This is a genomic window from Streptomyces oceani, assembly GCF_001751245.1.
GTDB classification, from domain to species: Bacteria; Actinomycetota; Actinomycetes; order Streptomycetales; family Streptomycetaceae; genus Streptomyces; species Streptomyces oceani.
The window spans coordinates 1-56,401 of the sequence record NZ_LJGU01000115.1 but is presented as its reverse complement, the minus strand read 5'-3'; the positions used below and the strand labels follow the sequence as shown (position 1 = coordinate 56,401).

Sequence of the window (56,401 nt, the reverse complement as noted above, 5' to 3'; positions counted from 1 at the left end):
GGCCGTTTCGACCCGCCCTGCCCGCACTGCGCCGCCGCCCTGGAACCCGGTCTGGTGGGGGAGGACGCGCCCTGTGACCCGAGGAACGTGTACGCCACCACCAAGCTGGCCCAGGAACACCTGGCAGCCGCCTGGGCCCGCGCCACCGGCGGCCGTGCGATCAGCCTGCGCTACCACAACGTGTACGGCGAGCGGATGCCCCGGGACACCCCGTACGCCGGTGTCGCCTCGTTCTTCCGCTCCGCGCTGGAGCGCGGCGAGGCTCCCCGGGTGTACGAGGACGGGGCGCAGCGGCGGGACTTCGTACACGTCACCGACGTGGCGGCGGCGAACGTCACCGCCCTGGAGGCACTGGCGCAGGCCGCGCAACCGGCCGGGGAGCTGCGGGCGTACAACACCGGCAGCGGGGAGCCGCACACCATCCGGGAGATGGCCAGCGCGCTGGCCCGGGCGTACGGCGGTCCGGAACCGGTGGTGACGGGGGAGTACCGGCTGGGCGACGTACGGCACATCACCGCCGACTCCCGCGGGCTGCGCGAGCGGCTCGGTTGGCGGCCGAGGGTGGGGTTCGAGGCCGGGATGGAGAGCTTCGCCAAGGCGCCGCTGGGTGCCGTGCGGTGACCGCCGGCACACGGGTGCTGGTGCATGCCCGTACCGGCCCGCCGCACACGTGTGGGGGATCAAGTGGTGCACACAGGTTGACGGAGCGACAGTGCCAGGGCGGCAATAGGGACTCGGCTGTGCGAGGACGCAAGCGTCGAGAGGAGTGATCGATGCCCGAATACGGTTCCACGGAACCGCTGTCCCGGCGCAGACTCATGGGCCTGGCGGGAGGCGCCGCGGCGGCCGTGCCGTTGTCCGCCTGCGGATCGGGGGCGCCGGAGGCCGGGGGGGCCGGGGGCAGCGGGGGAAGCGGCACGGTCAGCGTGTACTGGAACGCGGGGCATGATTACGCGGCCTACCGGAAGGTCATCGCCGCTTTCGAGAAGGAACACGGCGTCAGGGTCCGCATGCAGAAGTACCAGTGGCCGGACATGCGTACCCGCATTCTCGCCGACTTCGCCTCGGGGAACGTTCCGGACCTGCTGGAGAACACCTCCTGGGTTCAGGAGTTCGCGTTGAGCGGGAACGCGCTCAACCTGCAGAAGTACGTCGAGCGGGACGGCGCCGACATCGGCTACCCGGACGACTGGCAGGACGCGACGATCAAGCGGAACACGCACGAGGGCGACACCTACGGAATACAGCTGCACCAGACGTGCAGCCTGCTGCTCTACAACAAGAGGATGTTCCGGGAGGCGAACGTCCGACCCCCCACCACCTGGGACGAGGTGGTGAGCGTCGGGAAGGAGCTGACGCGGGGAGACGTGCACGCCCTCGCCCTCAACCAGGACTACACCTACGCCTGGCCATGGCTGCTGCAGAACGGCGTACGGCACTACGACCCGAAGACGAAGGACCTGCTCATCCCGCGCTCGGCGACCCTGGAAGCCCTCCAGTTCCAGGCCGACCTGGTGCACAAGCACAAGATCTCGCCGGTGCCGGTGCCCAGCACGGACTACTCGGGGCCGCAGAAGCTGCTGTCCGCCGAGCGCGTGGCGATGATCGTCTCCGGGCCGTGGGACCTGGAGCCGATCCGGGCGAGCAGCCCGGAGCTCGAACTCGGCGTCGCACAGGTGCCGAGGAAGGAGAAGCAGTCCACGATCCTCGCCGGGAGCAGCCTGCTGATCCCGGCCAAGGCGAAGAACCCCGATCTCGCCTGGGACCTGATCAAGCGCCTCACCCAGCTCAGCACGGAAATCGCCGTCACCAAGAAGGAAGGCATGCTGATGCCCCGAAAGTCCTGGGCGAAGGACCCGGTGGTGCAGAACGATCCGGTGGCCAACGCCTTCGCGGAGGGATTGACGTACGCCGAGGACGCCTACGAGGACCTGTATCTGACCGGGCATTACGGGGAACTCTCCGGCGAGCTTTTCAAGGTTCTCTACCAGGGCGTCATCATGGAGCGGAAACCGGTCGAGGAGGCGTACGAGAAGTACGTCGACGCCGGCCGCAAGCTGATCGAGGGGTAGCGGTATGGCGGTGCAGCTACCCGGTCGCTTCGCCCGGAGACGTCCGCGCACCCTCAGAGGACGCCAGATCCGGACCGCGTACCTCTTCCTCACGCCCGCGCTGATCTTCTTCGCGGTGTTCTACTACATGCCGATCGCGGACATCGTGAACACCAGCCTGCACACCGGACCGCAGGCCGACGAGTTCAACGGTCTCGGCAACTACGAGAGGGCGTTCGACGACCCGGCGGCACGCAACTCCTTCACCATCACGCTGTTCTTCGCCCTCGGCACGACCCTCGGCGCGATCGTCTTCGGACTGGGCCTCGCGCTGCTGGTGAACCGCCCGCTGCGGGGGCGTACGGCCTTCCGACTGGCGCTGCTGGTGCCGTACCTCACCTCGGTGGCCGTGGTCGGTCTGCTGTGGCGCAACATCCTGCATCCGCACCTGGGCATCCTGAACCGGCTGCTGGAGGAGCTCGGTCTGCCCACCCAGCAGTGGCTGAACACCAACCCGCTGGCCACCATCACCGTGGTCACCGTGTGGCAGATCGCCGGATACACCATGATCCTCTTCCTGGCGGGTCTGCAGGGGATCCCCGAGGTGTACTACGAGGCGGCGTACGTCGACGGCGCCAGCACGGCGCAACGGTTCTGGCGTATCACGCTGCCGCTGCTCACCCCGACGACGCTGTTCGTCACCGTGATGTCCGTCATCACCGGGCTGCAGGCCTTCGGCCAGGCGTACATCATCACCAACGGCGGCCCGGCCAACAGCTCCGACCTGATCGTCTTCCACATCTTCAACGTCGCCTTCGACAGCCGGGACTTCGGCTACTCCTCGGCGTTGTCGGTGCTGCTGCTCATCGTGATCATGGTGTTCACCGCCCTGCAACTGCGTGCCGGACGGCGTCGGGAGGTGCAGTACTGATGACCCGCGGTGTGCGGATCACCATCTACGTGTTGCTGCTGGGAGCCAGCGCGCTGACCGTCGTACCACTGCTCTACATGGTCGCGCTGTCCCTACAGACCGAGGGCGAGACCCTGTCCGGGGAGGCGGTGCTGCTGCCCGAGTCGCCGCAGTGGGGGAACTACGCGACGCTCTTCGAGCAGGCGCCGTTCGGTGACTTCATCCTCAACAGCCTCGTCGTGGCGGGCGGCATCACCGTGGCCCACCTGGTCTTCGACCCGCTGGTGGGCTACGTCTTCGCGAAGTTCGACTTCCCGCTGCGCGACACGCTGTTCTACGCCATCCTGGCGACCCTGATGATCCCCCTGTTCGTCCGGATGATCCCGCTCTACGTGATGATGTCCAACATGGGCTGGCTGAACAGCTATCAGGCGCTCATCCTGCCGTTCCTGATGGACGGCTTCGGCATCTTCCTGATGCGGCAGTTCATGCAGCCCATTCCGGACGACCTCATCCACGCCGCCCGGGTGGACGGCGCCTCGGAGTTCGGCATCTACTGGCGGATCGTGCTGCCGCAGGCGAAACCGGCGATGGCGGTGCTCGGACTGTTCACCTTCGTCTTCCAGTGGAACGAGTTCCTGTGGCCGCTGGTGGCGACCACCACCGAGGACATGCGGACGATCCCGGTCGGGCTCACCCTCTTCAACCAGGAGCACTTCACGCTCTGGCACCTGACCGCGGCCGGCTCGGTGCTGATGTTCGTCCCGACCGCGTTGATCCTCATCTTCAGCCAGCGCTACTTCGTGCGAGGCATCGCGCTGACGGGTCTGAAGTGAGGCGAGGGGCGAACTCACTTCCCCAGGCGGGAGTGAGTTCGCCCCTCGCCCGTCAGAAGTATCCCTCGCGCTTGCGGTCTTCCATGGCGGCCTCGGAGAGTTTGTCGTCGGCGCGGGTGGCGCCGCGTTCGGTCAGGCGGGAGGCGGTGATCTCGGTGATGACCTTCTCGATGGTGTCGGCGTCGGAGTCGACGGCTCCGGTGCAGGACATGTCGCCGACGGTGCGGTAGCGCACCCGGCGCTTCTCGAGTGGTTCGTCCTCGCCGGGTCCGCCCCAGTGGCCGGGGGAGAGCCACATGCCGTCGCGGGAGAAGACCTCGCGCTGGTGGGCGTAGTAGATGGCGGGCAGGTTGATGTCCTCCCGGGCGATGTACTGCCACACGTCCAGTTCGGTCCAGTTGGACAGCGGGAAGACGCGGACGTGTTCGCCGGGGGCGTGGCGGCCGTTGTAGAGCTGCCACAGTTCGGGGCGTTGGCGGCGTGGGTTCCAGCCGCCGAACTCGTCGCGCAGGGAGAAGACGCGTTCCTTGGCGCGGGCCTTCTCCTCGTCGCGGCGTCCGCCGCCGAAGACGGCGTCGAAGCGGTTGCCGTTGATGGCTTCCAGCAGGGGCGTGGTCTGTAGGGGGTTGCGGGTGCCGTCGGGGCGTTCGCGTAGTCGTCCGTCGTCGATGTACTCCTGGACGGAGGCCACGTGCAGGCGCAGGCCGTGCCGGGCGACCTCGGTGTCCCGGTGGTGGAGGACCTCGGGGAAGTTGTGTCCGGTGTCCACGTGCAGCAGGGCGAAGGGCACGGGCGCGGGGGCGAACGCCTTCAGCGCCAGATGGAGCATCACGATGGAGTCCTTGCCACCGGAGTAGAGGATCACCGGCCGCTCGAACTCCCCGGCCACCTCCCGGAAGATGTGCACCGCCTCCGACTCCAACGCATCCAGATGCGCCAACGCGTACGGCTCGTACGGTGTTTCGGGCAGTTGCTCCGGACCGGTCATCGCTGCCCCGCCTTCGTGCCCCGCTCGGCGAGGAGTTCCTCGAACAGCTTCTCCCACTGCGGGTGCACCGCGGCGGGGGCGTAGTCGCGGGCGCTCTCCCGTGCCGTCCCGCCCATCCGCCGCCGCAGGTCCGCGTCGTCCAGCACCGTGCACAGCGCGTCCGCCAGCGCGTCGACGTCCTCCGCCGGCACGAGCAGCCCTTCCTGGCCGTCGGTGAGTACGTCCGCGGGGCCCGTCGGACAGTCGAAACTGACGACGCACAGGCCGTGCGTCATGGCCTCGATCATCACCATCGGCAGGCCCTCGAATCGGGAACTGAGGACGTACACGGAGGACTTGGCCAGTTCCTTGTCCAACTGGGAGGTGTGTCCCATGAGATAGACGTGGTTGTACAAGTGCAGCTTCTCGATCTGCTCCCGCAGCTCGGCCTTCTTCTCCCCGCCGCCGTAGATCCGCAACTGGCTGTCCGGATGCCGCTCGGCGACCTTCTGGAAGGCCGGGAGCAGCATGTCGAAACCCTTCTGCGGGGCGAGCCGGCCCGCCGCCGACACGATCTTCGAGTCGTAGTCGACGGATCTCGGCTCGATCTCGTGCACGGCGTTGGGGATGCGCAGGATACGGGCCTTCGGCAGCAGCTCGCCGTAGTCCTCCCGGTCCCGGTGGGTGAGGACGGCCACGGCGTCGAACTTCGGGTAGTAGTCCTTGATGGACTTTCGTACGTCCGGCCGGTGCACCGAGAGGTTCATGTGCTCCTGTGCCACGCGCACGATGCTCTTCGGCGCGGACCGCGCGACGAGGAAGTTCAGACCGGGACGAGTGGAGACGAGCACGTCGATGTCCCGCACGCCACTGCAGTAGGCCATGATGGCGTCTTCCAGGTGCCGGTTGAAGTACCGGTAGCCGAACTCGCCGCGCGGGATGTGGAGCGGTGCGTCCTCCTTGGGCTTGTCGGACTGGCCGTCGCTCGGCGTGGCCGCCACGGTGGGCGCGCTCGCACCGCGGCTGTCGGTGAGCGCGGTGACCCGCACCCGGGGGTCGAGCGGGAACCGGACCTCGTCCCGGTGCCGTACGGCGCTGACGAGTTCCACCTCGTGTCCCGCGGCGACCAGGGTGTTGGCCTGGTTCATCACGGTGCGGATGGTGCCGCCCATGCCCCAGGCATGTAGTAGGAGATAAGCGATGCGCATCAGCCGATCCACTCCGGCAGTTCGATCTCCCCGGGGCGCAGTGGAATGTCACCGGGCAGGCATTCGACCGACAGGTTGTCCTTGACAGTGTAGAAGGGGCGGACCACGGTCGCGTCCTCGTCGCTCGTGACCGACTGGGCCGGATAGACCATGATCTTCTTCTTGCCCCGGATGTCGTCGAGCTGGCGACCGACACGCAGCCGTGGGGGAGTGCCGGTGCCTGGTTCCAGATGCAGGTCCCAGGTCGCGTCGGCGAGTCCGTCCAGGGCGAGGTCGTCCACCGGGAACGACACCTCGAACCGCGTCCCGTCCAGCGTGGTGTCGTAACTTAGCCGCTGGTCCTCCTGGTCCCGGAGCACCAGCAGCAGTCGCCACCGCTCAGCCGTCTCCCCCGGGATGTGCTCGTGCAGCCGGCCCACCAGCCGGATGCGGCCGTCTCTGGGCCATACCTGTTCGAGTTCGGCGTGTGGTGTCATTCGGACTTCGCGTCCGCCCGCTCATCAAGGTATCCCCAGGACTCGCTGATCTCCCGAAGGACGGCCGGGATCTCCTCGGCGGTCGGCAGCTCCCGACCCGGCTGCACGGAACCACTGCGGATCTTGTCCCGCCAGTCGCCCAGGCCCTTCTTCAGGTCCTCGTCACCACGCGGGCCGTACGACAGCATGTCCTGCTCGAACTTCACGCCCAGGAAGGCACAGATCTGCTGGATCGAGTCCTCCGGGTCGGCGGTCAGCTCCTCGTACCGCACGGTGTGCCCGGAAAGACCCTTGCGAGCCCGCTCGACCGCCTTCATGTAGCGCAGCGCGTCCTCGGCGGCGGACTCCGGGGTGCGCTTCTCGGTGTCCGCCTCATACCACGAGCGGGCGATGGAGACCGGGTGGCGCAGTAGGAAGACGAACCGGGCGTCCGGCCAGCAGGCGGCGATGCGCTTCCAGGCGAAGGCGTTGCTCGGCGTCTTCTCGACGATGAACTCCTTGCCGCTCTTCACCACCTCGCGGTGCATGACGCGGTCCCAGAGCAGGTGCTCCAGGTCCGCGGAGTCCAGGTCGAGTTCCTCCATGGACCTCTTGGCCAGCTGGGTCGAGTGGCCCACGGTCAGGCGCCGGATGTGGAGTTCGTGCGGAGAGTGCAGCTGGGAGTGGCCGTTGAGCAGCACCCGCAGCAGGGTGGAGCCGGAGCGAACGGGTGACATGATGAACACCGGCTGTTTGAGTAGCCGGTCAACCTCCGGGTCGGTGGGAGGTCGGAAGGCGACGGGCTTGGGCCGGCTGGGTGCCTCGGCCTTCTTCTCCGGGGGTTTCTTCGACGCCGGTGATTCCGGCTGCGCGAGGGCTTGCCTGAGCTCCAGACCGGTGGTCTTGCGCAGGGTGGAATTAAGGGTCCGTCGGAGGTTCATCGTTGAAGGCTAGAAGGACGCAAATTGGCGGTCAAGCTGGGACTGTGGGAACGGGTCACACCGCTGCCGAGCCGGGTCCGCCGAGCATCCGCGCCGCCGGCAGGGTGACCTCGAAACGGCAGCCGCCGGGCACGTTCCGTACGGCCGCCCGGCCCGCGTGTGCCTCCACGATGCCCCGTACGATGGCGAGTCCCAGACCGGCACCGCCGGGCGGGGTGCGGGCGTCGCTGCCCCGCCAGCCGGTGTCGAAGACCCGCGGCAGGTCGGCGGTGGGGATGCCGCCGCAGCCGTCGGTCACCGACAGCACCACGGCGTCCGCCCGGCGTTGTGCGGAGACCGCGACCGTGCCGTCGGCCGGGGTCCGGTGGATGGCGTTGATCAGCAGGTTCGCCAGCACCCGGGTCATCTCCTTGCCGTCCACCTCCACGGGCACGGGTTCCACCCCCTCGTCCGCCAGACGTACGCCGCGTTCGCTGGCCAGCGGGTCCGCTCCCGCGATCGCGTCGCTGATCAGGTCGTACGCGGAGACCCGGGTGGGGCTGAGGGAGAGGGAGCCGGCCTGGATGCGGGAGAGTTCGAAGAGGTCGCCGACCATGGCCGACAGCCGCTCGACGTCGCCGCGGATCTGTCGGTGGTAGCGGTGCGGATCGTCCGCGATGCCGTCCTCGAGGGCCTCTGCCATGGCGCGTAGCCCAGCCAGCGGCGAACGCAGATCGTGCGAGATCCAGGCGACCAGCTCCCGACGCGACTCCTCCAGTGTCCGCTCCCGCTCCCTGGAGGCCGTCAGCTTGCTGCTGGTGTCCTCCAACTGACGGGCCAATGAGGCCAGTTCCGCGGGCATGGGCACGGTCGGACGGTCGAAGCCGCCGCCGTCTCCCAGGGTCCGCGCCGCCTGTTCCAGCGACCGGTGCCCGGCTATCACCCAGCGGCCCAGCACCAGCGCCGTCAGCATGGAGGCGGCGGCGGCGACGGCGCACACTGTGGTGACGACGTAGAGGTCGTGCGAGGAGAGGAACATGGCCCAGGCCACCGACAGCGTCCCGGCCAGCATGGCGCCCACCACCACCGCCGTGAGCACGGAGAGTGACACCGCCACCGAGCGGCGGCGCAGTACCCGCAATGCCAGCCCGCCGGCCAGCCCGACGGCCGCCGCCCCCACCGAGGCGTAGAGCGCGATCAGCAGCAGGTCACTCATCAGCGTCCCCCGAGCTGCCGTCGAAGCGGTAGCCGACCCCCCACACCGTGGTGATGAGCCGGGGACACGCCGGATCGGTCTCGACCTTGTGCCGCAGCCGGCGCACGTGCACGGTCACCGTGGACAGGTCCCCGATGTCCCAGCCCCACACCTGCGACATCAGCTCCTGCCGGCTGAACGCCTGCCCGGGATGGCGTAGGAAGTGTGTCAGCAGATCGAACTCGCGGAGCGTCAGCGCGAGCGGGCCGCGGCCGTCCGCGGCGGTACGGGCAGCCGGGTCCAGTGTGAGCCCGCCGCCGTACAGCCGCGGGCCGGCGGAGCGGGTGTCGCCCGCGCGCCGCAGCACCGACTCGACGCGCAGCACCAGCTCGCGGGGACTGAACGGCTTGGTCACGTAGTCGTCCGCGCCGACCTCCAGGCCGAGGATACGGTCCTCCTCGTCGCCACGGGCGGTCAGCATCACCACCGGGACGGGTCCGCCCTCGCGTAGCCGACGGCAGACCCGAAGACCGTCCAGCCCCGGCAACATCAGGTCGAGGACGACGAGGTCGGGCGGGGTGGCGCTGGCGCACCGCAGTGCGGCGGGGCCGTCGGCGGCACGGTCCACGGCGAACCCGGCGCGGTGCAGGTATCCGGCCACCACCTCGGTCACCGTCGGGTCGTCGTCCACGACGAGGATCCGGCGCGGGGAGGGCTCATGCATGCGGTCGAGTTTTGCAGGTACCCGTGTCGGTGACGGAGGTGTATCGCGACGGAGGGTTCGATGTCCGTGTTTCGTAAGGTGAGCTGACCGTTTTTGCCCGTTATGACTTCGTAGGGTGAGGGAGATGACAACGATTCAGCCCCCACCGCCACTCACGTCCGCGCAGTCCAGCCGGCCTTCGCATCCGCCACCCCCGTACGGCGAGGTCGTGCTGCCCTGTCTCAACGAGGCCGAGGCCCTGCCGTGGGTGCTGAGCCGCATCCCGGACGGCTGGCGGGCGCTCGTCGTGGACAACGGGTCGAGTGACGGCTCCGACGAGATCGCCCGGGCGTACGGAGCCCTCGTCGTGCACGAGCCCCGCAGGGGCTTCGGGTCGGCCTGCCACGCCGGACTACGGGCCGCCACCGCCGAGCTGATCGGCTTCTGCGACTGCGACGCCACACTCGATCCGACGGCTCTGCCCTCCGTGGCGGCTGCCGTACGGGACGGCACCGCGGACCTGGTGCTAGCCCGCCGTCGGCCCGTGGCCCGTGGCGCCTTCCCGTTGCACGCGCGGGCGGGCAACCGCGCGCTGTCCACCATGGTGCGGCGACGCACCGGGGTGCGGCTGCACGACCTCGGACCGATGCGGGTGACCCGCCGCCAGCCGATGCTCGACCTCGCGCTCACCGACCGGCGCAGCGGCTACCCGCTGCAGACGGTGGTACGCGCAGCCGACGCCGGATGGCGGATTCTGGAGACCGAGGTGGACTACCTGCCCCGGGCCGGCCGCTCCAAGGTGACCGGCACCTGGCGGGGCACCTGGCACGCCGTGCGCGACATGCGGGCGGTGCTGCGATGACGTACCCGGAAAGGGGAGTCCCGGGGGAAGCGGCGACCACCGCGCCCGCGGCGACCACGGCGGGTCCGGTGGTCCCGGCGGGCCGCCGGCACGGCGCGGGCGGTGACTCCCGATACGACGAGAGGCGAGAAGACGAGGGTCCGGCAGACGATCCCCGAGCTGGCGGGACCATCCTGCTGGTGATCGCCAAGGAACCGGTGCCGGGCCGGGTCAAGACCCGGCTCGTCCCCCCGTACACCCCCACCGAGGCCGCGGAGTTGGCGGCTGCCGCGCTCGAGGACACCCTCGAGGTGGTGGCGCGGGTGCCGGCGCGTCGTCGGGTGCTGGTGTTGTCCGGGAGCACCGGCCCGTGGCTGCCGACGGGCGCGGGCTTCGAGGTCGTGCCGCAGGCGACCGGCGGGCTCGACGAGCGGATCGCCGCGGCCTTCGCGCTGTGCGACGGCCCCGCGTTGCTGTTGGGCATGGACACACCGCAACTCACCGCGGAGCTGCTGGCCCCGGTGACCGGGCCGCGGGCCTGGGACGACTGCGACGCCTGGTTCGGTCCAGCGGTGGACGGAGGGTTCTGGGCGCTGGGCCTCGCCGTGCCGGACCCCGAACTGGCGCGAGGCGTGCCGATGTCCACCCCGCACACCGGAGCCGCCCAGCGGCGGCGGCTCGTCGACGCCGGGCTGCGCGTACGGGACCTGCCTCGGCTGAGGGACATGGACACCGCACCGGACGCCGCCGAGATCGCGCGGCAGGCCAGTGGCGGATTCGCCGCGCGGCACGCGGAGTTGGCGACGCCGGCCCGGGAAACGCGCCGGAGCGGCCCGGAGTCACCGGCCCAGCGGCCGGAACACCCGCGAAGCGGGCGGGGGAGGGACGTATGACCGACGTGTCCCCCTCTGTGCCCCTAGCGCCCGCGGCGACCGTCCCGCCGCCCTGGCATACCGATCTGTACGCCGACGCGCTGCGCACCGGCCGCGGTCCGCTCTTCCTACGCCGCACGGACGGCTGGCTGCTGCCGCTGGACGTGGAGCGCTGGTGCGCGCACGCGGATTTCGCGGACCTCACCGTACTGCAGCGTTGCACCGGGTCGGTGCTCGACATCGGTTGCGGGCCGGGACGCATGGTGGACGCACTGGCTCGGACGGGCACGCTGGCGCTGGGCGTCGACGCCTCTCCGTTCGCCGTGGCGCGTACCCGGCTCCGGGGCGTCGACGCGTTGTGCCGTTCGGTCTTCGAACCGCTGCCGGGGGAAGGACGGTGGGAGAGCGCCCTGCTGCTCGACGGCAACATCGGCATCGGCGGTGACCCCGCCGCACTGCTGCATCGGGCCGCGGAACTCCTCTCTCCCGGCGGCTCGTTGATCGCCGAGGTGGCGCCCGCCGACGTCGAGGAGAGGGTGGAGGTACGCCTGGACAACGGCCGGGGCGTACGCGGCCAGGCGTTCCCCTGGGCACGGGTCGGCGACACGGCGCTACGGCGCCGCGCTGAGGCGGGCGGCTGGAGGGTCACCGAGCACTGGACGGCCGGAGAGCGGGACTTCCTGGCCCTGCGCCGCGACTGACCGGGACTGACCGGGACTGACCGGAAGCGGCACGGGCGGGCCCGGTCGGCCCCCGGAGCCCGGCTCAACGACGTGGGCGTGCTGAGCGTGTTCGCCGTGCCGCCGAGCGCCGTCCCACCGGTGGGGCCGCCCGGTCGCCGGACCGGCGGCCAGGACCCTCGGCCCCGGTCGCCCGCGGCGCCCGACCGCTCGTACGTCCCCGTACGCGGGCGCGTACACCGCCGCCCAGCAGCAGTACCAGGGTGACCACCGCGGTCCCGGCGACCAACGCCGCCCAGTTGTCGGCGTAGTCCAGTGGCAGCACGGAGGGATTACGCCCCTGCCCCTCCCGGATCACCAGCGGGAGCGCCAGCAGGGTCAGCGAGCCGGCCACCACCAGGCCACCGCGCAGGACCCCGAAGGCGTACCCCGGCAGGCGCCGGCGCGGCATCCGCAACCCCAGGCCCACCAACAGCACCGACGGCACCAGCAGCCCGTCGTGCACCGCCACCGCGCCCGCGAGCCAGAGCAGCACCTGCCCCACGGTTCCCGAGCGGGTGTCCAGCAGCAGCCAGCAGCCCACGATCAGCAGCACTGCACCGGCCGCGCCCAGCGTCCAGCGCACCGTGGTCACGACAGCACCTCGATCCGGGAGACCCACTTGGTCTGTAGCGCACCGGGGCGATTGGGGGCGATGAGCCGTGCCGGATAGCCGTGGTCGGCGCTGAGCACCTCGCCGTTCAACCTCAGCGCCAGCAGCGTCAGCGGGTCACGCGCGTACGACTCGCCCAGCTCGGAGACGCCGTAGCCGCCGCGTCGCTGCAGCGACACGATCCGTATCCTGGCACCCGGCGGCGCTCCGGACCGCTCCAGCAGATCCCGTAGCCGGACGCCCTCCCAGTCCGCCACCTTGCTCCAGCCCTCGACACAGGCGATCGGCAACCGCGCCCGGTGCTGCGGCAGCCGGGCCAGTTCGACGCGGGTCAGCTGGTACGTACGGGGGCCGGCCACTCGTAGCCGCCAGTCACGCAGCTCGGCCGGTGGGATGGCGGCCTGGGCGGCGGTGCGGTTGACGGGCAGACCCTGGGTGCCGTGGCCGGGGTGGCGGGGCGCGAGCAACGTGAGGTCCCGCAGCGGGGTGAGGGACTGGCCGACGGACACCGCCGTCACCGCTCCGACGGCGGCGGTCACGCCCCGTAGCAGCGAGCGTCGGTTCGGCTCGTCATCGGCCGGCAGCCGCCGGGTGCCCGGCGAGCGGGCCCGCCAGTGCGCGGTGATCGCCGGTGCCTGTACCGCCAGATGCAGCAGCAGCGCGCCCACCAGGAGCCACGCCAGCGCCCAGTGCACCGAGCGGAACGAGTACGGCCAGGGGTACCACTGGACGGTGTTGAGCAGCCCCAGGAACACCTCCAGCAGCGCGGTGGCGACCAGCACCGCCACCGACAACCGCTCCAGCGCGTGCCGGAGGCCCCGGACCGGTGGACGGACGAAGAGCCTGGGATACACCGTCCACAGCTTCGCCAGCAGCAGCGGGATCGCCGCGGTTCCACTGGCGACGTGCAGCCCCTGGGTCAGTCGGTAGCCCCACACGGGCCGGGTGGGCAGGTCCCCGGCGAGGAAGGCGGGCGGCTCCTGCAGCAGGTGACTGAACAGCCCGGTGCCGAAGCAGAGCAGCACCAGCAGGCCCAGCCAGCGCCCCAGGACGGTCGCCGTGCGGGGGTCGTGGAGGCGGCCGCGAAAGTGCGCGAGCGGCGGCCTCGGTGCGGGCGGGCCGGCGGTGTGGGACCCAGGTGACCTGTCAGACCCGGGCGGGGTCGGGTGTTCCATGCCTTCCATCCCACCGTGTTCCGGTGGCGTCTCCGAGAGTTCTGAGGGTTACGAAACACGGACGTCGTGACTCGGAGCCAGCCGTCACCAGCCGGTGAACAACAGGTGGTTCAGCGTCAGCGGCACCGCCGCCTGCACCGCCAGCCACCAGCGGTGGCCACGCGTGGGCAGCAGGGCGGCGGCCGGGAGGAGCCACAGGGTGAACGGCAACCAGATCCGTTCCGTCTCGGCCTTGCTCATACCCGAGAGATCCGCCGCGAGCACGGCCGCCGCCGCTCCCGCGACCAGCAGCACCAGCGCCGCCTCGCCCCGTGCGGGCGCTCGGCGTAGCCCCCGCACCGCTCCTGGCAGAGCCCCTCCGGCATGTCGCAGGGCCGCCGCGGTGGCCAGCCCGACGACGGCGACGTTGGCCGCCAGATTGGCCCAGACGAAATAGCCGTACGGACGGAACCGGGCCGAGCCCTGGTAGTAGCGCTCGACCAGGGTGGTGTAGCCGTCGAACCACCAGAACCCGGCCGCCGTGAACGCGATGACCCACGGCAGCATGCCCAGCAACACGTACGGCACCGGGCGCGCCGTACGCGCGGCAGCCAGCACCGCCAGACACACCAGGCCCAGCAGCACCAGGCCGTACGAGAGGTACAGCACCAGCCCGAACAGCAGGCCCGCGCCCACCGCCGCGGCCCGGGGCGCGCGTGCCCGACGCGTCGCGGCCAGCGCCAGCAGCGCCACGCCCCAGGCGCCGACGCCCATGAAGTAGGCGTCGGCGGACACCCCGAACCAGACGGCCGCCGGCGCCAGTACGACGAACGGCGCCGCCCGGCGGGCGAGGAGCTCGCCGCCGCCCAGGCCGTCGGCGGAGCCGCCCTTCCTGGCTCCGTCCGAGCCGTCCTCGGCGGTACCGTCGCTCCCCGAGTCGCCCAGTGCCCGTACGGTCAGCAGTACGGCCACGGCGGCCGAGGAGGCCAGGGTGACGCACCAGACGGCCGCCCATCCGCCGCCCGCCAGCCCGATCCGGTCCAGGCCGACGAAGGTGAGCAGCGCGCCCGGCGGGTGCCCGGCGACGTGCGGCGGCCAGTTGTCGGGACTGTTCAGCAGGATGTGATCGGTGAACGTGCGCACGGTGTGCCCGATGTCGTGCACGTCCGGGACGGACTGGAGGTACTCGTACTTCGTGGTCAGCCGCTCCGCCACGCCCCGCTGCCAGCCGTCGATCAGCGCCAGCGACCAGGTCCACAGCAGCGAGCCGACCCACCCGGCGAGCAGCACCCCGCGCCAGGACAGCCGACGGGCCAGCACCGGTCCGTACGCCACCACCAGCAGCGCGACCAGCGGCGCCGCCACCGTCCCGGGACCCACGTGGGGATCCCAGTACGCGTAGAGCGGTGGCCACCGGATGTGCAGGACGTCCTCCTCCGCCCGGATGGCCCGCCCGACGAACAGCGCGGTGAGGAAGAGCAGCAGCGCCGCTCCGGCGGCGTACAGGTCGCGGCGGGACACCCCGCGGATTCGGCTGGTGCGCGGCTCGGCGGGATCGCGGACATCCTGGGTCGTACACACGGCGCCACCGTAGGCCGCGCACCGGCCCGTTCGGGCGTTGCGCCACCGGACGTCACCGAGCTGTCAGATCCGTCCGGCCGCATCGACCAGCGCGTCCGTCAACGCCGCGACCCGCGGGTCGCCGGAGCCGCCCGCCCGCACGGCCACCGAGATCGTACGGGTCAGGCGCAGCCCGGCGACCTCCCGCAGCCGCACGTCGGAGGACAGCGGCTCGGTCACCAGTCGCGGCAGCAGGGACACCCCGAGCCCGGCCTCCACGAGTGACATGAGCACGGTGTAGTCGTCGCTCGTGTAGTCCAGCCGGGGCTCGAAACCGGCGCTCTGGCAGGCGCGTTCGAGCACCGTACGCAGAGCTGGGTCGCCGTGCGGCGCGATCCACGGTTGTGCGCGCAGGTCCACCAGCTCCACCGGGTCGCCGTCCCCGGGCGCGTCGGCCGTCGGCGGCAGCGCCGCCAACAGCGGTTCCCGGAGCAGTTCCACCAGTTCCACACCGTGATCGTGGATGCGCGGCAGCAGGTCGTACTCGTAGACCAGCGCCACGTCGACGGCGTGCCGACGCAACGCCCCGAGACTCTCCGCCGGTTCCGCCTGGTCCAGCAGCACCCGCAGGTCGGGGTGGGCGGCCCGGCACGTCGCGATCGCCGGGGCCGCCAGCGCGACCGCCGCGCTGGGGAAGCCGCTGAGCCGCACGGTGCCGCGCACGCTGGCGCTCAGCGCGGCCACCTCGGCACGTGCCCGCTCGAGCTGCGCCAGCACCCGCTCGGTGTGGTCCACCAGGACCAGCGCCGCCTCGGTGAGCGCCAGCCGACGGCCGTCGCGTACCAGCAACGGGACGCCGGCCTCCCGCTCCAGCAGGGACAGCTGCTGGGAGACGGCCGAGGGCGTGAGGCGGCACGCCTCGGCGGCTGCCGCGATGGTCTTGTGGGTGGCGACCTCGCGCAGCAGCCGGAGCCGGCGCACCTCGTAGAACATGTAGTCACGCTAACGCCCGGCATCGGAAATCCTCGCTGGTGTGGCCCCAACGGCGGCAGCACACTGGCCGCATGACAGCCGAACCGCTACCGGCGGCACCCGCGTCGGCAGCCACCGGGGAGCCCATCCGGGGGGCGGCTACCGACATGCCGCCCGCCCGGGAGCCGTACACACCCGCTGCCGGGGCCGGACCCCGCCCCGAACCCGGCAGCGGACCCGACTCCGCCTTCGCCGAAGCGGAGTACGCCGCCCGCCGCGCCGCCCTGCGGGCCGCGATGCGCCGCCGTGGGCTGCACGCCCTGGCCCTCGTCAGCCCGGAGAACGTGCACTACCTGCTGGGCCTGGACCATCTCGGCCATTTCGCCTTCACCATGCTGGTGCTGCCCCGGGAGGGCCCTCCGGTGCTCGTCGCCCGCCGGATGGAGCGGCACACCCTTGCGGCACAACTGCCCGGCACCCGACAGGCGTTGTACGGCGAGGGCCAGGACCCGGCCCGGATCGCCGCCCGGGTGTTGGCGGAGGCCACGCCGACCGGCGGCACCGTCGGGGTGGAAGAACAGGCGATGCGGCTGCCACCCGCCGTGCTGTCCCGCATCCGCACCGGCCTGCCGCAGCGGACCTGGGCGGACTGCTCGGCCCTTCCGGCGCGGCAGCGCAGCGTCAAGTCCGCCACCGAGATCCAGTGGGTACGGCAGGCCGCCGGGGTGTCCGGGGCCGCGATGCGAGCGGCGATGGCCACCACGTGCAGCGGCGTCAGCGAGCGTTCGGTCGCGGCCCGGGTGCACGGCGCGATGACCGAAGCGGGCGGCCAGGAACCAGGGTTCGTGCCACTGATCCGTTCCACCGACCGGCTCGCCCAGGAACACGTCACGTGGCGCGAGCACCGACTGGCGGCCGGCGAGGGGCTCTTCGTGGAACTGTCCGGCTGCGTGCACCGCTATCACGCGCCGATGAGCCGCACCGTACGCTGCGGCCCGCCACCGCCCGGCGCCCGTACGGCCGCCACCGCCGCGTTGGCCGGGCTGCGCGCGGCGGCCGACGCGCTGGTCCCCGGAGCCCGTACCGGCGAGGTGTACGCGGCCTGGGCGGCGGCGGTGGCCTCGGTCATCGGGCACCGGCCGCGCCGCCACCACTGCGGCTATCTCACCGGCCTCGGGTTCCCGCCCAGTTGGGTCGGCGGCAGCCGGGTTCCCGGCGTGCGCGCCGGCGGACGTACGCGCGTGCGCGCCGGCATGGTCCTCCACCTGATGTCCTGGGTGGAGCGCCCGGTGGGACATGTCGTCTCGGACACCGCGCTGGTCACCCCGGACGGCTGCGAGCTGCTGACCCGGGCGCCCCGCGAACTGGTCGTCACCGACTGAGCCGGGGTCGCACCACCGGCGCACCGCGCCCCCGCACGTCCCGTACACCCCGTACACCCCGTACACCCCGCCACTCTGCCGAGAGGAACGAATGCGTATCACCGCCCTGCGCGCCACCCCGGTGGCCGTGCCCTACCGCACCGACGAGGTGTGGGCCTTCGGCCGGCGTGCCGGACTGGTCTCCGTGCTGCTGGAGATGGAGACGGACGAGGGCGTCACCGGCCTCGGGGAAGCCGCCGCCTACCCCTCCGCGGACGTCGTCCTGAGCGTGCTGCGTGGCCTGGAACCGCTCGTGGTCGGGGCCGACCCGCTGCGCGTCGAGGCGCTCATCCAGCGGATCGACGTGGTCGGCACCTGGCACCACGTCGGACACAGCAGCCCCGCGATCGCCGCCGTGGAGACCGCCTGCTGGGACATCCTCGGCAAGGTCTCCGGACAGCCGCTGGTCAACCTTTTCGGCGGCCGGTTCCGCGACCGGGTGGAGTACTTCCACTACGTCGCCGCCGCCAGCCCGGAGGGCGTACGGGACGAGGGGCGGCGCGCCGCCGAGGCGGGCGCCCGGGTCTGTTACCTGAAGATCGGCGCCGACGAACTCGCCACCGACATCGACCGGGTGGCCGCGCTACGCGAGGGCGCGGGCCCGGAGATGGGCGTCCGGGTGGACCCGAACGAGGCGTGGTCGCCCGGCGCCGCGCTGCGTGCCCTCCGGGCACTGCGGGAGTACGACCTGGAGCTGGTCGAACAGCCGGTGTCCGGCCGCAACCTGCCCGAGATGGCGTACGTACGCGGCAGGAGCGACGTCCCCCTGCTGGCCAACGAGGCGTCCTGGACCCGGGCCGACCAGCTCGCCGTGCTCCAGCACGGAGCCGCCGACGCCATCTCGGTGGACCACCAGATGGACGGCGGGCTGCTCAACATGAAGCGCTCCGCCGGCATGTGCGCCGCCGCGGGGCTGCCGGTCGTCAAGCACAGCCTCGGGGAACTCGGTGTCGCGCTGGCCGCCGGCCTGCACGTCATCGCGGCCACCCCGAACTTCCGCTGTGCCAACCAGGCGTACGGAGCCCTGCTGACCGATGACGTGGTGATCGGCGCGTTCGGCGGGCCGGCCGCGAACTACCGGGACGGCTGCCTCGAGGTGCCGGACGGTCCGGGACTGGGCGTGACCCTCGACGCGGACAAGGTGGCACGGTACGCCGAGCTGTACCGCAGCGGTGCCGCCGAATACACCTTCCACGACCCGGAGGCGCTGCGTACCGCGCCCGCGCTACCGAAGCGCTGAGAAAGCTCGTGCCCGCCGGTCGCCGCGTCATGTGCCTCGTGTCACGGGCCTCGTGTCGGATCGCGCGCGTCGCGTCCGACCGGGGGCAGCAACTCGCGCACCCACACCCGGTGCCACCATTCGCCGGTCTCCCGGCGCTCCCGCCGGGTGGTGTACCGGTAGCGATACAGCGACACCCGTACGTACGCCGGCGGCTCGGTGGGGAACGGATTGTCGCGCAGCAGCCGCAGCGTCGCCGGGTCGTTCGTCAGCAGCCGGGAGACCAGGCCGGACAGCCAGCCCAGCGACCGGGCGGGGGCGAGCGCGGCGAACCACAGCTGCCAGTCCAGCCGCAGGTGGTACGGCGCCCACTGGCGGGGCAGCCGACGCACGTCGCCCGGCTTTCCCCGGAACCCGTACTCCCGCCAGCCGCCGTCCGTACCACCCTCCCCAGCGCCCTCCTGGGGGGTGACAGCCGTGCCCTCGATGATCACCTCGTGCCGCACTCGGGTGATGCTGCCGAACGCGCCGTAGGTGTTGACCAGATGGAGACTGTCGAAGGCCCGGTTCATCTGCTGCCGCCGGCTCAGCAGATTGCGCACCGGACGGTAACTGAGGACGACCACCAGCACGGTGACGGCGCACACCAGCGCCAGGAACCAGCTCGGCGGATCCGCGTACGCCCGCGGCTCGGTGACCGGAGAGCTGTCCAGGGCGGAGAGCGCGAGGACGATGGTGAGCCAGTTCAGCCAGGCGAAGTTCCCCGACAGCACCAGCCACAGCTGGGTGACGATCATCAGGGCGGCGGCGGCTCCGGCGGCCGGCTGTGGCAGGAACAGCGCGAACGGCACGGCGAGCTGGGTGACATGGTTGGCCGCCACCTCCATCCGGTGCGCTCGCCGGGGCAGGTGGTGGAAGTACCAGCTCAACGGCCCGGGCATCGGTTGCGTCTCGTGGTGGTAGTACAGGCAGGTCAGCTCCCGCCAGCAGCGGTCGCCGCGCCACTTGATCAGCCCGGCGCCGAACTCCACCCGGAAGAGCAGCCAGCGCAGCAGCCACAGCACCAGGATCGGCGGAGCGGTCCGCGCGTTCCCCAGGAAGATGGCGAGGAAGCCGGCCTCCAACAGCAACGACTCCCAGCCGAACCCGTACCAAAGCTGGCCGACGTTTACGATCGACAGGTACAGCGCCCACAGTGCGGCCCACATGAGCATCCCGGCCCACAACGGCACCAGATCGGCGGCGCCGGCCGCCACCGCCGCGGCCAGGGCCACGCCGCACCAGGCGACACCGGCGAAGAAGCGGTCCGAGTAGTGCCACTGGAACAGGCTCGGCGCGGCACGGAACGGCACCGCCGCGACGAAGCGCGGCACCGGCAGGATTCCGTGGCTGCCGAGCAGCGCTCGGAACTGCAGCGCCGCCGACAGGAACGCCAGGACGTAGACGACGGCCAGCGCACGCTGCATGACCAGCCGACTCAGCCACTGCTCGGGGGCCGTGAACCACTCCACCCGCCCATCCGTACCACCCTCGGCAACCACGCACCGCTCAGGCCGTGCCGTTCAACCGTGCCGTCGCCCCCTGCCGCGGCCCGGGCCCGTACGGCCGGTCAGGCCCCGCCGCTGAGCAGCTCGCTGATCTGCTCGGACGCCTTACGTGCCGCGGCCTTCGGGTCCGCGCCCCGCAGCACGGCGGTCTGGTAGTCCTTGATCGGGTTGTTCGCCTCCAGGTCGCCCCAGCGCGGGGACGCCGGGGTGGGGTGGCCGTTCTTCGCCGCCTTCGCCATCGCCGCGCCCCCCGGTTCGCCCTTCAGCGCGTCCGACAGGTTCGTCCTGTTCGGCACGAAGCTCATCGTGTCCGCCATCTCGCGTTGCCACTTCCGGCCGGTGAGTCGCTTGACGAAGGCATAACCGGCCTCCGTCTCCGCCTCCGGGTTCCGCTCCGGCGCGATCAGCACCGACCCGCCGGTGAACACCGCGCCGGGCTTCTCCGCCGTCTTGCCCGGGATCGGGAAGAAGCCGAGCTTGCCGGCGAGTTCGGGATTGTGCTCGGTGATCAACCGGGCCGCGCCCGGCACCGCGATCAACTGGGCGACGCCACCGTCCGCGAAGACCTGCAACTCGTCCGGACTGGACTCGTCCGAGCCGGGTTTGGCGTCACCGAGGGCGTGCATCCGCTCGTAGAAGGCCATCCCGCGCAGTGCCTCGGGGCTGTCCAGCGCTCCGGCCCACGTGCCACTGCGCTCGACCGCCAGTTGGCCACCCTCGTCCCAGACGAACCCGGCGAGGACGTACCAGTTCTGCCCCGGTAGGTAGATCCCCTGCTGTTCGCCCTCGTCGAGAAGTTCGGTGACGGTCAGCCACTCGTCCCGGGTGCGGGGCGGGCTGGTGACGCCGGCCGCGCGGAACAGGTCCTCGCGGTAGATCACCACCCGGTTCGCGGCGTAGAAGGGGACACCGTACTGATAGCCGTCCACCTGGCCGGACTTGGCCAGGCTGGGCACCCAGTCGTCGCCGCCGAGGTCGTAGACCCGGGTGGTGAGATTGCGTACGCCGCCGGCCTCGACGTACTCCGCGACCTGACTGTTGCCCACCTCGATGACGTCCGGCGGATTCTGCGAGTCCAGCGCCGTGCGCACCTTCTCGTTGATGCCGGGCCACTCGTGGACGGTGATGTTCACCCGGACATCGGGATTCCGGGACTCGTAGTCCCGTACGAACCTCTCCCGGAAGTCGGCCGAGAGACTTCCCGCCATCAGCCACACCTCGAGTGTGGTGGTGTCGTCTCCGGAGTCGGACAGCGTGCCGCAACCGGCGAGCAGCGACAGCGACAGCGCGAGCGGAACCGCGCGTCGGCCGACGGCGGTGCGTCTCGCTCCAGGGCGCGTGCGGGTGTTGGTACGGGTACGGCTGCTGGTACGAGTGAGCATGGGCCCCCCTTTCGGTCAGGCGCGCTTCGAGCCCGCGGTAAGCGCCCGACGCCGACTGCTGCGGCACCGGGTGCGGGAAAGCTCGGAAACACGTGCTTCTGTGGGGGTAAACCCTAGGTTTGGCATAGACCAATTCTCGGGTCAAGGGGTCGCCCGCCCGCGACTACCTCGGGAGGCGTTCGGACGCGGCCCCGAGCGCGACACCGAGAGCCGTCAACACCACGCCCACGTACGCCTCGTAGCCGTCCAAGAGGCCGATCCGGTGGACCACCGTCCACTGGTCGAACCAGCCCCCGGTGAGGAGGTGGGCCAACGTACCGGCCCCTTGCGCGATCAGGACGAAGGCCACCAGGCCCAGGAGTTTCCGCATGCCCGCACGCTAGGGACCTCGACCAACCAGCCACATCCGCCGAGCGGAGCGGGATCGGCGACGAAAGTCGAGAGGTCGGCCGGAGCGGGTCATCCGAAAGTACCGACCTGGAAGTCCCCGCTGCCCGGCGGCGATCCGAGGCCGTAAGTTGGTCGACCATGCGCCGTAGTCTCCTGGACTGGACCACCGACATCGGTCTCTTCCTCCTCGCCTCGGCTTTCGCCTTCACCGCCTCCGGAGCCGCCGCCCCCCAGGACCTGTCCCCGCGGGCCGAGTTCTACGACCTGCTGGCCGGCGGACTCGGATGCGCGGCGCTGTTCCTGCGCCGCCGGTGGCCCGTGCCGCTCGCGGTGACGCTGCTGGTGGCGGGCACCATCGGCCACTTCTTCACCGGTCCGATCATGGTGGCGCTGTTCACCGTCGCCTCCCGCTGCCAGCCACGCCTCACCGCCTGGGTGGCCGCGCTCGCCTTCGCCCCGGTGCCGGTGTTCCTCCTGCAGATCCCGGGCGACAGCGTGGAGGAGACCTCGCAGAGCGTCACCTACTTCGCGTTGGTCGGTGCGAGCCTCGGCTGGGGTCTCTACCGGCGCTCTCGCCGGGAGTTGATCCGCTCGCTGCGGGACCGCGCCGAACGCGCCGGCGAGGAGGCGCGGCGGCAGGCCCGGGAGGACATCGCACGGGAGATGCACGACGTCCTCGCGCACCGGTTGTCGCTCCTGAGCGTGCACGCGGGCGCCCTCGAGTTCAATCCCGGCGCCGCCCAGGAGGACGTGAGGCGGGCCGCGGGCGTGATCCGGGACAGCGCCCACCAGGCCCTGGAGGACATGCGGGAGATCATCGGGGTGTTGCGTAGTCCCACCGCTGAGGACCGGCCGCAGCCCGACCTCACCGACCTGCCGTCGCTGGTGGCGGAGAGCCGCGCGGCCGGCACCCGCATCACCCTGGACGAGCCCGCCGCCGAACTCGCGCAGCCGCCCGCGCTGACCGGCCGTACCGCCTACCGTGTCGTGCAGGAGGCACTCACCAACGCGCGCAAGCACGCCCCGCAGGACGCCGTCATCCTGGCCGTCGGCGGCGCCCCGGGGGAGGGGTTGACCGTGCGGGTGTCCAACCCGGCGACCGCCGCCACCGGTCGCAACTCGCCCATCCCGGGCGCCGGGCAGGGCCTGATCGGGCTCGCCGAACGCGTACGACTGGTCGGCGGCACCCTGGAGCACGCCCACACCGGCGACTCCTTCCGACTGGACGCCTGGCTACCGTGGCCGGCATGACCATCCGCGTGCTCCTCGTCGACGACGACTCCCTCGTACGAACCGGACTGCGGCTGATGTTCAGCGGCCTCCCCGACCTCGAGATCGTCGGCGAGGCCGCCGACGGCTCCGAGGTGCTCCCCCTGGTACGCCAACACGCCCCGGACGTGGTGCTGATGGACATCCGGATGCCCCAGGTCGACGGGCTCACCGCCACCGAGTCGCTGCGCGCCCGGCCCCAGCCACCCGAGATCCTCGTGCTCACCACCTTCGACGCGGACGAGCACGTGCTGCGCGCGCTGCGTGTCGGGGCCGCCGGGTTCCTGCTCAAGGACACCCCGCCGGACGAGATCGTCGCCGCCGTACGGAAGGTCTCCCGGGGCGACCCGGTGCTCTCCCCGACCGCCACCAAGGCCCTCATCCGGCATGTCGGCGGCGGCCCGCCGGACGACCGCCGCAGTCGCGCTCGGGACGCCCTCGCCGCACTGGGGGAGCGTGAACGGGAGGTGGCGCGCGCCGTCGCACGCGGCGGCAGCAACGCGGAGATCGCACGCGCGCTGCACCTGAGCGTGCCGACCGTCAAGACCCACGTCTCCCGCATCCTCACCAAGCTGGACCTCAACAACCGGGTGCAGATCGCACTGCTCGCCTACGACGCGGGCGAACCGGAGCACTGAGCGCGCCGCACGCCGCCCGGCGGCCCGTACTCCCGGTGCCTCCGGCGCCCCGGTATGCCTGACCGATGAGCTCCGGGAATCCTCCGCGCCCCGCGGTGTTGTACGGCACATGCACGCACAGCGCCCGCCGGACACCCGCTTCTCCGTACTCGACCGCTCGCTCGTACGGGACGGCGAACGGCCGGACGCGGCCCTGCGCGAGACGGTCGCCTTCGCCCGGCAGGCCGAGGCGTTGGGCTACCACCGGTTCTGGGTGTCCGAGCACCACGGCGTGCCCGGGGTGGCCGGGTCCGCGCCGACCGTGCTGGCCGCCGCCGTGGCCTCGGCGACCTCTCGGATACGGGTCGGTACCGGCGGGGTGATGCTGCCCAACCACGCCCCTCTGGTGGTGGCCGAGCAGTTCGGCGTGCTGGAGGCGCTGTATCCCGGGCGCGTCGACATGGGGCTGGGGCGGTCGGTCGGCTTCACCGACGGCGTGCGCCGGGCGCTGCGTACGGACAAGTCGGCCGCGGAGGGATTCGCCGCGCAACTCAAGGAGCTCCTGGGCTACTTCGAGGGTGGTGGACAGGCGCGTGCCGTCCCCGCCGAAGGGCTGCGGGCCACGCCGTTCGTCCTGGCGACCGGCTCCGGCGCGGACGTCGCCGCCGCGCACGGCCTGCCGCTGGTCATCGGCGCGCCGCGGAGCGAGGAACGGATGCGCGCGGCCGTCGAGAGCTACCGCGCGGGCTTCCGGCCCTCTCGCCACGCCGGGCGCCCGTACCTGGTCATCGCGGTCAGCGCCGCCGCTGCCGGCACCGCCGAGCGTGCCGAACCGCTTCAGACGTCCGAGGCATGGTCGACCGTGGTCTCCCGTACCCGTGGCGTCTTCGTCCCCCTGCTGCCACCGGACGAGGTACGGTCCCAGCGGATGACCCCGCGGGAGAGCCGCTACTACGCCGAGGCGCGGGAGACCCAGACACGCGGCACGGCTGACGAGGTGGCCGAGCGGCTGCGGGCGCTGGTGGAGCGCACCGGAGCCGACGAGGTGCTGCTCAGCCTCAACGCGTACGACCGCGCGGAGCAGCTCGCGTCGTACCAGTTACTCGCCGGACAACTGGGGTTGATGCCCCGAGAGCCGGTGGTGTGACCCGAGGCGTATGCTCCCACCGCACCTCGTACGCCCCTTGCCTGCGGCGGTACGCTGCTGCCACCCCGCAGCGGCCGCACACCGACCGACCCGGATGCGGGAGGACGGAGGGTCTCGGGCATGGACAGCAGGCGGTCGCCGGGCCGTTCGGACCCTCCTGGATCCGTCGCCGTGCCGGAGCACCTGCGGGATCAGGTGGCCCACGAACTGCGCTGTGCGCTGAACTCCGGGAAGCTGCTGCCCGACCGGGTGTACTCCGCCCCCACCCTCGCGGCCGAGTACGGCGTGTCCGCCACCCCGGTGCGCGAGGCGATGCTCCAACTGGCCAGGGACGGCCTGGTCGAGCCGGTGCGCAACCGGGGGTTCCGAATCACCCGGATCACCTCCCAGGAGCTGGCGGAGTTCACCCAACTTCGGGAACTGATCGAGATACCGCTGGTCGGCCGGGTCACTCCGGGCACCACCGCCGAGCAACTGGACGCGCTGCGTACGACCGCCGAGGAGGCACTGGCCCGGGCCGAGGCACGGGAGGTCGACGGCTACCTGGTGGCGGACCGGCGGTTCCACCTCGACCTGCTGGGGCTGGCGGGCAACCGGCACGCGGGCGAGGTGGTCGGCGATCTGCACCGGCGCTCCCGGCTGCACGGACTCGCCGGGGCGGGCAGACATCGTACTCTGCTCGACGCGGCGCGGGATCACTTCCGGCTGCTGGACGCCATGCGTGCCGGCGACGCCGCCGCCGCTGAGGAGCACATGCGCCGGCACCTCGCCCGGGCCCGCACGGGGTGAGTGACACCGGGCGCCCGTCACCTGCCGCGCACCAGCGCGTCGCCGTGTCGTACCCCAACCCGATAGTGTGGAAGGGAGGTTGACGGCCCGCCAGGAAGGCACGGGCCGGGGGAGGAGTCCGGGATGGCGGAGACGGAGAGCTGGATGAGGGCGGACACGAAACCCTCGGTGGAGCTGCACACCGACCGGCCGCACGGAGCACGGGTGTACGACGTGCTGCTCGGCGGCAAGACCAACTACCCGGCCGACCGGGAGGCCGCCGAGAAGCTGGTCGAGGCGCTGCCCAGCGCGCCCATGCTGGCCCACCAGAATCGCGCCTTCATGCACCGTGCCACCCGCTACCTCGCCCAGGAGGCCGGCGTCCGGCAGTTCCTGGACATCGGCACCGGCATCCCCACCTCGCCCAATCTGCACGAGGTCGCACAACAGGTCGCTCCGGACACCCGGGTGATATACACGGACAACGACCCGATCGTCCTCGTCCACTCCCGCGCGCTCCACCAAGGCCATCCGGACGGGCGCACCGCCTACCTCGAGGGTGATCTGACCCGGCCGGAGGACTTCCTGTCGGACCCGGAGCTGCTGCGGACCTTCGACCTGAACCAGCCGGTCGCGGTGACTCTGGTGGCGATCCTGCACTGGCTGTCCTCGGAGCAGCAGCCGCACGAGCTGGTGACCCGAATATTCGACCGGCTGCCATCCGGGAGCTACCTCGCGCTCACGCACGTGACCGACGACTTCCAGCAGGAGTCCATGCAGGCGGCCGTGAACGGGCTCAACCGGACCGGGGCGAACACCGAGGCGCGTAGCCACGCGGAGGTCCTGCGGTTCTTCGACGGCATGGAACTGGTCGACCCCGGCCTCGAGGTGGTACAGCGCTGGCGCCCCGATCCGGTGGAGATCGGAGCGGATGCTCTCGGTCCCGCCGATATTCCGGCCTATGCCGGTGTCGGCCGCAAGAAGTGATACCAAGTCAGGAGCGCGTCGGACTTTTCACGTACGGGAGTGACCATGACCGCCATGAACCAGCCGGATGGCGAGCTGACCCCCGGGTCGCCACGGCACCTCCAACCCACCAGTCCGACGGTCGTACGTATCGTCCTGGGGGCACGGCTGCGCCGGCTGCGGCAGCAGCGCGGAATCACTCGGGAGGACGCCGGCAAGGCCATTCGTGGCTCGCACGCCAAGATCAGCCGGCTGGAGCTGGGGCAGGTGAGCTTCAAGAAGCGTGACCTCGCGGACCTGATGAAGCTCTACGGCGTGACCGGGCCGACCGAGCGCGCGGAGTTGGAGTCACTGGCGGCGCGGGCCAACACCCCGGGCTGGTGGAACCAGTACAGCGACGTGCTGGCCGACTGGTTCGAACTCCACATCGGGCTCGAGGAGTCCGCCTCGATCATTCGGACGTACGAGGTGCAGTTCCTGCCCGGACTCCTGCAGACGGAGTCGTACGCGCACGTCGTCACCCGGCTCGGACACCCGGATGCCTCCGCGCGGCGCATCCAGCGGCTCGTCGAACTGCGGTTGGCCCGACAGCGCCTGCTCGAGCGGCCCGGGGCCCCCACGCTGTGGGCGGTGGTGGACGAGGCCGTGCTGCGCCGCCCGTTCGGTGGTGCCGGGGTGATGCGCCGGCAACTGGAGCACCTGCTCAAGGTGATCGCCATGCCGAACGTCACGCTGCAGTACGCGCCCTTCAGCGTCGGCGCCAACGCCGCGGCGGGCTCGCCGATGACGATCCTGCGGTTCGCCGAGCCGGATCTGCCGGACAAGGTCTACCTGGAGCAGTTGAACGGCGCCGTCTACCTGGACAAGCGGGAGGACATCGAGCAGCACACACTGGTGATGGAGCGCTTGTGCGCCGAGGCGCAAACCCCGGAGAAGACGGGCGAGTTCCTCCAGCACCTGCTCGACGCGCTGCGCTGAGCCCGATCGGCCGGCGTCAGTCCGGCACCTCGCCAAAGGACTCGTCCCGCCCGTCCAGCCGCTCCAGACTCAGCAGCCAGGCGTCCTCCGGGTCGGTCACCGGCGCCTGTACTCCGACCCGTTCGAGCAGCCGCCCGGACAGCACCGTGCCGCCCGCCGCCCACCACTCGGGCACCTCACGGCCCCGCTTGCGCGGGGCGCCCGCCGGATGCTCGAGCCGCACCTGGTAGCGCCCCGCCGGGTCCAGCCCGGGCAGCCGGACCCGTGGCGGCACCGCGTGGTCGGACATGGCCAGTTGGGCATAGCAGAACAGCGCGCTGCCGCCGTCCCGGGCCACCACCCCGTGCACCCAGGCGGCCGGGTCCGGGTGGTCCGCGTGCACCACCGCACCGCCGTGCAGCAGCTCCCGATGCCGCTTGTACAGGGCGAACGCCGCCGCCAGCCGCTCCCGTTGCGGCTCGCTCGCGCCCCGCTCGATGTCCCACTCGGCACCCATGTGCCCGAACAGCGCGGTGGCCGCGCGGAACCCCAGACCATGCCGTCGCCCGGTGGTGTGCGCGCGGGTCGGGCCGACGTGTGCCCCCAGCATCTCCGGTGGCACGAACACGCCGGTCCAGCGCTGGATGGCCTGCCGTTCCAGGGCGTCGTTGCAGTCGCTCGCCCACACCCGGTCGGTACGCTCCAGAATCCCCAGGTCCACTCGGCCGCCGCCGGAGGCACAGCTCTCCACACTGACCCGCGGGTGCCGCTGCCGCAGCGTGTCCAGCAGCTCGTAGACCGCCCGCGTCTGCGCGTGTACCCCGGCCCGTCCGGCGTGCTGGGCGGCGACCAGGTCGCGGTTGTGGTCCCACTTCAGCGCGCCGATCGGATACCGGGTCAGCAGCGTGTCCAGCCGCTCCAGCAGATACGCGTACGCCTCGGGCCGGGCGACGTCCAGCACCTGCTGGTGCCGGGCCGGCGGCGCCGCGCGGTGCTCGGGCGCCAGCAGCCACTCGGGGTGGGCACGGCACAGCTCGGAGTCGGGACTGATCATCTCGGGCTCCACCCACAGCCCGAACTCCATGCCGAGGCCCCGCACATGGTCGATCAGCGGACCCAGCCCGTCCGGCCACACGTCCTCGTCCACGTACCAGTCACCCAGGCCCGCCCGGTCGTTGCGGCGTCCACGGAACCAGCCGTCGTCCAGCACGAAACGTTCCACGCCACACCGCGCGGCCGTGTCCGCCAGCGTGCGCAGCCGGTCCAGGTCGTGGTCGAAGTAGACCGCCTCCCAGGTGTTGAGCGTCACCGGACCGGCCAGCCGACCGCCCTGGCGGTGCAGCGCACGCAGCCAGCCGTGGAAGGCGGCACTGACGCCGTCGATGCCGCGCTCGCTGTAGGCGGCGCAGAGCCACGGAGTGGCGTACTCGGCGCCCGGGTCCAGCGTGATCTCGCCGGGCAGCAGCAACTCGCCGCCGCCGAGCAGGGTATGGCCCTCGGGCAGGCGCTGCGTGTACGCGACATGGTTGCCGCTCCAGGCGACGTGCAGCGCCCACACCTCGCCGTGCCGGAAGCCGAAGTCGGTGGTGCCGGCCAGCAGCCCGAGGGTCGCGTCCAGCCCCGGCTTGCCCCGGCGGCTCTCCCGCAGCCACGTGCCGTCGTGCAGCCGGCGCCGCTGCGGCTGCCGCTCGCGGCAGTGCCGCCCGGTGAAGTCCAGCAGTTCCGTCGCCTGCGCCGGCAGGGGCAGAGTGCCCTCCAGCGCGTCCACGGTGTACGGACCGGGGCCGTCGTTGCGCAGCCGGTGCCGCAGCCGCAGCAGTCCGCTGTCATCCAGCTCCGTCTCGGAGACCAGGGTCAGTCCGGCCTCGACGTCCCGAGCGGTCACCACCAGGGATCCGGCGCTCTCCTGCCGCAACTCGGTACGTGTGAAGACCGGCGCCCAGCCGGCACCGTCCTGCCGGTGACCCCGCAGTCCCGGCCGGCCCGGGAAGCCCGCCGCGTGCTCCGGCAGCGTCCCGACGGTCACCGCCGTGTCCGGACCGCCGGACGGCACCGGGCGGTCCAGCGCTCTCGCGAGCTCCGGAGCCTGGTCCAGCTCGGAGGCGGAGAGCGGCGCCCCCCAGTGCAGCACCGAGGGGAGACCCGGCCCCCGCGCGTCGAGGAGCAGCGAGACCGCGCCGTTTCCCACATGCGGAAAGTCAGTTGACTGCATACGGGCCACACTTCCCGATCCCGGCCCCTCACGGAAGGGGCGGCGGCCGCGCGTCGCGCAGGCGGGCGGTCCCGTGTCCGGGCGGCCGTGACGTGCCGCCGCCGATCGGGCATACTCCTGTGCGCCACAGCCGCTGGTCAGCCCGGCACCCGTACCCCGGAGTGCAGCATCACGGCAGGGGCGATGACGACCCGGCGGAAGCGCCACACCCAGCGCCCCGCCGCAGTCCCCGACAGGAGGAGTAGCGCCGCCATGCCCGAGTACGGCCCCCAGCCCGTGGAGCGCCAGTTGCCCACCGAGGAAGCCCGAGACCTGCTGGACCTGGTGCGTGAGATGGCGAGGAGGGAGGTACGGCCCACCGTCGACGCCGACGAGGAGGCCGGCCGGTTCCCCCGCGACACCTTCCGGCAGCTCTCCGCGTCCGGGCTGCTCGGTCTGCCCTACCCGAGCGAGTACGGCGGCGGCGACCAGCCGTACGAGGTCTACCTCCAGGTCCTGGAGGAGCTGGCGCACGCCAGCCTGACGGTCGGGCTCGGGACCAGCGTGCACACCCTGTCCTGCCATGCCCTGGCGGAGTTCGGCAGCAAGGAGCAGCGGTCCGCGCGGCTGCCGGACATGCTCGGCGGCGGGACCCTGGGCGCGTACTGCCTGTCCGAGCCGACCTCCGGATCGGACGCCGCGTCGCTGCGTACGAAGGCACGCAGGGACGGCGACGAGTGGGTCATCGAGGGCACCAAGGCGTGGATCACGCACGGCGGGATCGCCGATTTCTACACCGTGCTGGCGCGTACCGGGGAGGCCGGCCCGCGCGGGATCACCGCCTTCCTGGTGCCGGGGGACGCCCCGGGGCTGACCTTCGCCGCGCCGGAACGCAAGATGGGCATGCGCGGTTCGCCCACCGCCCAGGTCCACTTCGACGGCGTACGCCTGCCGGAGCACAACAGGGTGGGGGAGGAGGGCCAGGGCTTCGCCATCGCGCTGTCCGCACTGGCCTCCGGGCGGCTCGGCATCGCCGCCTGCGCCGTGGGGCTCGCCCAGGCCGCGCTGGACGAGGCGCTGCGCTACCTGCACCAGCGCCGACAGTTCGGCCGCCCGCTCGCGGACTTCCAGGGCCTGCACTTCATGGTCGCGGACATGGCCACCCAGATCGAGGCCGGCCGCAGTCTGCTGCTCACCGCGGCCCGACTGCGGGACAGCGGCCGGCCGTTCGCCCGCCAGGCCGCCATGGCCAAGCTGCACTGCACGGACGCCGCCATGCGTGTCACCACCGACGCGGTGCAGTTGCTGGGCGGCTACGGCTACACCACCGACTTCCCCCTCGAGCGCCACATGCGGGAGGCCAAGGTGCTGCAGATCGTCGAGGGCACCAACCAGATCCAGCGCCTGGTGATCGCCCGTGACCTGCTGGGGCCGGAGGAGGGCTAGCGGCGGCCTTCGGCGACCAGCCGCGCTGCGGCCGTACGGCGCGCACCGCAGTCCGGATCGTACGGTCGCGCGGGCGGACACCAGCGCGCGACCGTGCCCGGTACGAGCCTTCAGCCCCGCGCGGAAGCCGGTTCCCGCCTCGCGGCCCGCCGGACCTCCTCGCCGACCTCCTCGTCCAGGGCCACCCGCACCAGCCCCGCCGCCAGCCGCGGCAGGTCCGCCTCGTCCACCAACTCGGCGAGGTCCGACGCCGACCGGGGCAGCCCGAGCCGGCTCGCGCCGTCCTTGGCCTTGCGGTCGATGTACGGCGCGAACTCCGGCCACACGCCCTGCGCTTCCCGCAGGAATATGTCCGCCCCGGTGGGGCCGATCCCGGGGAACTCCCGCAGTAGGTCACGCACCTGACTGGTGCCCGTACCGGCGTTCCGCAGTCGCCGCAGGTCGCCGTGGTAGCGCTCAGCGAGCAGCTCGGCGCCGTCGCCCAGCTGGCTGGAGGTGCGTTCGTCGTAGCGCCGGTAGCCGCCCACGCCGAGCGCGTCGACCCGTTGCTGCCAGGTGGCGGAGGCCATCCGCTGTGGCGTCCGCATCCCCGCGTCGAACAGCGCGTGAGCCGCCGCCACCGCGATGTCAGCCTTGATCCGTGCGCTCAGCAGGTGTGTGAGGACCAGCAGTTGGAACAGCGGGCCGGGCGTGTTCCGCAGGGTGATCCCGGCCTGCGCCGCGTAGGTACGTCCCGCGCACTCCAGCAGTGCCCGCGTGGTGTCCTCGTCTGTCGCCCGTTTGCGGTTCATGGCTTTACCCGTGCCCTTCCTTCCTCCGGAACCGAGGTGGAAGGCCCGAGTACCCGGGCGGACCGCGGACTACCGTCCGGTTCGCGGTCGGCCGGGTCTCTCAGCCCCGCGTCGCGGTAGCTCTCGGCGGACGTGCCGACGGCTCGCCGGCGTGCGAGAACGGCTGGGTGCGCCAGTCCAGCCCGGCGGGGAGGGTGAGCAACGCCGCGGTGTCCCCCCGGACGTCCATCTCCCCGCTGGTGTGCAGAGCGTGCGCGACCGGCCGGTCCGTCCCCGGGCAGACCGTCATCCCGAACGGGTCCCACCAGGTGGCGCACAGCGCGTGCTCCGGCAGCCGCTCCTCGTCGGCGAGCAGCGCGATCGGCTGGGCGCACTCCGGGCAGCCGACCCGATAGATCTGGTACGTCTCGCCCCCCTCGATGCGGTCCCCCTCATGCTCGGAGAGCGCGGCCGGGATGGCGGACACGCTGGCCGTACGTCCAGCTCGTCGTGACTTCGCGGTACGCATACATCCCCCTCGGACGAGACCGCCGGACCGCTGCGTCCGGCCACAGCAAGCAATGCCCGCCATGCCGCGCGCATAATCGCCACGTGCGCGCGCACGCCCCCCGGATGGTGTGGTGTTCGTCACAATGTGGCGTCGCGCGGTTGCCGTATCACCCGTCGACTGGGTCAGAGGGCGTCGGGCGCAGTAGGTTGAGCTGTTGTGGAGGAGTTGGACAGGCGCATCGTGGAATTGCTCGTCAAGGACGGGCGTATGAGCTACACGGATCTGGGCAAGGCCACGGGCCTGTCCACCTCGGCCGTGCACCAGCGAGTGCGGAGGCTGGAGCAGCGGGGAGTCGTGCGCGGCTATGCCGCGATCGTCGACCCGGACGCGGTGGGTCTGCCGCTGACCGCGTTCATCTCCGTCACCCCCTTCGACCCCAGCGCGCCGGACGACATCGCGGACCGGCTGGCGGACGTACCGGAGATCGAGGCGTGCCACAGCGTCGCCGGGGACGAGAACTACATCCTCAAGGTGCGCGTGGCCAGCCCCCTCGAGTTGGAGCACCTGTTGGCCCGGATTCGGACGCTGGCCGGCGTCTCCACCCGTACGACGGTCGTCCTCTCCACGCCCTACGAGGCGCGGCCACCCAGCATCTGACCAGGCGCCGTCGCCTCGTCGCGGGAGGGTGCCCGGGTGACCCTGGCACGCCCGGCCCGCGGCGGATCCGCGAGACTGGCGTGCCATACCGCCGGCGGGCCGGCGACCCGGCTAGGCGACCCGACCCCGTACCCATCCCGCGACGACCCGCGAGGCAGCACGCAGTGAACGACACCCCTTCCTCCCCCGACGCCGACTCGGCCCCCAACTCCGCCAAGGAGCACACCCTCCTGTTGCGCGGTGGCGAGGTGCACAGCCCGGCCGACCCGTTCGCGACCGCGATGGTGGTGCAGGGCGACCGGATCGCCTGGGTCGGCTCCGAGGGCGCCGCGGACTCCTTCGCCGAGGGGGTCTCGGAGACCGTCCACCTGGACGGGGCCCTCGTCACCCCCGCGTTCACCGACGCCCACGTGCACAGCACCGCCACCGGGCTGGCCCTCACCGGCCTCGACCTCAGCACCGTCGGTTCCCGTACGGAGGCGCTCGCCGCCGTACGGGAACACACCGTGGCCCGGCCCTGTGACCGGGTCCTGCTCGGCACTGGCTGGGACACCACCGGCTGGCCCGACCGTCGACACCCGACCCGCCGCGAACTGGACGAGGCGGCCGGGGGGCGGCCGCTTTACCTCACCCGGGTCGACGTGCACTCCGCCCTGGTCAGCACCGCGTTGCTGGACCTGGTGCAGGGCGTCACCGAACTGCCGGGGTACCTCCCGGACGGCCCGCTGACCGGCGACGCGCACCACGCCGTACGCGCCGCCGCGCACGCGACCCTCACCGCCGAGCAGCGGACCGAGGCCCAGCGTGCCGCGCTGCGGCAGGCCGCGGAGGCGGGTATCGGCAGTGTCCACGAGTGCGCCGGGCCAACGATCTCCGGCGCGGAGGACCTCACCGGACTGCTTCGGCTGGCCCGTACGGAAGCGCTGCCCCGGGTCACGGGCTACTGGGCCGAGGCCGTCACTTCCGCGAAGGACGCCGCTCGCATCCGGGAGCTCGGCGCCGTCGGCGCGGCCGGCGACCTCTTCGCGGACGGCTCCCTCGGTTCGCACACCGCGCACCTGGAGAGCCCGTACGCGGACGCCGGACACACCGGCAGCGCGCTGCTTGAGGCCGAGGACATCGCCGCCCATGTCGCCAGCTGCAGCGAGGCCGGCATCCAGGCCGGCTTCCACGCCATCGGGGACGCCGCGCTCCGGGCGGTCACCGACGGCGTCCGCGCCGCCGCCGAGCGGGTGGGTGTCGGGCGGGTCCGCGCCGCCCGGCACCGGATCGAGCACGCCGAGATGCTGGACGAGGACGCCATCCGAGCGTTCGCCGAGTTCGGCCTGACCGCTTCGGTACAGCCCGGCTTCGACGCGGCGTGGGGCGGCGACCACGGCATGTACGCCGAACGGCTCGGCCGGGACCGCGCGCGCACCCTCAACCCGTACGCCGCGCTGCTGCGTGCCGGAGTGCCGCTCGCCCTCGGCTCGGACAGTCCGGTCACGCCGCTCGGCCCGTGGGCGGCCGTGCGAGCCGCGGCCTTCCACCGGACCCCCGAGCACCGCGTCTCCGTCCGGGCCGCGTTCACCGCGCACACCCGGGGCGGCTGGCGGGCCGCCGGGCAGGACGACGCCGGGGTTCTCGTCCCCGGCGCGCCCGCCGACTACGCGATCTGGCGTACGGGTGAACTCGTCGTCCAGACCCCGGACGACCGGGTCACGAACTGGTCCACCGACCCCCGGTCCGGCACTCCCGGCCTCCCGGATCTGTCTCCGGGCGGCCAACTGCCCGTATGCCTAAGGACGGTGGTGGGTGGGCGCACCGTCCACGCGCGGCCGAACGGGTGAACTCCGGTGCCCAGTACGGTGGGGCGGCGGCCCTGGGTCGCTGTCCCGCGCCCCCGCGCTGTCCGCGTTGACCGGCCCGTTCCGCGAAACACCCCAGGTCGAACGACTGTTGACAGGCAGCGCCGTCGGCCCGGTAGGTTCGGACCAGTCCACCACAGGACGTCCGGCCGGGAATCCTCCGCGCAGTCGTCGAACGCCGCTGGGCCATGGGGTGGTGCCTCCACACCGGCGCACCACCACAGGGAGCCAGGTCCAGCGCCCGCGGCACGGGGACGGAAGGTTTTGTCTGGTCGGCGGGTGCGACCCGGGTGGGGCCCGGACGCTCAGTAGACAACGGCTTTCGGTCGATCCGCAGCCAGCGGGTCCCAGGTCGGCCCGAAGGGTGCCGGGCCCCGATCCGCACACCCACCACCCGCGGTCCACTCGTGGGTCTTTCCGATGTACGGTCAACGCACCATCGCACGACCTGCAGGAAGGCCACGACCGTGCCCTCGGGCCCCGAGACCACCGACGCATCCGCCGCGCGCGGACACGCCGCCGACCAGCAGGCGGAGGACCCGACGGAGGTGCTGGCTGACTCCGGCGGGCACGTCGGGGCCAGCCCCGGAGACGACAGCCCTGGGGACGGCAGCTCCGTCGACGGCGACTCCAGGGACGGCAGCTCCGGCGACGACGGCCCGCGGGGCGACCGTGCGGACGGCTCTCGTTCGACTGAGTCGGCTGACCCCGTCGCGGAGGAAGCGGCCGACGACGGCCGCCAGGTCGCCGACGCAGCGGCGCCGGGCCGTACGGCGGAAGCTGACCGTACTGCGGAGGCCAACCCCTCGGCGCACCCGACCGGGACGCGGACCCGTGGCACCGACCCGGAAACCGCCACCACCGACCGCCTCGGACGGCTCCGACGCTTCGGCGACCTGATCCGTCGGGAAGCCGCGCGCACTGCCCTCGCGGCGTTCTTCGGCCTCGCCCTCGCGCTGGCCTTCCCCCCGTTCGGCGCCTGGCCGCTCTCGCTGGCGGCGGTCGCCGCGCTGAGCCTGCTCACCCACGGTCGTACCGCCCGACAGGGCGCCTGGACGGGGCTCGCCTTCGGACTGCCGTTCTTCGCCTTCCTGTTGAAGTGGCTGAGCGTGGTCGGCTGGGACGCGACGATCGGACTCGCCTTCCTCCAAGGGCTCTTCGTGAGCGTTCTCGGTGCCGGACTCGCGGTGACCTCACGGTTGCCGCTGTGGCCGCTGTGGGGCGCCTGTCTGTGGGTGGCCGAGGAATGGGCACGGGACCGGGTGCCGTTCGGCGGATTCCCCTGGGGGCGCCTCGCCTTCGCGAACGCCGGCTCGCCCTTCACGCCGCTCGCCGCGCTCGCCGGGGCCCCACTGGTCACCTTCGCGGTCGCTCTGGTCGGTGCGTTGCTCGCCTACGCCCTGCGCGCGGCCTGGCGGCTGCGCCGTACGCCCGAGGTGCCGCGTACGCCCCGTACGGTCGGTCTCCCGGTGCTCGGCTCCGCGGCGCTGGCCCTGGTGGTCACCCTCGCCGGATACGCGGTGCCGGTGCACACCAAGCCGGCCGACAGCGTCGACATCGCCGTCGTGCAGGGCAATGTGCAGCAGCCCGGGATGGACTTCCTCGGCCGCCCGATGAAGATCCTCAACAATCACGTCGACGCCACGCTAGACCTCGCCGAACGGGTGGAGGCCGGCAAGACCGAACAGCCCGAGTTGGTCATCTGGCCGGAGAACGCCTCGGACCTGGACCCGTACAAGCACCCCGCGGCCCGGGACCGCATCCAGCAGGCCGTCGACGCCGTCGGCGTGCCGATCCTCGTCGGCGCGCTCGTCGACCATCCCAGCAAGGACGGCTACGTCAAGAACCAGGGCATCGTGTGGGACCCGGACACCGGCCCCGGTGACTCCTACACCAAGCAGCACCCGGTGCCGTTCGGGGAGTACGTCCCCTACCGGGACCAGTTGAGCAAGATCATCACGCGGCTGCAGCGGGTCCCGCGCGACTTCTGGCCGGGTGAGCACAGCGGCGTGTTGGATGTCGGCCCCGCCCGCCTCGGCGACGTCATCTGCTTCGAGGTCGCCTATGACGAGATCGTGCGGGACACCGTCAACGACGGGGCGCGCGCCCTGGTCGTCCAGACCAACAACGCCACGTACGGCAACACCGGCCAGCCCGAACAGCAGCTGGTGATGTCCAAGTTGCGCGCGGTCGAGCACGGCCGGGCCGTGGTCACCGCCGCGACCAGCGGGATCAGCGCCATCGTCGCCCCGGACGGAACGGTGCAACAACGTACCGACGAGTTCACCCAGGATGTACTGACCGCTAAGCTGCCGTTGCGCGACGACATCACGCTCGCCAACCGCGTCGGAGCCGCCCCGGAATGGGCGCTCGCCGCCCTGGGCGTGCTGTCCTGGGCGGGGGCGCTGTTCCTCGGTCGTCGGGCACGCAGTCAAGAGGCGCAGGCTAAGGGGCAGCAGTGACGCACAGCGAGCAGCGGCAGTACGGACCGCTCGGTACGGTGCTGGTCATCATCCCGACCTTCAACGAGGCGGACAACATCGCGTCGATCGTGGGCCGCGTCCGTACGGCGGTGCCGGAGGCGCACGTACTGGTCGCGGACGACAACAGCCCGGACGGCACCGGGAAGGTCGCGGATGAGCTGGCCGCCGAGGACGACCACGTCCGGGTGCTGCACCGGCAGGGCAAGGAAGGGCTGGGCGCCGCCTATCTGGCGGGCTTCCGCTGGGGGCTCGAGCGTGACTACGGCGTGCTCGTCGAGATGGACGCCGACGGCTCGCACCAGCCGGAGGAGTTGCCGCGTCTGCTCACCTCCCTGCGCAACGCCGACCTCGTCCTAGGCTCCCGCTGGGTGCCCGGTGGCCGCATCGTGAACTGGCCCAAGCACCGGGAGTTCATCTCGCGTGGCGGCAGCGTCTACTCCCGCCTGCTTCTCGACGTGTCCGTGCGCGACATGACCGGCGGCTACCGCGCCTTCCGCCGGGAGACGCTCGAGGGAATCGACATGGACACTGTCGCCTCCCAGGGGTACTGCTTCCAGGTCGACCTGGCGCACCGGGCGATCCGCAGGGGTTTCCGGGTCAGGGAGGTGCCGATCACCTTCGTCGAACGCGAGCGCGGCGACTCCAAGATGAGCCGAAGCATCGTCGCGGAGGCGTTCTGGCGGGTCACCACCTGGGGCGTCGTCGGGCGGGCGAGGAAAACTCTCGGCCGCAGGCACACTTGAGATATGACGAACGGCGCACCCTACCCGTACGAGCCCGGTCAGCAGCATGACCAGGGCGCCCGTCAGCCGGGCGAGCGGCGACCGGGCACCCGGCGCTCCCGCGCCCGCTCCTTCACGGCTCTCGGCTTCGCAGCCTGGGCGATCCTCGAGATCTGGCTGCTCATCCTGCTCGGGGAGGCCGCGGGCGGGCTGACCGTGCTGGCGGTGCTGGTCGCCGGATTCGTACTCGGCGGGGTCGCCATCAAACGGGCCGGGCGGCGGGCCTGGGACAACCTCGCGAAGACGATGCAGCAGGCCCAGCAGTCCGGCGTGCCCACGGCTCCCACGGACCGCGGGCGTGGCGGAGGCAACGCCCTGGCGATGCTGGGCGGCTTGCTGCTGATGGTTCCCGGCCTGGTCTCGGACGCGCTCGGGCTGCTCTGCCTCTTCCCGCCCACCGCGACACTGCTGCGCCGCGGCACGGAGCGGGTGGTGAATCGTGGCGAGTTCGGGGAGGCGCTACGCCAGGCCCGTAGCGCGGGTGACCAGGCGCGGATGCGCCGGCCGGACGGGAAGGTCGTACAGGGCGAGGTCATCCGGGACGAGGAGCCGCCCGGTAGCTGAGGTCAGGGGGCGCCCGGCGGTGCGTGCGCCGGTCCGGGGGGAGCGGGGCTGGCATCGGAGGTGCGCCACCCGCCGCCTGTCCCCTTCGCGGGCATCAGTTCGGGAAGCCGTCGGCTCCGCCCTCACCGGCCGCGCACTCGCCAAACCGGGCGGACGCTGCGCTGCTGTGCCTCTGATACAGCGTCTCTGATCACAGCAACACCGCCCTCCCTGGTGGTGTGCACACCACCAGGGAGGGCGGGCGAAGCCTGATCGCTCAGGCGGACTTGCTCTTGTTGCCGTTCTCCCGGGGGTGGATGGCGATGTTCATCGTGCCGGAGCGCAGGACCGCGAGGCGCTCGGCCAACACTTCCTCCAGCTCCTCGCGTGTACGCCGCTCCATGAGCATGTCCCAGTGCGTACGCGCTGGCTTGCCCTTCTTCTCCTCGGGCCCCTCACCGTCCACCAGCAGAGCCTGAGCGCCACACTCCTTGCACTCCCACTCCGGTGGAATCTCGGCCTCGACGGAGAACGGCATCTCAAAGCGATGGCCGCTCTCACATGCGTACTCCACGGCCTGGCGAGGGGCCAGGTCGATACCGCGGTCGGTCTCGTAGCTGGTCACCACAAGCCGCGTGCCGCGAAGAGCTCGCTCACTCATGAATTGTGCCTCCCGGGCTTGTCGCCCACAGGACAGGTGTCGCTGTCGTCGTCTTCCGGTCAACGTCCGGTCGGCGGTGAAGATTCCCGTCACGGGACATGCACCCGTCGTGCCGCACCATTTTCGAAGAGCCGCTCGGAGACCGGGGCCACCGAGCACCAGCCGTCGGGCGCGTGGCGACAGCTGTCAGAGTCGCCGGCCCACGGTCCTGATGCCGGTCGCTGCGCCCTGCCTGGACGCGCCACCGGCTTCGCCGGAGCCTGCCGATGCTGACTCGCTTCTCTCCACACACTCTGTTGCCGGACCTCTTATACCCACCATCGCCCGCTTTGTCACATCTTCCGGGAGATGACCGCTGTCGCGGTGCGATGCCGGAGGGTCTCGGGGGTCCGTACGGCGGGCGCAGACGTACTTTACCGGCAGTAGGCCGCTGGTTCGAAATCCGTCCGGGGAACGCGGCCGGGGCAGCACACGCACACGCCGCACGCCGGTCGGAAGCCGACTGCAAGCTCCCGGCCCGTCCGTCGTCGAGTCCCGCCTCAACGCCGCCACGGGATCGCACGCCTCCGCAGGCCACCGCGGGCAACGACCAGAGAGGTCGGGCGTTCCGGTGCGGGGGTGGCGAACATCCGCAGTGACAACTGGGCCAGCGGGCCGACCGCCAGGGCGTACGCGATGGTGCCCACGCCCACGGAGCCGCCGAGCGCGAATCCGCTGGCCAGCACCGCCACCTCGATCGCCGTGCGGACGAGCCGGATCGATCGGCCCGTCCGTTGGTGCAGGCCGGTCATCAGGCCGTCCCGGGGGCCGGGCCCGAAGTGCGCCGAGACGTACAGCCCGGTGGCGAGGCCGTTGAGCACGACTCCGGCGACCAGCAGCACGACCCGCAGCGCCGGTGCCGAGGTCTCCGGCACGAGCCACAGGGCGCCGTCCATGGAGAGGCCGACCAGGAACACGTTGGACACGGTGCCGAGCCCGGGCCGCTGTCGCAGCGGAATCCACAGCACCAGTACGACGGCTCCCGTCAGCACCGAGACCGTTCCGATAGTGAGCCCGGTGTGCCGCGCGACGCCCTGATGCAGCACGTCCCAGGGGGACACCCCGAGTTCGGCGCGTACGAGCAGGCCCAGGCTCGCCCCGTACAGCAGGAGGCCCGCGTACAGCTGGATCAGCCGTCGCGGCAGAGCGCCGCCTCGAACGGGAGCGGAGGCGGGACGGGAGTCGGAGGCGGAGTCCGGGCCGAAGTCGGAACCGGAGTCGGGCTGTGCGGACAAGAAGAATCCCCTCCTGGCGGGAAGCGTCGAACGCGTGACAGTCTGGATCCCTCGACAAGGCCAAATACATGTCCAATTCCCGGAAGGTGGACTGAACGCATGGCTCAGTGGACCTCGGCCATGGGAGCCGCACAGCTCGCCCGGCTACTGCGTACCCAGCGCGGCAGCACGCCCGACCGCGGCCAGGGCGCGTCCAGCCGTGCCCGAGTGCCCGCCTACCGTGCCCTGGCGGACGGAATCCGGCTGCTGGTCCTGGAGGGCCGGCTCCCGGTCGCGACCCGGTTGCCCGCGGAGCGCGAACTGGCCACCGCGTTGGCCGTGTCCCGTACGACCGTGGCCGCCGCCTTCGAGGCGCTGCGCGGCGACGGATTCCTCACCTCACGGCGGGGCGCGGGCAGTTGGACCGTGGTGCCGGACGGCAACCCGGTGCCGACGGGCGGGCTCGAGCCGCTGCCCCCGGAAGCCGCCGAGACGGTGCTCGACCTCGGCTGCGCCGCCCTGCCGGCACCGGAGCCGCAGCTCACCCGTGCCTTCGAGCGTGCCCTGACCGAACTCGCCCCCTACAGCCGCACCCACGGCGACTACCCGGCGGGCCTGCCGGCGTTGCGCGTCGCGATCGCCGAGCACTACACGGCGCGTGGCGTGCCCACCATGCCGGAGCAGATCATGGTCGCCACCGGCGCGATGGGGGGAGTGGCGGCTCTGGCCGGCCTCTTCACCTCCCGTGGCGAGCGCGTCGCCGTGGAGCACCCGTCGTACGCGAACATCCTCCAGCTGCTGCGGCGGAACGGCGCCCGGCTGGTACCGGTCCCGATGGCCGGGGCGCTCGGCGGCTGGGACCTGCCGGCCTGGCGCCAGGTGCTGCGGGACGCGGCTCCCCGGATGGCGTACGTCGTGGCCGACTTCCACAACCCGACCGGCGCCCTGGCGGACGAGGAGCAGCGCCGCGAGCTGGTGGCCGCGGCCCGTTCCGCCGGCACCCTGCTGGTCGCCGACGAGACCATGGCCGAGCTGCCGCTCGACGCGGACGTCGAACTCCCGCGTCCCATGGCGGCCTTCGACCCGGGTGGAGCCACCGTGCTGACCGTCGGCTCGGCGAGCAAGGCCATCTGGGCCGGGCTGCGGATCGGTTGGGTACGGGCCGCGCCCGAGGTCATCCGTCGGATGGTGGGGGCACGCCCGTACGCCGATCTGGGCAGCCCCGTGCTGGAGCAACTGGCGGTCAGCGGGCTGATCACCGGGGGCGGCTGGCGGGAGGCGGTCGACGCCCGGCGGGAAGCGGTGCGCGGCAACCGCGACGCCCTGGTCACCGCGCTGCGCAGAGAGCTTCCCGACTGGGAGTTCACGGTGCCGCGCGGCGGTCTCACCCTGTGGGTGCGCACCGGCGGCCTGTCCGGTTCACGGCTCGCGGAGGCGGGGGAGCGGCTGGGGGTACGAGTGCCCGCCGGGCCGAGGTTCGGCATTGACGGCGCGTTCGAGGCGTACGTCCGGCTGCCGTTCACCCTGGCCGGACCGCTGGCGGGCGAAGCGGTGGCGCGGCTGGCGAGCGCGGCCGAACTCGTACGGTCGGGCGTGCACACGCCCGGGGAGACGCCACGCAGCCAGGTGGCGTGACCACGACGCGGTGCGACCTGGCCTGACCGGCCTGGTCAGCGGGCGGAGGCCAATCGCTCCCTGGGCCGGTGCTGGGCCGGGCGCTGCCGACGCCGTTCACGGCTGCCTGATCCGCCGTACGGCTGGACAGCTGTCCTGCTGGTCCGCTCATCCGGCTGTCCGGGTGGTGCCGGTCGCGAGAGCCCCCGCTGCCGTCGTCCTAACCCGCTCGGGGGTTTCCGCCGCTCCCGTCACCTCGGCCTGTGTTGGCCTCGTGCTTGTCGTGCTTGTCGGGGTGCTCGCCCCGCTCGCCGTCCCCGCGCCCGCTCCGTTCCGTTCCGGCAGGAGAGCCACGACCGCCTGTCGCTCCCCCTCGGCCGTCGCCTCGTCCTGCGGGTCCGGAGTCGCCGGCACCTGGAGCCGCAGCACCGGGCCGCAACCCAGGCGGGCGTACCCCCGTCCCGCTGGCGGGTGTGGCACGGGTGTCGTCGGTGGTGCCTCGCCCAGTACGGTCGTCACCTGTTCGCGGGTCAGGGCGCCCAGCACCACGCGGGCCCGGGTGTGCGCCCGTACCGGCTCGCTGAGCGCGTCCGCCTCCTGGAACTGTTCGCCCACCGCGACCGTGACCCGTGCCGCGCGGCCGTGCCGAAGGGGCGTCTCCAGCAACTCCAGCGGGTCGCGTCGCCCCTCCGTACGGGCGAGTTGGCTGAGCACCGCTGGCCGGTCGACGACCAGCCACAGCGGCCGTCGGACGTCCTCCGGCACCGGCATCCCGGCCTGTCGGGCCCGATTGGCGCTCAGTAGCCGGCGTTCCGTCTCCTGCCCGGCCCACTCCAACGCCGTCAACGCGCCGGTCACCGAGGATTCCACGGCGAGCATCCCGGCTCGTCCGGCCAGGCAGGCGAACTCACCTGCCCCGCCACCGTCCACCAGCAGCACGTCCGCAGCCCGCAGCGCCTGCAGTGTCACCGAGCGCAGGAGCGTGCTCACCCCCGTGCCCGGACCACCGAGGGCCAGCAGGTGGGGTTCGGTGGAGCGGGGCCCGCCTCGCCACATCACCGGGGGCAGGTCGTGCTCCCGGTCGACCTGTCGAACGGGAATCGTACGCTGTACGGAATCGGCGTCCGTGAAGCCGAGCACGGTCTCGCCGGGGGAGGTGACGAACCGTTGGGCGCGGACGCTGCCCGGCAGCGCGGGCAGTACTGACAGGCGCAGCCGGTTGCGTTCCTCGTCCCAATCGAGGCGGTGCTCGCGGGCCCGGCCCATCTTGGCACCGAGCGTCCGTTCGACCCCGAGTCGCTCCCGTGCGTCGCCGTCCCGGAAGTGCGCGGGGTAGCGCAGGGTGAGCGCCGTCAGGCGTCCGGTCTCGTCGAACTCGTACGCCTCGAAGGGGCCTTGCCAGGTGCCCTCGTGGGCGTACAGCGGGTGCGGGTGCGGGTCCTCCGGGAGGGAGAAGTGCGGCACGAGAGCCTCGTACACCGCGTGCAGCCGGGCCTCCTCCTCCGCGCCGGGGCCCTCCTCGGGCGGTGGGGGGTTGCGTTCCCGTCCCTGCCAGGCTGCCGCCAGGGCCACGGTGAGCCCGGCCACCGCGGGGCCGTACGGTGCGAGCCCGACCAGCAGCAGCACCGTCGCGAGCAGGCACACGACCACTCCCCGCCGCTCCTTGGGCACCCGGGACCAGTGGGAGCGTGCGGTGGTGGTGAGCGGACCGAGCCCGCGTGCGGCGGCCAGCAGGGGGCGGAGTAGCCACCGTGCGCCGGTTCGGAGCGCCAGCCGGCTCCGGTGAGCGGATCGGGGCGGTGGTGAGGCGGAGCGCGGTACTCCGGGCGGCGAGGGCATGGCACGTCGTCCTTCGGTTCCTGGTCGGTCGACGCGGCTACAGCTGGAGACCGCCGAGGAGACCGGCGAGGCTCTCGCTGCCCGCGTGGATACTCGGCGCGATGGCCGTCCCGGCCAGGAAGAACCCGAACAGGCAGCATACGAACGCGTGCGAGAGCTTCATCCCGTCCTTGCGGAAGAACAGGAAGGCGATGATGCCGAGCATCAGCACACCGGAGATGTTCAGGACCATGGATACTCCTCAAGTGGGGGGTTGTCACCATGGGCCATTACAGACTCACAGAAAGTATCGTAGGAATAAAGTCGCAATCAGGTGATTTGTCGGCTTCCTCGTACTGGCGTCTCGGTCCGTCGGAGGAGCGTGCCCAGTGCCCAGTCGCCCGGCCCCAGGGCCGCGATCAGCAGGAACGTCCAGCAGAACATCGCGGCCGGCTCGCCGCCGTTCTGGATGGGGAAGAGGGCGCTCGCCTGGTGCTCGGTGAAGTAGGCGTACGCCATGGAGCCGGAGCAGATCACCGCGGAAGTTCGGGTGCCGAGCCCCAGAAGTACGAGGAGCCCGCCGATCAGTTGGATGGCTGCGGCCCACCATCCGGGCCACGCCGCGAAGTCGGGGGACGGTCCCGGCGGACCGCCCAGCACGCCGAAAAGGGTCGACGCGCCGTGACTGGCGAAGAGCAGCCCGACGACGATGCGGAAGAGCCCGAGGATCGCGGTCTGCTGACGGGTGGTCGCGAGCGAGGAGGGCGCGGGCGTCTGGTGTTGTCGCATGATCAACTCCCAAGTGGGCGGCATTCCGACGGACTTGGTCTAGACCTAATGACGGTAGGCCGGCTGAGGTTGGCATGTCTAGACCAGTGGCGCCTTCTCTTCGTGAGCGCGGAGTCGTACCTCGAACGCCGGGAGTCGTCGTGGCCGCTGAATCTCGAGGGAATTCCTTGGAAAGGGCATGTTGAAGTGAGCATGACCGGGCAGAATGACGGGGCCAGTCAACCGCCGCCCGTCGCAGCGCTGTTCACGCAATGCCACGGGCCTCATGGGAGAGGACCCCCACATGCACGTTCCTCGCCTACGCAGCCGGACGACCCTGGGACTCGTCGCCGGAGCCGCGATAGCCGGCCTCGCGGTGCAGATACCCGCCACGGCCACCCCCGCGCCGGAGCAGAACGCCCAAGGTGGCACCAGCGCCCCCGACGGCTACTACAAGGACGCCGAGGGCAAGACCGGTCAGGAGCTGAAGGACGCCCTGAACGGCATCATCAGCGAGCAGGACGTCCTCTCGTACGACGAGGTGTGGGACGCGCTCAAGGTCAGCGACCAGGACCCGGAGAACTCCGGCAACGTCATCCTGCTCTACAGCGGCGAGTCCCGCAGCGGCGACGCCAACGGCGGCGGCCAGGGCGACTGGAACCGGGAGCACGTCTGGGCCAAGTCACACGGCGACTTCGGCACCTCGCCCGGGCCCGGCACCGACGCTCACCACCTCCGCCCCACCGATGTGAGCGTCAACAGCACCCGCGGCAACAAGGACTTCGACGCCGGCGGCTCCGAAGTCGACGGCGCACCAGGCAACTTCACCGACGACGACTCCTACGAACCCCGGGACGAGGTCAAGGGCGACGTCGCCCGCATGATCTTCTACATGGCGGTGCGCTACGACGGTGAGAAGTACCCTGACCTGGAGCTGAACGACAACGTCGACAACGGCTCGCAGCCCTTCATGGGCAGGGAGTCGGTCCTCAAGCAGTGGCACAAGGAGGACCCGCCGGACGACTTCGAGAAGAACCGCAACGAGGTCATCTACGACCAGTTCCAGAAGAACCGCAACCCGTTCATCGACCACCCCGAGTGGGTCGAGGAGATCTGGGCGAGTTAGTCGGCGAGGGTCGGTCGGCGCCCTGACGGGCACACCCGGCCGAGACGGCGCCACGATGCCAGGCCCCGGCACGGCCACCGCGGTCTCCCCCCAACCGCCGGACGCCGTGCCGGGCGCGGGTCCAATCGAGCCGCTCCCGGCAGTGTGCCGGGCGTACGGCAGGTTCGTACGCGCCAGACCGTACGCCGAGCGCCGTCGCCGACCGCGAGCCGCCCCGAGCGCCCGAACACCGCCTCCTCCGTGAGCCGTACCATCCCCGTGCCGATGGTCAGCCACGACGCCCCACCGGCCGCCGCCCGACCCCATCACCCATAGTGGACAGGGACAGCGGCGACCGAGGAGGCCATGCGTACCGTGTCCCTGTTCTGGCGGATCTTCTCCCTCAACGCGGTGGTTCTCGGCGTCGCCACCGGAGTGCTGCTGCTGGCACCGGTGACCGTCTCGGCGCGGGTGGTGCTCACCGAGGCCGTCGTCCTGGTCACGGGACTGGCCATCATGCTCGTCGCCAACGCCGCGCTTCTCCGTATCGGGCTCGCCCCCCTGGACCGGGTCGCCCGGCGGATGACCACGGTCGACCTGCTCCGGCCCGGCCACCGCCTGCAGGTGACCGGACACGGCGGAGTCGCGGCCCTGATCCGTACGTTCAACGAGATGCTGGACCGGCTGGAGCAGGAACGAGCCACCAGCGCGGCCCGTGCGCTGTCCGCCCAGGAAGCCGAACGCCGACGCGTCGCCCAGGAACTGCACGACGAGGTCGGCCAGAGCCTCACCGCCGTGCTGCTCGAACTCAAACGAGCCGTCGATGCCGCACCGGAACCCCTCCGCCAGGACCTTCGTGGCGCCCAGGAGACCACCCGCGAGAGCCTGGAGGAGGTACGCCGGCTCGCCCACCGGCTCCGTCCCGGCGTACTGGAGGATCTCGGCCTGGTCAGCGCCCTCACCTCACTCGCCACCGACCTCTCCGCCCACAGCGGCGTGACGGTACGCCGCCACTTCGAGCCGCGGCCCTCCGCGACCAGTCAGGAGACCGAACTGGTCCTCTTCCGCGTCGCACAGGAGGGCCTCACCAACATCGCCCGGCACGCCGACGCCACCGAGGTGGACCTCCGGCTGGCCGGCGGACCGGAGGGCACCACACTGCGTATCCGCGACAACGGCCGGGGCACCGGAGACAGCCCCGAAGGCGCCGGCATCCGCGGGATGCGCGAGCGGGCCCTGCTGGTCGGCGGCGACCTCGCCGTCGGCCCCGCGCCAAGCGGCGGTACCGAGGTCACGCTGTGCGTCCCGGCCATCCGAGAGGAGGGGTGAGCATGCCGCACCACCACACCACCACCCGCATCCTCCTCGCCGACGACCACGCCCTCGTACGCCGTGGAGTACGCCTCATCCTGGACGGGGAACCGGACCTCGAGGTGGTCACGGAGGCCGGCGACGGAGCCGAGGCGATCGAGAAGGCCCAGTCGCACCGGGTCGACCTCGCGGTGCTGGATGTCGCGATGCCCCGTATGACCGGGTTGCAGGCTGCTCGCGAACTCGCCCGCCGACAGCCGGAGCTGCGCATCCTGATGCTGACCATGTACGACAACGAGCAGTACTTCTTCGAGGCGCTCAAGGCCGGGGCCTCCGGCTACGTACTCAAGTCCGTGGCCGACCGCGACCTCGTCGAGGCGTGCCGGGCCGCCATGCGCGGTGAGCCCTTCCTCTACCCGGGCGCGATCACCGCGCTCATCCGCAACTACCTGGACCGCGCCGGCAGGGGAGAGGACGTGCCGGACCGGGTCCTGACCCTCCGTGAGGAGGAGGTCCTGAAGCTCGTGGCCGAGGGACATTCCTCGAAGGACATCGCCACTACGCTGTTCATCAGCGTCAAGACGGTGGAGCGCCACCGCGCGAACGTGCTACAGAAACTGGGGCTACGCGACCGGCTGGAGCTCACCCGATACGCGATCCGGGTCGGCCTGATCGAACCGTGACCCACCGGCCCGACGCGGCAGCACCCACTCACCGGAAGGAAGCCGTATGCCCCAGCGGAACGGCGCCTTCCGTCCCTCGTACTCCCGCGTGACCGGACACCGACGACTGCGTCCGCAACACCTGCTGCTCGTGGCTGGCTGCCCTTCTGCCCTGGGGCGGGTCCAGGACTCCAGGGAAGCGGCCGAAGTCCTGGGACACACGGCACAACTCACCTTCCACCCCGTACGCGGCCTCGCCCAACCCGAGGAACAGAAGGAACGAAAAAGCAGCAAGATCAGGATGAGGCAGACAGTTCCTCCAGCGACCCCGAGGAGCCGAAGGTACTCCCCGACGAGTCCCGGAACCGCCTGCGGCTCGGCGGCGCCGACATGACGGGTAACGCGGTCGACGGCGCGCTGCCCGCACCGGTGGAGGTCGTCGAACAGCGTTCCGTCGGCGCGACCCTCGGAGACGAGGCCATCGCGGCGAGCACCTGGGCAGCGGTCATCGGAATCACCCTGACAGCGGCCTTCATGGTGTACGTCTACCGGGTGCTCGGCGCCCTCGCCGCCGGCTTCCGCAACGCCCTCGCCGTCATCGCGGACTCCAGCATCACCACCCTGCTCGCGGCCGCCCTGCTGTTCTTCCTGGCCTCCGGGCCGGTGCGCGGCTTCGGTATCACGCTGTCGCTCGGAGTCCTCGCCTCCATGGTCAACGCGCTGCTCATCACCAGGGCGCTGGCGGACTTCGCCACCGACCGCTCACTCCTGCGCGAGCGTCGCAGTGGACCGGTATCGCCGGGATCGGGCGCGTACGACGTCGGCTGGTAGCACGCGGACCGGACCTGATCCGCCACCGGAAGCGCTGGCTGGCCGCCTCCGCCGTGGCGCTCCTCCTGGCCACCGGCGGGCTGCTGGTACGCGGGCTGGACTTCGGCGTGGAGTTCACCGGCGGGCGGCTCGTCGAATACTCCACCAGTCACCGCTCGACGTCGAAACCGCCCGAGAGGCGGTGGCCGACGCCGGACAGCCGGACGCCGTGGTGCAGTCCGCCGGGAACGGCGCCGTGTCGGTCCGCTCCGACGAACCCTCCAACGACCAGGAGGCAAAGGTCCGCTCCGCACTCGACGAGGTCGGCGGCGACGCGGAGAGGATGCGCGACGAGATGATCGGCCCCAGCCTCGGCGACGAACTGCGACGCAACGCGCTCATCGCGCTCGGCGTGGCCCTCGCGGCGCAGCTGGGCTATCTCGCGCTGCGGTTCCGCTGGACCTTCGCGGCGTCCTCCGTGGTGGCGATGGCACACGACGTCCTCGTCGTGCTCGGGATCTTCGCCTGGCTGGGCAAGCCCATGGACAAGACCTTCCTGGCCGTCCTGCTCACCGTGATCGGGTACTCCGTCAACGACTCGGTGGTGGTCTTCGACCGGGTACGGGAACAGTGGGCTGGGCGACGTCACGCCCCGTTCGCGCGGGTGGCCAACTCCGCGCTGCTGCAGACCCTGCCGCGCACGGTGAACACCGGCATGGGCGCGGTCTTCATCCTGGCCGCCCTGGTACTGCTGGGCGGGGACTCGTTGACCGACTTCGCCCTGGCGCTGCTGATCGGCGTGCTCGTGGGGACGTACTCCTCGATGTTGACGGCCACTCCGCTCGCCGTCGAGCTGGAGGCCCGTGGCAGTTCCCCACCACCCCGCCCCGAGAGGGCCGGACGGGTCACTGGGCGGGAGGGCCGGCACCCGACCCGGCGTCCTGGTACGTCCGACGACGACGGAGCCCGGGTCTGAACACACACCGTAACCCGTTCGGCGCGTACGCGGACCTGCGTACGCGCCGAACGGGCACGGTACTCAGGTGCTCAGGGGCAGGGCACCCCCGACGGGCCCCGGCGCAGCCCCGCGAGTGGCACCGGATCGCGCCCCCGCGCACTGTCGCGTAGCGTGATAAGCGCAAGAAGACAACGGCTGGGTCCCGGGAGACTGAGGCCCGCCCCTCTCCGTGCTTCGGACCCGTGAAACCCGGCAGCAACGGCCCGGCCTCCGGACCGCTACCCGCTGGTGACCGCCTCTTGCGGTGCCCGCTCAGGCACCGCGCGATGGGAGAGCGAAGCCATGAGCGCTGTGATGTACCCATCCCGGCGTCCGCGTCACCCCCATGACGACGCGCCCGACACCGCCGCCGACTTCCAACGGATCGCCGGCCTACCCGACGGCCCCCACCGGGAGGAGCTGCGCCAGCGGGTGGTGCGCGCCTGGATTCCCATGGCGCACCGACTCGCGGCCCGGTACCGCAACCGGGGCGAGTCGCTGGAGGACCTCCAGCAGGTCGCCGCGCTTGGACTCGTCAAGGCCGTGGCGCGGTACGACCCGTCCCGCGGCACCGCGTTCGAGAGTTACGCGGTGCCTACCATCGTCGGCGAACTCAAGCGCCACTTCCGGGACCACATGTGGGACGTGCACGTACCCCGCCGGGTCCAACATCTGCGCAACCACGTGCGCACCAGTCACCGGGAGCTGAGCCTCACCCTCGGCCGCTCACCTTCCGTGGCCCAGATCGCCGAGCACAGCGGACTGTCCCAGGAGGACGTGCTACTGGGGATGGAGGCCCTGGACAGCTACAGCACCCTCTCCCTGGACGCGGAACTGCCCGGCGCGGACGACGGCTACTCCCTCCAGGACACCCTCACCAGCGCGGAACCCGGCTTCGACCTGGTGCTCTACCGGGAAGCGGTGAAACCGCAGTTGCGCCGACTGCCCGAGCGGGAACAGCGCATTCTCTACCTGCGGTTCTTCTGTGAGATGACGCAGAGCCGGATAGCGGAGCAACTCGGCATCTCCCAGATGCACGTGTCCCGGCTCATCAACCAGACCTGCGACCGGATTCACCGGCGGATCGAAGCGGAAGGACTGCGGGAGCAGGAACACCTGCGGGCGCCGACCCACTGAACGAACCCCGGCCCCGGCCGGCCCGGGCCGCGCCGCTGATGCACGGTTCCCCGCGCATCCCACGCTCGGGCGCGCGGGGGCCGCACGGCATCATGGTCACGTCCGTACGACCACAGGTCGCCGCTTCGTACGGTCGCCAGTGGCGCCCGGTAGCAACCCTCCCGGGCCCGTGGAGCGCGCCGCCCGCAGGCGACCGCGCACCGAACGCCAGTGGCGCCCGCACACCGCGGCCGGCCACCGAGGAAACGATGCCCAGCACGCCCACTGATCTCCCCCACCGTCGCCTTCCCGACCCGATCGACCTCCTGCGCTGCCCCCTGTGCGGAAACCGCCTACGACGGGAGCGTGGATCGGTGGCCTGCGCCCGACAGCACTCCTTCGACATCGCTCGGCAGGGCTACATCGGCCTGCTGACCGGGAACATGCGCACCGGCAGCGCGGACACCGCCGACATGGTCGCGGCCCGCGTCGCCTTCCTGCACGCCGGCCACTACGCGCCGCTGGCGGCCACGCTCGGCCGACTCGTCGCCGGCCGATGCGCCCCCGGCAGTACGGTGTTGGACGCTGGGACCGGCACCGGTCACTACCTCGCCGCCGTGCTCGACGCGTGCCCGGGCACGACGGGACTCGGGCTGGACGTGTCCAAGTACGCGCTGCGCCGCGCGGCCCGCGCACATCCCCGCGCCACTGTCGCAACCTGGGACGTATGGAAGCCGCTGCCGATCGGCAGCGGCACCGTGGACGTACTGCTCAACGTGTTCGCGCCGCGCAACGGGCCGGAGTTCCAGCGCGTGTTGGGACCGGGCGGCACGCTTCTGGTCGTCACGCCGACCGACCGGCACATGGCGGAACTCCGTGCGCGGGTGCCCCTCCTGGCAGTTGACGCCGCGAAACCGGAGCGACTGGCGAACACGCTGTCCGCGCACTTCACCGAGGAGGAGACGTGTCCCCTGGAGTACACCGTCCGCCTCTCCGCCACCGACGCCACGAACCTGCTGTCCATGGGCCCGACGGGGCATCACCTGATGGCCGGTGAAGCGGCCGGTCACGCTGCCGAATTGGACACCCCGATCGAGATGACGGTTTCCTTCCTGATCTCCGTGTACGGTCCCCGATGAGTAGAGGGCAACCATTTGTCCGACTCAACTGTCTGACCTGACAGCCGAAGCGCATGACCCCGTATGACTCCGCGCCAACCGGAGGAGCCAACCGTGGGGGTGAGGCTTCGGAGATCGTTGACACGTCGCAGAACAAGGGGAACTAAGCCATGCGCTCACGCAAGATCGCCGTAGTAGCCGCCGCCTGTGCCCTCGCGCTGACACCAGCGGCAACCGCCGTGGCTGGCAGCGGACCGGCCCCCGACCCGTCGGAGCGGCCGTCCGCCCAGTCCACCGCACCCTCTCCCGAGGGCAACCCCAGAAGTGCCAAGGCCCAGGCCGCGGACGTCTGTGAGGACGCCTACCCCATCGGCGAGCGGGGCCGGATCACCCGGGGTGGCGAAACCATCGCCTCCGTGAAGCAGTTCTACTCACCCAAGTGCGACGAGAACTACGGCTACCTCTGGGTGTGGGACAGTTTCCGCGACCGGGAGGACGACTACGACGTCAGCACCGCCGTGTACAGCTACACCCAGGACGAGGTGCTCGGCGGCGACTCGTGGACCAACAGCAATGGCCAGGAGTACTGGTCCCACGGCACGGACACGGTGCAGGACTGCACCGCCGGGGTGGGCGCCGTACGTCCCGCCGGGGAACCGCTCGCACGCCAGGCGCACAGCTCGAAGCGCTGCTGAGGGGCGCCGCTGAAGCCCCCGTTCAGCGCGTGCCGGCCGCCGTCGGCCGCCATTTCGCGACTCGCGCCGAACGGGGGCGCTCCTTGAGCCCAGGGGCCGGGGGCGCGCCCGGCCGGCGGTCCGGGCTGGACTGTCGGTGTCGACGGGGTTGGACTGGATAGGTGGACTGCGGTTTCTGCGCGATCGTGCGGCACGACAGCAACGCACATGTCGTCCTCGAGGACGCTTGGGCGGTGGCGTTCCTTGATGCTCGGCCGCTCTTTCCCGGCCATGTCTTGGTCGTGCCCGCACAGCACGTTGAGACTCTGACAGAGTTGCCCACCGATCAGCTGGGACCGTATTTCGGTCGGGTGCAGCGAGTCGCAGCGGCGGTCGAGCGGGGGGTGTCAGCGGCTGGTTCTTTCGTGGCGTCGAACAATCGGGTTAGTCAGTCCGTGCCGCACTTTCATACCCATGTCGTCCCCCGGAACAGGAAGGACGGGCTGCGTGGCTTCTTCTGGCCGCGCGGCCGCTACGCCGACGAGGCGGAGGCGAGCGCCGTGGCCTGCCGGATCCGTACGGCGATGGTCAGCTGAGGGTGCGGGGAGGCTGAACCTTGGTGGGTTTGCGGGCGTTTCGTCTTGTGGGTTCGAGGGTGCGTGGGGCGAGGCGCGTGGGGCTGGTGGGGTGTCGAGTGCTGAGCGGACTCGTAGTGGGTTGACGGCGTGGATTGATGAGACGGTCGGGGTAGCGCTGGAGCGTGCGTGGGGTGTTCAGGATGCCGTGGTCGAGGCGTTGGTGAAACGCGTGATCCTGGACGTGATGGGCCTGTTCACGCACCCGCGGAAACAGGCCCGATACGAGCACACCGCCTACCCTCGTCTGCCCGGGATCCTGTAGCGCCCCACGCAGGGTGACTCGGATCTGATCTGGGAAGCGCGCCCGTCTTGGCGCCACCCGGGTCTACGGCGTTCTTAGGACGGAAAGATCACGGTGACGGGTCTGGACGTCAACGCCGCCTACCTCTGCGCGTTCACCACGCATCTGCCGATTGGCCGGTTGGAGCACTCCACCACCGGTAGGTACGACACCAAGCGTGTCGGGTTCTACCTGATCGCTCCGCCGCTCTGGCGGCATGCCCACCTTCTCAATCCGCTCGGAGCCCGACAGGAGCCGGGCCCGCTCTGGGTCGGGGAGCCGATGCTGCGCTTGCTGCTGCGTCTGGCCGGGCCTAACTATGGCCTCGTGAAGGCGCCGACGATCCACGAGTCGTGGACGTCCGGTTCATCGGAGGGCCTGCTGAAGTATCTCCGGGCCGCGCTCGTGGAGGCCCGTGATGACGCCTTGCATGCCGGTAACGACGTCAAGATCGCTGATGTGAAGGCCATGTACGCGAAGTTCGTCTCCATGATCGGGGAGAGCGTCCACAACCGGGAGATCACCCGCCCGGACTGGATGCACTTGATCCGTTCCCAGGCCTTCACCAACCTGTGGGGCCGTGCTCTCAAGGCCCACAACGCCGGCCTGACCGTGGTCGCCGTTCTTGGTACCGATGAACTGCACGTGGCAGGCGACTGGCGGCAGGCCTTCGACGAGGGCACCGGCCTGCCGCAGATGAAGATCAAACACGACAGCGAGGGCTACCCGCTCCACTACACCGTCAAGGAGAGTGGCTGATGGCGCAGGACTACCGCTGGCGGCGCCTGGGGGAGTTCGGCGCTGAGGGCATGCCCGGCGGCGCTGCGGTCGGGCTCGGTCTGGAGCGCATGGTCACCGGCATCACCTTCCCACCCGACAGTGCCCGGGGGATCGCGGCACGGCTGCGGTACCTGACCGACTCGCCCGCCGGATACGCCGCCATGGAACACGCCGGAATCACCGTCACTGCCCGCACCCTGTACGCGTGGCTGGCCGCCGAGCAAACTCCTTCCGCGGCCAACCGCGCGAAGTTGGATGACGCCTACTGGACGCTACGCCGCCAGCGGGTGCTTCCCGCTCTCACACGCCGCCTCGCCCGTGGTGGCGGCACCCGTGTAGAGATCGATCCCGCCGATCCCAGCGACGTCCCTCGGCGTAACCGTCGTCGGAACGTGGGGATGCGCCGCCTGACGATCCGCCCGACCGCGTGGAACGCCGCCGTGGACGCCTGGGCCGCCGGGGACGCCCAGGGTCTCCAACGCATCTGGGAAGACGCGATCGCGGACCTGGGAAGCGACTGGGACGCCTACACCTTCGTCTCCTGCATCGGCTGGTCCGCCTGAGGGTTCCTTTCAGAATGATCTTGTGTGGCACGGTGGGAGTGTGTAACTGACCGCGTGTGCAGGGGGTGTTGGTGGCACGGGCGAAGCCATGGGAGGTCAGTGAGCCTTTTCCATCCTCAGTTTGAGCAGGTGAGCTGGAGGGTGAGGACGGCTTGGACGAGGCCGGTGACCCGAGTGGTCGAGCATCGCAGCTTCCGCAGGAGTCGCCAGGTCTTGAGGGTGGCGATGGCGGGTTCGACCAGGGCCCGGATCGTGGCCTGCGAGCGGTTCACGGCCTGCTGGCCGTCGGACAGGTTCTCCCAGCGGCCTCGATACGGGACGCGTACCGTCGGTCCGGCGCCCTGGTAACCCTTGTCCGCCCAGCGGTTGATGTCCGCTGTGGTGAGGGCGTTGAGGATGCCGTGTTCGCGTGCGGCGCGAATGTCGTGGATGGCTCCTGGCACGGCGGGTGAGGCCCACAGGAGGCGTCCGGCGGGGTCGGCCAGGACCTGGACTTCATGCCGTGTCTCTTGTACTTGCCGGAGAAGAAGGGCCGGTCGGCGGCGATCCGGTCGATCGGCAGGAGCGTCCCGTTGAGCAGGACGTAAGCCTTCCTCGACGCGGATCGGACGGCCTCCTCGAGGGTCGGTGCGAGTGAGACCAGCAGGTCGACGGCCTCGGTGATGTATCGGTAGGACCGTGCTGGTGCCGACCTCGAAACCCGCTGCGAGCTGGGCATACGTGGTTCCGTTACGCAGATGTGCCAGTACCAGCAGGGCCTGACGACCGGCCGGGAGGCGGCGCCAGGGGCTCCGATCCGACGACGATGTTCGCGCAGACGAGCGGCGAGGAAGGTCAGGGACCGACTGGACACGTCCAGCCCGCACGGGCAGACAAGCACGTGAAGCCTCGGGTGGGCATCGGGCGATCTTGGTCGTGACCCCGTCTACCAGGGGCTTTACTCACGTGTCGAACCAACTGACGTGTCCACAGCGCAGGTTTGGAAAAGGCTCATCGACGAGTTGTGGGCGGTGCTCGAGTCGTTACTTCCGAAGCCGCAGCGGCGGTTCCGGCCTCCGGGCCGTAAGCGGATCGATGGCCGCAGGACGCACTTCAGGGGGTCCTGTTCGTGCTCTACACCGGTATTCAGTGGGAGTACCCGCCACGGGAGCTGGGCTGTGGATCGGGTCCGACGTGCTGGCGTCGGCTGGCGCAGTAAGCAGGAGGCGGGACTGTGGGAGGAGTTGCGGCAGGTGCTGCTGGCCCGGCTGCGGGCGGCGGACCGGCTGGACTTCTCCCGGGCGACCGTGTGTGAGTGGGTGGCGGGGTGGCATCGGTTTGGGCGTCAGCCGGTTTTGTCTGGGT

Annotated in this window: 52 protein-coding genes and 4 pseudogenes (1 of these 56 cut by a window edge); 34 read left to right on the top strand and 22 right to left on the bottom strand. The window is 71.3% G+C overall.

Translation table 11 applies throughout. From position 1 onward, the window contains the following. The 4 genes from AN216_RS09475 to AN216_RS09460 all read left to right on the top strand — a co-directional run. Positions 1-621, top strand: the 3' portion of a protein-coding gene (locus tag AN216_RS09475) for an NAD-dependent epimerase/dehydratase family protein (protein WP_070196196.1). Its footprint begins 429 nt before the window's first position; the window shows 621 of its 1,050 coding nt (coding positions 430-1,050); the start codon falls outside the window, past its left edge; it ends in the stop codon at positions 619-621. 152 nt (positions 622-773) lie between these two features. Next, entirely contained in the window at positions 774-2,072 is a 1,299-nt protein-coding gene (locus AN216_RS09470) for an ABC transporter substrate-binding protein (RefSeq protein ID WP_070196195.1), read from the top strand. A 4-nt stretch (positions 2,073-2,076) separates the two neighbouring features. After that, a complete protein-coding gene (locus AN216_RS09465) occupies positions 2,077-2,982 on the top strand; it encodes a carbohydrate ABC transporter permease (protein ID WP_070196194.1) in 906 nt (301 codons plus the stop codon). Then, complete coding sequence (locus AN216_RS09460; RefSeq protein ID WP_070196193.1) at positions 2,982-3,797, top strand: carbohydrate ABC transporter permease; 816 nt, start codon at positions 2,982-2,984, stop codon at positions 3,795-3,797. The genes AN216_RS09465 and AN216_RS09460 overlap by 1 nt, the downstream gene beginning before the upstream one ends. A gap of 52 nt (positions 3,798-3,849) precedes the next feature. Here the strand turns inward: AN216_RS09460 and cysD are convergent, their stop codons facing one another. Genes cysD through AN216_RS09430 form a run of 6 tightly spaced genes read right to left on the bottom strand, consistent with a single transcriptional unit; the run spans position 3,850 to position 9,266 of the window. After that, on the bottom strand, positions 3,850-4,785 hold the full coding sequence (gene cysD / locus AN216_RS09455) for a sulfate adenylyltransferase subunit CysD (protein WP_070196192.1): 936 nt from the start codon (positions 4,783-4,785) through the stop codon (positions 3,850-3,852). Next, positions 4,782-5,972, bottom strand: a complete 1,191-nt coding sequence (locus tag AN216_RS09450) for a glycosyltransferase family 4 protein (protein WP_070196300.1) — start codon at positions 5,970-5,972, stop codon at positions 4,782-4,784. The genes cysD and AN216_RS09450 overlap by 4 nt, the downstream gene beginning before the upstream one ends. Further along, positions 5,972-6,448: a hypothetical protein gene (locus AN216_RS29125; RefSeq protein ID WP_070196191.1), complete on the bottom strand. Its 477-nt coding sequence runs from the start codon at positions 6,446-6,448 to the stop codon at positions 5,972-5,974. The genes AN216_RS09450 and AN216_RS29125 overlap by 1 nt, the downstream gene beginning before the upstream one ends. Then, positions 6,445-7,368, bottom strand: a complete 924-nt coding sequence (locus AN216_RS09440; protein ID WP_070196190.1) for a sulfotransferase family protein — start codon at positions 7,366-7,368, stop codon at positions 6,445-6,447. Before AN216_RS09440 ends, AN216_RS29125 begins: the two co-directional genes overlap by 4 nt. 55 nt (positions 7,369-7,423) lie before the next feature. Then, positions 7,424-8,563, bottom strand: a complete 1,140-nt coding sequence (locus tag AN216_RS09435) for a sensor histidine kinase (RefSeq protein WP_070196189.1) — start codon at positions 8,561-8,563, stop codon at positions 7,424-7,426. Next, entirely contained in the window at positions 8,556-9,266 is a 711-nt protein-coding gene (locus tag AN216_RS09430) for a response regulator transcription factor (RefSeq protein ID WP_070196188.1), read from the bottom strand. Before AN216_RS09430 ends, AN216_RS09435 begins: the two co-directional genes overlap by 8 nt. A 124-nt stretch (positions 9,267-9,390) precedes the next feature. Between AN216_RS09430 and AN216_RS09425 the strand changes: the two genes are divergently transcribed. From AN216_RS09425 to AN216_RS09415, 3 genes are all read left to right on the top strand, one after another. Continuing rightward, complete coding sequence (locus AN216_RS09425) at positions 9,391-10,107, top strand: glycosyltransferase family 2 protein (protein ID WP_079166417.1); 717 nt, start codon at positions 9,391-9,393, stop codon at positions 10,105-10,107. Positions 10,108-10,277: 170 nt separating this feature from the next. Further along, positions 10,278-10,979: a TIGR04282 family arsenosugar biosynthesis glycosyltransferase gene (locus tag AN216_RS09420; protein ID WP_244502394.1), complete on the top strand. Its 702-nt coding sequence runs from the start codon at positions 10,278-10,280 to the stop codon at positions 10,977-10,979. Then, on the top strand, positions 10,976-11,659 hold the full coding sequence (locus tag AN216_RS09415; protein ID WP_070196186.1) for a class I SAM-dependent methyltransferase: 684 nt from the start codon (positions 10,976-10,978) through the stop codon (positions 11,657-11,659). The genes AN216_RS09420 and AN216_RS09415 overlap by 4 nt, the downstream gene beginning before the upstream one ends. A gap of 64 nt (positions 11,660-11,723) precedes the next feature. Here the strand turns inward: AN216_RS09415 and AN216_RS09410 are convergent, their stop codons facing one another. The 4 genes from AN216_RS09410 to AN216_RS09395 form a co-directional block, all read right to left on the bottom strand. Then, positions 11,724-12,272 (bottom strand): hypothetical protein, encoded by a 549-nt coding sequence (locus AN216_RS09410; protein WP_070196185.1) that lies wholly within the window; start codon positions 12,270-12,272, stop codon positions 11,724-11,726. Continuing rightward, entirely contained in the window at positions 12,269-13,465 is a 1,197-nt protein-coding gene (locus AN216_RS09405) for a molybdopterin-dependent oxidoreductase (RefSeq protein WP_079166441.1), read from the bottom strand. The genes AN216_RS09410 and AN216_RS09405 overlap by 4 nt, the downstream gene beginning before the upstream one ends. 84 nt (positions 13,466-13,549) lie before the next feature. Beyond that, positions 13,550-15,025 carry a hypothetical protein gene (locus tag AN216_RS09400; RefSeq protein WP_070196184.1) on the bottom strand — a complete coding sequence of 492 codons (1,476 nt, stop codon included), beginning with the start codon at positions 15,023-15,025 and terminating at the stop codon, positions 13,550-13,552. Positions 15,026-15,088: 63 nt separating this feature from the next. Next, positions 15,089-15,997, bottom strand: a complete 909-nt coding sequence (locus AN216_RS09395) for a LysR family transcriptional regulator (RefSeq protein WP_070196183.1) — start codon at positions 15,995-15,997, stop codon at positions 15,089-15,091. A gap of 71 nt (positions 15,998-16,068) precedes the next feature. On the opposite strand from AN216_RS09395, the gene AN216_RS09390 reads away from it, so the two are divergent. Further along, positions 16,069-17,358, top strand: coding sequence for a M24 family metallopeptidase (locus AN216_RS09390; RefSeq protein WP_079166415.1), 1,290 nt, complete (start codon positions 16,069-16,071; stop codon positions 17,356-17,358). A 91-nt stretch (positions 17,359-17,449) separates the two neighbouring features. After that, positions 17,450-18,637: a mandelate racemase/muconate lactonizing enzyme family protein gene (locus AN216_RS09385; RefSeq protein ID WP_070196182.1), complete on the top strand. Its 1,188-nt coding sequence runs from the start codon at positions 17,450-17,452 to the stop codon at positions 18,635-18,637. Positions 18,638-18,678: 41 nt separating this feature from the next. Here AN216_RS09385 and AN216_RS09380 read toward each other — a convergent pair whose 3' ends face one another. The 3 genes from AN216_RS09380 to AN216_RS09370 form a co-directional block, all read right to left on the bottom strand. Beyond that, positions 18,679-20,127: a lipase maturation factor family protein gene (locus AN216_RS09380; RefSeq protein ID WP_070196181.1), complete on the bottom strand. Its 1,449-nt coding sequence runs from the start codon at positions 20,125-20,127 to the stop codon at positions 18,679-18,681. 98 nt (positions 20,128-20,225) lie between these two features. Next, a complete protein-coding gene (locus AN216_RS09375; protein WP_079166414.1) occupies positions 20,226-21,545 on the bottom strand; it encodes an extracellular solute-binding protein in 1,320 nt (439 codons plus the stop codon). A 163-nt stretch (positions 21,546-21,708) separates the two neighbouring features. Beyond that, positions 21,709-21,915 carry a hypothetical protein gene (locus AN216_RS09370; protein WP_070196180.1) on the bottom strand — a complete coding sequence of 69 codons (207 nt, stop codon included), beginning with the start codon at positions 21,913-21,915 and terminating at the stop codon, positions 21,709-21,711. A gap of 158 nt (positions 21,916-22,073) precedes the next feature. Here AN216_RS09370 and AN216_RS09365 point away from each other — a divergent pair, with 158 nt between their 5' ends. The 6 genes from AN216_RS09365 (at position 22,074) to AN216_RS09340 (ending at position 27,680) form a co-directional block, all read left to right on the top strand. After that, positions 22,074-23,186 (top strand): sensor histidine kinase, encoded by a 1,113-nt coding sequence (locus AN216_RS09365; RefSeq protein WP_070196179.1) that lies wholly within the window; start codon positions 22,074-22,076, stop codon positions 23,184-23,186. Then, a complete protein-coding gene (locus AN216_RS09360) occupies positions 23,183-23,842 on the top strand; it encodes a response regulator (RefSeq protein WP_070196296.1) in 660 nt (219 codons plus the stop codon). Before AN216_RS09365 ends, AN216_RS09360 begins: the two co-directional genes overlap by 4 nt. A gap of 109 nt (positions 23,843-23,951) precedes the next feature. Further along, positions 23,952-24,968: an LLM class flavin-dependent oxidoreductase gene (locus tag AN216_RS09355; RefSeq protein WP_070196178.1), complete on the top strand. Its 1,017-nt coding sequence runs from the start codon at positions 23,952-23,954 to the stop codon at positions 24,966-24,968. A 120-nt stretch (positions 24,969-25,088) separates the two neighbouring features. Next, the gene (locus AN216_RS09350) at positions 25,089-25,757 is read left to right on the top strand and encodes a GntR family transcriptional regulator (protein WP_070196177.1); all 669 of its coding nucleotides are present in this window, start codon (positions 25,089-25,091) and stop codon (positions 25,755-25,757) included. 123 nt (positions 25,758-25,880) lie between these two features. Next, on the top strand, positions 25,881-26,723 hold the full coding sequence (locus tag AN216_RS09345; RefSeq protein ID WP_070196176.1) for an SAM-dependent methyltransferase: 843 nt from the start codon (positions 25,881-25,883) through the stop codon (positions 26,721-26,723). 45 nt (positions 26,724-26,768) lie between these two features. Next, on the top strand, positions 26,769-27,680 hold the full coding sequence (locus tag AN216_RS09340; protein ID WP_070196175.1) for a helix-turn-helix domain-containing protein: 912 nt from the start codon (positions 26,769-26,771) through the stop codon (positions 27,678-27,680). Positions 27,681-27,696: 16 nt separating this feature from the next. Here the strand turns inward: AN216_RS09340 and AN216_RS09335 are convergent, their stop codons facing one another. After that, complete coding sequence (locus AN216_RS09335; protein ID WP_070196174.1) at positions 27,697-29,871, bottom strand: alpha-galactosidase; 2,175 nt, start codon at positions 29,869-29,871, stop codon at positions 27,697-27,699. 252 nt (positions 29,872-30,123) lie between these two features. Here AN216_RS09335 and AN216_RS09330 point away from each other — a divergent pair, with 252 nt between their 5' ends. Continuing rightward, positions 30,124-31,296, top strand: a complete 1,173-nt coding sequence (locus AN216_RS09330) for an acyl-CoA dehydrogenase family protein (protein ID WP_070196173.1) — start codon at positions 30,124-30,126, stop codon at positions 31,294-31,296. Positions 31,297-31,406: 110 nt separating this feature from the next. Here AN216_RS09330 and AN216_RS09325 read toward each other — a convergent pair whose 3' ends face one another. Together AN216_RS09325 and AN216_RS09320 are read right to left on the bottom strand one after the other, a co-directional pair. Beyond that, a complete protein-coding gene (locus AN216_RS09325) occupies positions 31,407-32,087 on the bottom strand; it encodes an HhH-GDP family DNA glycosylase (RefSeq protein WP_070196172.1) in 681 nt (226 codons plus the stop codon). 100 nt (positions 32,088-32,187) lie between these two features. Beyond that, the gene (locus AN216_RS09320; RefSeq protein ID WP_070196171.1) at positions 32,188-32,595 is read right to left on the bottom strand and encodes a hypothetical protein; all 408 of its coding nucleotides are present in this window, start codon (positions 32,593-32,595) and stop codon (positions 32,188-32,190) included. A 198-nt stretch (positions 32,596-32,793) separates the two neighbouring features. On the opposite strand from AN216_RS09320, the gene AN216_RS09315 reads away from it, so the two are divergent. The 5 genes from AN216_RS09315 to fxsA all read left to right on the top strand — a co-directional run bounded on the left by AN216_RS09315 (position 32,794) and on the right by fxsA (position 38,910). Next, a complete protein-coding gene (locus tag AN216_RS09315; protein WP_070196170.1) occupies positions 32,794-33,234 on the top strand; it encodes an Lrp/AsnC family transcriptional regulator in 441 nt (146 codons plus the stop codon). Between the two features lie 281 nt (positions 33,235-33,515). After that, a complete protein-coding gene (locus AN216_RS09310) occupies positions 33,516-35,063 on the top strand; it encodes an amidohydrolase (protein WP_079166440.1) in 1,548 nt (515 codons plus the stop codon). A 485-nt stretch (positions 35,064-35,548) separates the two neighbouring features. Further along, positions 35,549-37,543 carry an apolipoprotein N-acyltransferase gene (gene lnt / locus AN216_RS09305; RefSeq protein ID WP_244502383.1) on the top strand — a complete coding sequence of 665 codons (1,995 nt, stop codon included), beginning with the start codon at positions 35,549-35,551 and terminating at the stop codon, positions 37,541-37,543. After that, positions 37,540-38,307, top strand: a complete 768-nt coding sequence (locus AN216_RS09300; protein WP_070196168.1) for a polyprenol monophosphomannose synthase — start codon at positions 37,540-37,542, stop codon at positions 38,305-38,307. The genes lnt and AN216_RS09300 overlap by 4 nt, the downstream gene beginning before the upstream one ends. A gap of 3 nt (positions 38,308-38,310) precedes the next feature. Then, positions 38,311-38,910, top strand: a complete 600-nt coding sequence (gene fxsA, locus AN216_RS09295) for an FxsA family membrane protein (protein ID WP_070196167.1) — start codon at positions 38,311-38,313, stop codon at positions 38,908-38,910. Positions 38,911-39,166: 256 nt separating this feature from the next. On the opposite strand, the gene AN216_RS09290 is transcribed toward fxsA, so the two are convergent. Then, positions 39,167-39,550, bottom strand: coding sequence for an RNA polymerase-binding protein RbpA (locus AN216_RS09290; RefSeq protein ID WP_070196166.1), 384 nt, complete (start codon positions 39,548-39,550; stop codon positions 39,167-39,169). A gap of 539 nt (positions 39,551-40,089) precedes the next feature. Next, positions 40,090-40,734, bottom strand: a complete 645-nt coding sequence (gene yczE / locus AN216_RS09285; protein WP_070196294.1) for a membrane protein YczE — start codon at positions 40,732-40,734, stop codon at positions 40,090-40,092. A 189-nt stretch (positions 40,735-40,923) separates the two neighbouring features. Here yczE and AN216_RS09280 point away from each other — a divergent pair, with 189 nt between their 5' ends. Further along, positions 40,924-42,438, top strand: coding sequence for an SCO1417 family PLP biosynthesis transcription factor (locus tag AN216_RS09280; protein WP_070196165.1), 1,515 nt, complete (start codon positions 40,924-40,926; stop codon positions 42,436-42,438). A 147-nt stretch (positions 42,439-42,585) separates the two neighbouring features. On the opposite strand, the gene AN216_RS09275 is transcribed toward AN216_RS09280, so the two are convergent. The 3 genes from AN216_RS09275 to AN216_RS09265 form a co-directional block, all read right to left on the bottom strand. Further along, complete coding sequence (locus AN216_RS09275; protein WP_079166413.1) at positions 42,586-44,256, bottom strand: hypothetical protein; 1,671 nt, start codon at positions 44,254-44,256, stop codon at positions 42,586-42,588. A 37-nt stretch (positions 44,257-44,293) separates the two neighbouring features. Beyond that, the gene (locus AN216_RS09270) at positions 44,294-44,488 is read right to left on the bottom strand and encodes a hypothetical protein (RefSeq protein ID WP_070196163.1); all 195 of its coding nucleotides are present in this window, start codon (positions 44,486-44,488) and stop codon (positions 44,294-44,296) included. Between the two features lie 77 nt (positions 44,489-44,565). After that, entirely contained in the window at positions 44,566-45,024 is a 459-nt protein-coding gene (locus tag AN216_RS09265) for a DoxX family protein (protein ID WP_070196162.1), read from the bottom strand. A 283-nt stretch (positions 45,025-45,307) separates the two neighbouring features. Between AN216_RS09265 and AN216_RS09260 the strand changes: the two genes are divergently transcribed. The 11 genes and pseudogenes from AN216_RS09260 (at position 45,308) to AN216_RS09210 (ending at position 55,057) form a co-directional block, all read left to right on the top strand. Continuing rightward, positions 45,308-46,129 (top strand): endonuclease I family protein, encoded by an 822-nt coding sequence (locus AN216_RS09260; RefSeq protein ID WP_070196161.1) that lies wholly within the window; start codon positions 45,308-45,310, stop codon positions 46,127-46,129. Positions 46,130-46,483: 354 nt separating this feature from the next. Beyond that, positions 46,484-47,437, top strand: a complete 954-nt coding sequence (locus tag AN216_RS09255; protein WP_079166438.1) for a HAMP domain-containing sensor histidine kinase — start codon at positions 46,484-46,486, stop codon at positions 47,435-47,437. A 2-nt stretch (positions 47,438-47,439) separates the two neighbouring features. Further along, positions 47,440-48,102, top strand: coding sequence for a response regulator (locus AN216_RS09250; RefSeq protein WP_070196159.1), 663 nt, complete (start codon positions 47,440-47,442; stop codon positions 48,100-48,102). 390 nt (positions 48,103-48,492) lie between these two features. Then, positions 48,493-49,867 (top strand): annotated as a pseudogene (gene secF / locus AN216_RS26670) (protein translocase subunit SecF); the annotation flags it as partial. A gap of 324 nt (positions 49,868-50,191) precedes the next feature. Next, entirely contained in the window at positions 50,192-51,025 is an 834-nt protein-coding gene (locus AN216_RS09235) for a SigB/SigF/SigG family RNA polymerase sigma factor (RefSeq protein ID WP_070196156.1), read from the top strand. A 248-nt stretch (positions 51,026-51,273) separates the two neighbouring features. Then, positions 51,274-52,143 carry a putative RNA methyltransferase gene (locus AN216_RS09230; protein ID WP_070196155.1) on the top strand — a complete coding sequence of 290 codons (870 nt, stop codon included), beginning with the start codon at positions 51,274-51,276 and terminating at the stop codon, positions 52,141-52,143. 149 nt (positions 52,144-52,292) lie between these two features. Continuing rightward, entirely contained in the window at positions 52,293-52,817 is a 525-nt protein-coding gene (locus AN216_RS09225; protein WP_070196154.1) for a hypothetical protein, read from the top strand. Positions 52,818-52,978: 161 nt separating this feature from the next. Then, positions 52,979-53,230: pseudogene (locus AN216_RS30995) on the top strand (HIT family protein); the annotation flags it as partial. 21 nt (positions 53,231-53,251) lie between these two features. Continuing rightward, entirely contained in the window at positions 53,252-53,392 is a 141-nt protein-coding gene (locus AN216_RS30990; protein ID WP_420855708.1) for a hypothetical protein, read from the top strand. Positions 53,393-53,789: 397 nt separating this feature from the next. Then, positions 53,790-54,473, top strand: coding sequence for a hypothetical protein (locus tag AN216_RS09215; protein ID WP_070196152.1), 684 nt, complete (start codon positions 53,790-53,792; stop codon positions 54,471-54,473). Beyond that, the gene (locus AN216_RS09210; RefSeq protein ID WP_070196151.1) at positions 54,473-55,057 is read left to right on the top strand and encodes a transcriptional regulator; all 585 of its coding nucleotides are present in this window, start codon (positions 54,473-54,475) and stop codon (positions 55,055-55,057) included. The genes AN216_RS09215 and AN216_RS09210 overlap by 1 nt, the downstream gene beginning before the upstream one ends. A gap of 116 nt (positions 55,058-55,173) precedes the next feature. Here AN216_RS09210 and AN216_RS09205 read toward each other — a convergent pair. Then, positions 55,174-55,937: pseudogene (locus tag AN216_RS09205) on the bottom strand (transposase family protein). An 82-nt stretch (positions 55,938-56,019) separates the two neighbouring features. On the opposite strand from AN216_RS09205, the pseudogene AN216_RS29610 reads away from it, so the two are divergent. Next, positions 56,020-56,401, top strand: a pseudogene (locus tag AN216_RS29610) (transposase); the annotation flags it as partial.

Bases quoted from the DNA above. Each gene is read 5' to 3' on its own strand.
- AN216_RS09470 (WP_070196195.1), top strand. From the start codon at position 774: ATGCCCGAATACGGTTCCACGGAACCGCTGTCCCGGCGCAGACTCATG.
- AN216_RS09465 (WP_070196194.1), top strand. From the start codon at position 2,077: ATGGCGGTGCAGCTACCCGGTCGCTTCGCCCGGAGACGTCCGCGCACC.
- AN216_RS09460 (WP_070196193.1), top strand. From the start codon at position 2,982: ATGACCCGCGGTGTGCGGATCACCATCTACGTGTTGCTGCTGGGAGCC.
- cysD (WP_070196192.1), bottom strand. From the start codon at position 4,785: ATGACCGGTCCGGAGCAACTGCCCGAAACACCGTACGAGCCGTACGCG.
- AN216_RS09450 (WP_070196300.1), bottom strand. From the start codon at position 5,972: ATGCGCATCGCTTATCTCCTACTACATGCCTGGGGCATGGGCGGCACC.
- AN216_RS29125 (WP_070196191.1), bottom strand. From the start codon at position 6,448: ATGACACCACACGCCGAACTCGAACAGGTATGGCCCAGAGACGGCCGC.
- AN216_RS09440 (WP_070196190.1), bottom strand. From the start codon at position 7,368: ATGAACCTCCGACGGACCCTTAATTCCACCCTGCGCAAGACCACCGGT.
- AN216_RS09435 (WP_070196189.1), bottom strand. From the start codon at position 8,563: ATGAGTGACCTGCTGCTGATCGCGCTCTACGCCTCGGTGGGGGCGGCG.
- AN216_RS09430 (WP_070196188.1), bottom strand. From the start codon at position 9,266: ATGCATGAGCCCTCCCCGCGCCGGATCCTCGTCGTGGACGACGACCCG.
- AN216_RS09425 (WP_079166417.1), top strand. From the start codon at position 9,391: ATGACAACGATTCAGCCCCCACCGCCACTCACGTCCGCGCAGTCCAGC.
- AN216_RS09415 (WP_070196186.1), top strand. From the start codon at position 10,976: ATGACCGACGTGTCCCCCTCTGTGCCCCTAGCGCCCGCGGCGACCGTC.
- AN216_RS09405 (WP_079166441.1), bottom strand. From the start codon at position 13,465: ATGGAACACCCGACCCCGCCCGGGTCTGACAGGTCACCTGGGTCCCAC.
- AN216_RS09395 (WP_070196183.1), bottom strand. From the start codon at position 15,997: ATGTTCTACGAGGTGCGCCGGCTCCGGCTGCTGCGCGAGGTCGCCACC.
- AN216_RS09390 (WP_079166415.1), top strand. From the start codon at position 16,069: ATGACAGCCGAACCGCTACCGGCGGCACCCGCGTCGGCAGCCACCGGG.
- AN216_RS09385 (WP_070196182.1), top strand. From the start codon at position 17,450: ATGCGTATCACCGCCCTGCGCGCCACCCCGGTGGCCGTGCCCTACCGC.
- AN216_RS09375 (WP_079166414.1), bottom strand. From the start codon at position 21,545: ATGCTCACTCGTACCAGCAGCCGTACCCGTACCAACACCCGCACGCGC.
- AN216_RS09370 (WP_070196180.1), bottom strand. From the start codon at position 21,915: ATGCGGAAACTCCTGGGCCTGGTGGCCTTCGTCCTGATCGCGCAAGGG.
- AN216_RS09365 (WP_070196179.1), top strand. From the start codon at position 22,074: ATGCGCCGTAGTCTCCTGGACTGGACCACCGACATCGGTCTCTTCCTC.
- AN216_RS09360 (WP_070196296.1), top strand. From the start codon at position 23,183: ATGACCATCCGCGTGCTCCTCGTCGACGACGACTCCCTCGTACGAACC.
- AN216_RS09355 (WP_070196178.1), top strand. From the start codon at position 23,952: ATGCACGCACAGCGCCCGCCGGACACCCGCTTCTCCGTACTCGACCGC.
- AN216_RS09350 (WP_070196177.1), top strand. From the start codon at position 25,089: ATGGACAGCAGGCGGTCGCCGGGCCGTTCGGACCCTCCTGGATCCGTC.
- AN216_RS09345 (WP_070196176.1), top strand. From the start codon at position 25,881: ATGGCGGAGACGGAGAGCTGGATGAGGGCGGACACGAAACCCTCGGTG.
- AN216_RS09340 (WP_070196175.1), top strand. From the start codon at position 26,769: ATGACCGCCATGAACCAGCCGGATGGCGAGCTGACCCCCGGGTCGCCA.
- AN216_RS09335 (WP_070196174.1), bottom strand. From the start codon at position 29,871: ATGCAGTCAACTGACTTTCCGCATGTGGGAAACGGCGCGGTCTCGCTG.
- AN216_RS09330 (WP_070196173.1), top strand. From the start codon at position 30,124: ATGCCCGAGTACGGCCCCCAGCCCGTGGAGCGCCAGTTGCCCACCGAG.
- AN216_RS09325 (WP_070196172.1), bottom strand. From the start codon at position 32,087: ATGAACCGCAAACGGGCGACAGACGAGGACACCACGCGGGCACTGCTG.
- AN216_RS09320 (WP_070196171.1), bottom strand. From the start codon at position 32,595: ATGCGTACCGCGAAGTCACGACGAGCTGGACGTACGGCCAGCGTGTCC.
- AN216_RS09310 (WP_079166440.1), top strand. From the start codon at position 33,516: ATGGTGGTGCAGGGCGACCGGATCGCCTGGGTCGGCTCCGAGGGCGCC.
- fxsA (WP_070196167.1), top strand. From the start codon at position 38,311: ATGACGAACGGCGCACCCTACCCGTACGAGCCCGGTCAGCAGCATGAC.
- AN216_RS09290 (WP_070196166.1), bottom strand. From the start codon at position 39,550: ATGAGTGAGCGAGCTCTTCGCGGCACGCGGCTTGTGGTGACCAGCTAC.
- AN216_RS09280 (WP_070196165.1), top strand. From the start codon at position 40,924: ATGGCTCAGTGGACCTCGGCCATGGGAGCCGCACAGCTCGCCCGGCTA.
- AN216_RS09275 (WP_079166413.1), bottom strand. From the start codon at position 44,256: ATGCCCTCGCCGCCCGGAGTACCGCGCTCCGCCTCACCACCGCCCCGA.
- AN216_RS09270 (WP_070196163.1), bottom strand. From the start codon at position 44,488: ATGGTCCTGAACATCTCCGGTGTGCTGATGCTCGGCATCATCGCCTTC.
- AN216_RS09265 (WP_070196162.1), bottom strand. From the start codon at position 45,024: ATGCGACAACACCAGACGCCCGCGCCCTCCTCGCTCGCGACCACCCGT.
- AN216_RS09260 (WP_070196161.1), top strand. From the start codon at position 45,308: ATGCACGTTCCTCGCCTACGCAGCCGGACGACCCTGGGACTCGTCGCC.
- AN216_RS09250 (WP_070196159.1), top strand. From the start codon at position 47,440: ATGCCGCACCACCACACCACCACCCGCATCCTCCTCGCCGACGACCAC.
- AN216_RS09235 (WP_070196156.1), top strand. From the start codon at position 50,192: ATGAGCGCTGTGATGTACCCATCCCGGCGTCCGCGTCACCCCCATGAC.
- AN216_RS09230 (WP_070196155.1), top strand. From the start codon at position 51,274: ATGCCCAGCACGCCCACTGATCTCCCCCACCGTCGCCTTCCCGACCCG.
- AN216_RS09225 (WP_070196154.1), top strand. From the start codon at position 52,293: ATGCGCTCACGCAAGATCGCCGTAGTAGCCGCCGCCTGTGCCCTCGCG.
- AN216_RS09210 (WP_070196151.1), top strand. From the start codon at position 54,473: ATGGCGCAGGACTACCGCTGGCGGCGCCTGGGGGAGTTCGGCGCTGAG.